Here is a 57,442-nt window from a genome sequence, read left to right on the forward strand (position 1 = left end):
CTCGGCCGGCCTCGCCGTCGCCGACAGCGGTGCGACGGGCACCGCTGCGGGTTCGCCGGGCGTCCTCTCGGGCAACGAGGCCCAGGTTCCGGTCCACGTGCCGGTGGGTGCCTGTGGCAACACGGTCAGCGTCATCGGGCTGCTCAACCCGACCGGTGGCAACGCCTGCGTCAACGGCTGATTGCCTTCGGGCCGGTCAGGCCGCTCTCCCCGCCACGGGACCGCCATGGCGGGGAGAGCGGTTTTTGGGTTGTGCGCGGACGCCGTCGGCAGCTGGTAGGAGAATCCGAACGGTCCCCTTCATTCGGGTGGGGAATACGAGAATTCCCGCGGTTCGGAGTTTCCGGTGTGCCCGGGGGTCGTTACAGAGGGCGTAAGCGCACGACAGATATCCACGAGCATCCGCAATATGCCTGATCCGCAGGCTGCTTGCGCGCACGACACGCGTCGTCTAAGGAGAGATTCACTGATGAAGCCCATGAAGGCCGCTGCGATCGTTGCCGGTTCCTTGGCGGTCGTGGGCGCCGCCGCGCCCGCCTTCGCCGCCGCGCCTTCCCCGACCCCGCACAGCGTCACCGGCGCGATGGAGACCGTTGCGGACCGGACCACGGGTGCCGCGCAGCCGCTGGCGAACCGTACGTTGGACACGGAGCAGGACGGCGCGCTGCTCAATTCCGCCCAGGGTGCGGCCAACAACCTGAACAAGGCCAAGGACACCGGCGCCGGGAAGCTCCTCGGCGGGCTGCCCGTGGGCGCCTCCTGACGACTCCCGGGCGAACCCGGTCGGCGGTCGGGTCGGGGGTGGCCGCGGGCCGGGCACGTACGGGCGAGCGAGCGCGACACCATCGGGGTGATCGACGGTGCGGCTCGCCCGTGGGCGTGATGCGGTCGTCCGGATGATCCGCTTGAGTCGCTAAAGTCCGAAGGTGACCTCAACCACCCCCATTGCCGTACGTGCGTACCATCCGACCCAGTTGGGCACACTCGTCGTCCTGGCCTGGAGCGGAGAGCATCCGGACGACCGGCGGGCCATGCCCTTCCTGCTGGCGTACTCCCTCGGGGACGGCGAGGGCGGCCCCGCGTCCGTGGAGTCGGCCGCCAGGCGACTGCTCGAAGAAGCGGGGCTGCCGATCGGGGCCGAGTTCGTGGACGCAGCCCAGGCGGCCGGGCTCCCCCTGACGCTCCTCGTCGAGGGCGACCAGGCGGTCCTGACGACGCCTCACCTCGCCGCACGGTGCACCGTACCGCCCGAGTGGCTGGCGGCGATGGGGGAGCGGGGTCACGTCTACTTCGTCTTCGCGACCAAGCCGTGGCCGCAGGCCGTTCCCGGACAGCCCGTCGCCGAGTCGGAGCTGCACGCCTTCGTGGGGGACGAGGCGATGTTGTCCACCGCGGCACACTGTCTGCTCCCGGTGCGCACGGTGCGGCAGTAGCCGGGTCCGGCGGCACGGTGCGCCGGCAGGCTCAGACGAGAAGGCCCGGCCGGCGGCTGTGCGCCGCCGGCCGGGCCGGGCGTGACCTCGTGGGTCACGGGTGCGGGGGCGGGCTCGCCGAGCAGATGGCCACCGAGTGGGCGGCCGTCCGTGGGGTCTCGGCGAGCCCCGGTCTTATCCCCATGTCCCGGGCGGCTACGGCCGCCCCGCGGTGACGTGTCGGTTCCATGGCGAGCTCCTCGTTCGAGGATGGACGGACATCCGTGACGCTAACCGGAATCTGACGATCCGTCGCGTTGGGAGTGGGCTCCGCTACTGCGTGCGCGCATCCGCCCAGGTCGGGCGGAGACCACCAGAAGACGATCCGTCAGGAGACGGCGGGAGAGGGGTACACGGAGATGGATACACGGACCAGGGCGCGGCTTCCGCATCCGGCGACACCACCGGACGACGCTCCGCCGACCGCGTCCGCCGGGAGTCCCGGCCTCGGCTGGCTGCTGGTGGTCGCGGGCCTGGCGGGCCTCGTCGCCTCCTGGGTCATCACCCTCGACAAGTTCAAGCTGCTGGAGGACCCGCGCTTCGTCCCGGGCTGCAGCCTCAACCCGGTGGTGTCCTGCGGGAACATCATGAAGAGCGAGCAGGCTGCCGCGTTCGGGTTCCCCAACCCCATGCTGGGTCTCGTCGCGTACGGAGTCGTGGTCGGCGCCGGTGCGGGGCTGCTCGCGGGTGCCCGGTACCGGCGCTGGTTCTGGCTCGGAATGCACGGGGGCACCTTCTTCGGGGTCGGCTTCTGCACCTGGCTGCAGTTCCAGTCGCTGTACCGCATCGGTGCGTTGTGCCTGTGGTGCTCGCTCGCCTGGGTGGCCACGATCGTCTTGTTCTGTGCCGTGACGCGGCACAACGTGGTGCAGCGGCTCCTCCCGGCACCGGCGGCACTGCGGAACGTGCTGCGGGAGTTCGGCTGGCTGCCCCCGGTGCTGTGGACCGGGACCATCGGGATGCTGGTCCTGACCCGGTGGTGGGACTTCTGGACCGCCTGACGCCCCGTCCGTTCCGTACCGTGGCACTGCTGTCGTGGCGCGGTGTGTGCGCCGGCGTCAGACCACCGGGATGTGGGTGAAGCGTCCCGCCACGCACAGGTCCGCTTCGACACGCGCGGCCGTGGCGCGCAGCTGCGGGAGGACGTCGCGCAGGCAGTCGGCAGTGGTGCGGCGACTGCTGTGCATGGCCACGTTGAGGGCGGCGACCGCACGCCCGCTCCGGTCGTGCACGGGCACCGCGAGGGAGCGCAGCCCGTCCTCCAGCTCCCCGTCCACCAGGGCGTACCCGTCCGCGGCGGCCCGGTCCAGCACGGCGGCGAGCGCGTCGGCGCGGGTGATCGTCCGCGGGGTGAGGGGAGCGGGTCGGACACGGGCCAGCCGTTCGGCGCGCTCCCCGGCGGGAAGCCCTGCCAGCAGGACGCGGCCCATGGAGGCGGCGTACGCGGGGAAGCGGGTGCCGATCGTGATGTGGACGCTCATGATGCGCTCCGTGGCGACCCTGGCCGTGTAGCGGATGTCGTCGCCGTCCAGGACCGCCAGGGACGCGGAGTCGTGCACCTGGCGCACCAGTGCGGCGAGGTGCGGTGCGGCGATCTCCGGCAGGGTCGTCACGGAGAGCGGCGGATAGCCGAGCGCCAGCACGCGGGGGGTGAGCCGGAACACGGGCCCGCGGGCGGTCGCACAGCCGAGCTGCTCCAGCGTGCGGAGGGCGCGGCGGGCCGTGGCCCGGCTGAGCCCCGTGGCCGTCGCGATCGCCGTGGCCGTGAGCTCCGACCGGCCCTCGCCGAAGGCGGTGACGACGGTCAGGCCGCGAGCCAGGGACGCGATGAAACCGGCGCCCAGCTCCCGCTTGGAGGGGGCGGTCCAGTCGGCGGGACCGGCGGCGGGAGCCTCGGCGGCGGGCGCGGGGCGCAGCAGTTCGCGTTCCATGGCGACGACGGTGCGCCGCATCCGGGGAAGGGCGGCCCGCCGCAGCGAGTCGGCGCTGTGCCGGCTGGTGTGGCTGATGACGGCGACGGCACACACCACCGTGCCGCACGCATCGCGTACGGGTGCGGCGAGGCCGATGAGCCCCGGTTCGATCAGCTGGTCGTCGACCGCCCAGCCGTCCTCGCCGGCTCGCGCGGCCCGCTCGCCGAGGTCCGTGGCGGAGCCTCCCCGGGACGGTGGTACCAGCGGGAAGTGCCGGCCCTCGGGATCGGCCTTTCGGCGCTGTCGCCACCGTGCCCACTCCTCTCCGGTCCAGGAGGCCGCGAACAGCGGTCCGGGCGCGGTGCGCTCGGCCGGCACCAGGTCGCCGATCCGGAAGGCCAGGGGCATGGGCCGGCGGCGGGTGGTCTGGTGGACGACGCGGACGCCGTCCAGGTCCGGTACGGAGAGGGACACCGATGCGTCGAGTTCCGCGGCCAGCTGCTCGGCGAACGGTCCGAGCCGCTCCGGGAAACCGAGTGCGCCGAGATAGGCGTTGCCCAGCTCCATGACGCGGGGGGCGAGCCGCACGGTGGTTCCGTCGAGCCGTACGTAGCCCATGTGGGCGAGGGTCGCGGTGACGCGGTCGACGGTCGAGCGGGCGAGTCCGGTGCTGCGGACGACGTCGGCGAGGCCCGTTCGTCCGCCCGCCTCACTGACCTGGTGCAGTACGGCGATCCCGCGTGCCAGCGGACCGACGACTTCGGCCGGAGCGCCGGCAGCCACCGGGACGTCGGCTTCGGTCGGGTCGTCGGCGGGGGTGGCGGCGGACATCGTTCCTCCGGTCGCTCCCGGGGGGCGTTGACATGCGTGCTGGGTGCACACAGACTCGAGTCGTCAATGAACGATAGTTCATCAGGCGATCGAATCGCGGGACGACCGGTCATCGGTCCGGCCCGGGGAGGACGGTCGGGGCATGGGACGCGTGACGGACCTCCGTTCCTGCCCGTCAGTCCGCGGGGTGGTCCGCCGAACGGCAGGGCCCGTACGCACCCGGTGCCGCGCCGTCGGCGTTCCGCCGACGGCGGCCGGGGCCGTCGAGGACGCGTCCATGGAGGAGCTGGCATGAGCGACCGTCTGCGCGAGGTGTACGTCGTCGACGCCGTCCGCACGCCGATCGGCAAGTACGGCGGAGCCCTGGCCGGTGTACGCCCCGACGACCTGGCCGCGGGGGTGCTGGGCGCGCTCGTCTCCCGCACGCCCGCGCTCGACCCGGCCCGCATCGACGACGTCTTCTTCGGCAACGCCAACGGCGCCGGAGAGGACAACCGCGACGTGGCCCGGATGGCCGTACTGCTCGCCGGGCTTCCGGTGACCGTGCCCGGCACCACGGTGAACCGCCTGTGTGGATCGGGCATGGAGGCCGTGGTCCAGGCCGCCCGCGCGATCGCCGTGGGTGACGCGTCGATCGCCGTCGCGGGCGGGGTGGAGTCGATGAGCCGCTCCCCCTGGGTACTGCAGAAGCCGGAGCGCGGCTTTCCCGCCGGGCACCAGCAGATGTACTCGACGACGCTCGGCTGGCGGATGGTCAACCCACGTATGCCCCAGGAGTGGACGGTCGGCCTCGGCGAGGGCGCGGAGCTGCTCGCCGAGCGGTACGGGATCGACCGCGGGGCGCAGGACGCCTTCGCCTTCGCCAGCCACCGCAACGCGGCTCGCGCCTGGTCCGACGGCCTGTATGAGGGCGAGGTCGTGCCCGTCGAGGGCGTGGACCTGGTCCGGGACGAGTGCATCCGCGACAGCACGTCGCCGGAGGCGCTGGCCAAGCTGAAGCCGGTGTTCCGTGCGGACGGCAGTGTCACGGCGGGCAATTCCTCCCCGCTCAACGACGGGGCCGCCGCACTGCTCCTCGTGGACGAGGACGGGCTGCGGGCGACCGGCCGTGAACCGCTCGCCCGCATCGGGGCCTCGGCCGTGACCGGCATCGAGCCCCAGTACTTCGGGGCGGGCCCCGTCGAGGCCGTTCGCCGCGCCCTGAAGAAGGCAGGTCGCGAGCTGGGCGAGCTGACGACCGTGGAACTCAACGAGGCCTTCGCGGCCCAGGCCCTGGCTTGTGTGAAGCAGTTGCCCGGTCTGGACCCGGCCGTCGTCAACCCGCGCGGCGGGGCCATCGCCATCGGCCATCCGCTCGGTGCGTCCGGGGCGCGGCTCACCGGAGCGGTCGCGCACCAGCTCGCTGCCGTGGGATCCGGCACGGGGTTGGCGACGCTGTGCATCGGCGTGGGGCAGGGGCTGGCGCTCGTCCTGGAGAGGTGAGGCCGTTCCCGGTCGGGCGATGTCCCGCAGCGAGCACGTCCCCGCGCCGCGCCGGGCTGTTCCCCGTGCGTCGGGCGCGGCTCAGGACCCCTGCGGGGTGAGGTGCACCGTGAACCAGTCGCGGGCGAGTTCCGCGACCTCGTCGAGTGCGCCCGGCTCCTCGAACAGGTGCGTCGCGCCCGGGACGACCACCAGACGGCTCTCGCAGCGCAGCGCGGTCAGGGCCTGCCGGTTGAGGTCCAGCACCGTCGTGTCGCGGCCGCCGACGACCAGCAGGGTCGGCGCCCGTACACCGGGCAGCCGCGGTCCGGCCAGATCGGGACGGCCGCCGCGGGAGACGACGGCCCCGACGTCCGTACCAGGCGTCGCCGCGGCCCACAGGGCCGCCGCGGCGCCGGTGGACGCCCCGAAGTAGCCGATCGGCACGGCCACCCGGGTGCGCATCCAGTGGGTGGCCCCCGCGAGCCGGGCGGCGAGCACCTCGATGTCGAACACGTTCGCCCGGTCCGCGGCCTCGGACTCGGTGAGCAGGTCGAAGAGCAGGGTGCCGAGTCCCGCGCGGTTCAGGGCCGCCGCTACCGACCGGTTGCGCGGGCTGTGCCTGCTGCTGCCCGAGCCGTGGGCGAACATGACGACTGCCCCGGCCCCTGCGGGTACGGAGAACTCCCCGGCGAGACGCACCCCGCCGGCCTCGACCTCGACCTCTTCGACCGCGTCGATGTCCGGCGGCTCCGCGACCGGCGCGGCGGCCTGCGCCAGCAGTGCGACGACGTCCTCGTCGGGCGTCTGGGAGAAGTCCCGGTACCACTCCCCCACGGCGGAGAAGGCGCGTGGTGTGGACAGGCACACCACCTCGTCGGCCTCCGTGCTCAGCCAGGTCACCGCGTCGGGTGGCGCCACCGGCGCGGCGAGCACCACCCGGGCCGCGCCCTGTTCTCGCACCACCTCGCAGGCCGCAGCGGCCGTGGAGCCGGTTGCGATCCCGTCGTCCACGAGGATCACGGTCCGGCCCGTGACGTCGACGCGCGGCCGGTTCGCACGGAACCGTTCTGCCTGGCGCACGAGTTCGGCCGCCTCGGCCCGTTCCACCGCCGCGACGTCCTTGTCCGAGACACGGCCCCGGCGGACGATCTCGTCGTTGATGATCCGTACCCCGCCCTCGCCGATGGCTCCGAACCCCAGCTCCCGGTGGTAGGGGACACCCAGTTTCCGCACCACGATCACGTCGAGTGGCGCGCGGAGTGCCCGCGCCACTTCGAAGGCCACCGGGACCCCGCCCCGCGGCAGCCCGAGCACGACCGGGTCCGCCTCCCCGAGATGCCGCAACGCCTCGGCGAGGCGTCTGCCCGCGTCCACGCGGTCGTCGAACAGCACGGTGTTCACCCCCAAGGGGGATCTCCTTCGAAACAACCCCATGGCCGGCCCGCTCGCAACTCGGGACCGGCTGGGACCGGCTGGGCGCCGTGGACGGCCGTGCCGTCGCGGCACCGCGGTCCGGGCGCGGTTCACCCCGGCGGCACGCAGAGCACCCGGACCCGCTGCACCAGGTTGTTGCCGAAGCCGCCGCGGTTCCACGGTTGGTCCGTCGGCTGCGTCCCGCCGGTGGCGTCGGTGGCACGGACGCTGAGGACGTGGCTGCCGGGTGTGGCCGCCCACGTCGTGCGCCAGCGCCGCCAGGCCCAGGCGTGGCCTGCGGCCGGCGGGTCGAGGACGGCGTCCACCCACGTGCGGCCGTCGTCCGGGCTGACCTCGACCCGTACGACCGGCGCCCGGCCGGACCACGCCCGGCCCTGAAGCTCCACCGTGCCGGGGGGTACGGCCCGGGCGCGGGACATGAAGTCGGGGAAGCCGGGCGGGACCATCAGGGCCCGCGGCGCGATGCGGGCCACCGGCTCGCCCGGGTCGTCGGGAGCCTGCTTGTAGCGGTACGCGACCGTCTGTTGGAAGCCGGTGAACGGGGCGTCGGTCACCGTGACGTCGCGCAGCCACTTCACGTGCGCCATGCCGTACCAGCCCGGCACCACCAGCCGGACCGGGTACCCGTGCTGGGGCGGCAGGGGAGCGCCGTTCATGGCGTACGCGACGAGCACTTCGGGGTCGTCGCCCGTGGCCACCGCCAGCGGGAGACTGCGCCGGTAGTCCTGTTCGACGCCGCGTTCCACGCCGTGGTCGGCGCCGGTGAAGACCACCTCGACGGCGTCCGCCGACACCCCCGCCTCGGCCAGCAGGAGCCGCAGCGGCACGCCCGTCCAGTCCGCCGTGCCGATTGCTTCGAGAAGCCACGGCTGGCTCACCGGGCGCGGGTCGAGCCGCGCCCGGCCGTTGCCCGCGCACTCCATCGTGACGCGGTGGGTCACCGGCTCGTACGACCGCAGGTCGGCCGCGCCCAGGTCCAGCGGGGTGCCGACCCGGCCTCGCACGGTGAGCCGCCACGCGGCGTCGTCGCGGACGGTGGGGATGTCGTAGTGGACGAGGACGTAATGCAGTCCGGGCGGGCTGACGTCGTAGGCGAGGGCCTCCAACGGCAGCCCGTGGTTGCGGGCTGCGAGCGCCAGCTCCTCCGGGCTGATCCCTTCGCCGGGTGCGGCGAGGCGCCCGGGAGCACTGATCTCCCCGAGGCGGGCGGCGTCCATGCCTCCATGGTGCGCCCGTCCGCCCCGGGGTGCTCAGCGGTGTTCGGGGTTGGGGAAGTCGGAGCGGCAGCCGGCGTCCCACGCCGAGCGCTGGTTTCCGTGGGCCGGGATGCCGCCCGCCTGCCTGAGCAGTGCGGCGAGGTGCATGAGGTTCCAGGTCATGAAGGTGGTGTTGCGGTTGGTGAAGTCGTTCTCGGGGCCGCCGGATCCGGGGTCCAGGTACGAGGGGCCGGGGCCGGCCTCCCCGATCCAGCCGGCGTCGGCCTGCGGCGGGATGGTGTAGCCGAGGTGCTGGAGGCTGTACAGGACGTTCATGGCGCAGTGCTTCACGCCGTCCTCGTTGCCGGTGATCAGGCAGCCGCCGACGCGCCCGTAGTACGCGTACTGTCCGCGGTCGTTGAGCAGCGAGGAGCAGGCGTAGAGCCGCTCGACGACCTGTTTCATCACGGAGCTGTTGTCGCCGAGCCAGATGGGTCCGGCAAGGACCAGGATGTCGGAGGCGATGACCCGTTCGTACAGGGCGGGCCATGCGTCGGTGCTCCAGCCGTGCTCGGTCATGTCGGGCCACACGCCGGTGGCGATGTCGTGGTCGACGGCCCGTACGAGTTCGGTGGTCACCCCGTTGGACTCCATCACCGCGCGGCTCTTGTCGATCAGGCCCTCGGTGTTGCTGACGTCGGGCGAGCGTTTGAGCGTGCAGTTGATGAACATCGCTCGGAGGCCGTCGTAGGAAGGCGTGGTCATGGACACCTCATTATGGGTTCGGGGCTCCGACGCTAGCGGAGCAAATAACTCCGTTTGTGTAGGCGCTTCCGGAGGCCCGCCGTGGTACCGCCTTACGGAGCACCCGGCGCCGGTCGGGGGCGTCGCGTTCTCGCCGGTGCGGGGAAGGTCCCTGCGAGTCGCGCTCCGGTGGGTGTGGCCGCCGGAGCGATGTCGCCGGCCGGGTCGGCCGTGGGGCCTACGAGCCGATGCGGATCAGCGCGAGCGTGATGTTGTCCGGGCCGCCGGCCTCGATGGCGGCCTTCCACAGCTCGAACGCCGCCCTCCCGTCGTCGTGGACCCGCAGCAGGCCGTCGACTTCGTCGTCCGGTACCGGATCGGTCAAGCCGTCGGTGCACACCAGGAAGCGGGCCCCTGCGGACAGCGGGGATGTCGTCACGTGGGGGGTGACGGCGGTGAAGGCGGGGCTGCCGCCGAGCGTCTGGGTGACCGCCGACGTCGTGCGTCGTCCGGGTGCCGGCGGCGGACTGTCATCCACGCTCAACTGCTGGAGGGCATCGTCGGCCGAGCCGAACACCTTGCTGTCCCCGACGTTGAACGCGAGCAGCGATTCGGGGAGGACCACGGCCCCGGCGACCGTGGTCCCCATGGTGATCAGCGCGGGGTCGCCGTCGGCCGCCGAGTAGACCGTGCGATTGCACAGGCCCACCGCCTCGCGGACGGCCTCCTCACCGTCGAGCGACGGGCCGAGCGAGGCGAGCCGGCGGACGACGAGGGCGCTGGCCACCTCGCCTGCCGGCTGTCCGCCCAGCCCGTCCGCGACGGCGACGACGAGCGGAGTGCCGAGCGGGAACAGTAGCGTCTGGGGGTTCTCGGTCACGGTTCCGCACAGCGTCCACGGACCGATGACGAGGCTGTCCTCGTTGTGGTCACGGATCAGCCCGATGTCGCTCAGTGCCGTCACGGCTACGTATCGCATGGAGCGTCCCGCCTCACCCATTGGCGACAGACAGCCCCCTGCACCATTGTGGCGCGCCCGGGCGTACGGGCCAGTCTCCCGGCGGGGCGGCCCCAGGAGACCCGGAGCCGGGACCGGGCGGGTGGGGGTGGGGACACGCTGCCCGGGCCGGCTCGTCGCCCGTGGCCTGCTGCGGTAGCGGCGGCCCCCGCCGGTCATCCGTCCCCCAGTCGGTCGGTCGGCCGGTCGCCGCCGCCGGTCGGCCGGGAACCCGCTGTGGGGCGCGGACGCGCGGGGCTGCTCGATTCGGAATCATCAATTCCGGAAGGTTCGGCGGGATGTGTACACCTCTCCGTCCCAACTGGTGTTACGCAGGGGAACACTTGACTCCGGATGCCGCGCACCCGCACTATTCCCTCCCGCGGGGCCGGAGGGACCACCGTGAGGGCTCCGGACAATGCGGTCCGCGTCGTCCCCCGGAACCTCCTCGTCAGGACGGCGCCGTCGGCAGCCCGCCCGCCGGTGTCCCCTCCCGAACCAGCAACGCCGAGCACGTGCACGAGGAGCAGTAGTTGACCCCGACGGCCTCCGACGACGACCCACTGCTCCTGCGCGCCTTCCGCACCCTCCAACCGTCCTGGCGAGCCGCCCTGTGCCCTGAGCTCGCCGAAACGCCCGCCCCGACGGACGGCCCCGAACCGCGACCCGACGCGGACCGGTCTTCCGAGGCGCTGGCCCGCCTGCACCTGTGCGAGACCTACGTGCGCACCTACACCGCCGAGGCCCCCAGCCGCGCCTGCCGCCACCTCGGCGCCGTCATGGACGACACCGTGCGGAGCGGGACCTCCCGGCGTTCCGACGAACTCGACCGGCACGTACGCAGCTGCCCGAGCTGCGCGCGGGTGATGGCCGAACTCACCACCCTCCACGGCGGGACGCTCGCGGAGGTCGCCGCACTGCTGCAGCAGGCGGCCGCCCAGGCGGGCGACGGACGCGCGAACCTCCCGGCCGCGCCGGTCGACGCGACGGCCTCCGGGCCGTCCTCCGGCGCTGGCCGGCGTCGGCTCCGCGGCCTCGTGGCGGCCTCACCGGTCGGCGCCGCCGCCCTCACGGGGGTGGTGGTCACCGCGCTCGCGGCGACCGTCCTCGTCGTCTCCGCGACCGGTCCGGTGAAGGACACCGGTACGCCCCCGCCCCGCAGTGTCGCCACGCCCCCGAGCCTCGCGCTTCCCGACGACCCGGCACCGACGTCCGCACCCGCCACGACCTCTGCGCCACCACGCGAGAGCACGGCCCCCCGCCGCACGGCCCGTCCGTCCGCCACGACGCAGCCGGCCACGGCCGTGGTGAGCACGCCGAGCCGGCCCCCGACCGGCTTCCGGCTCGTCAACAAGAGCACCGGGCTGTGCATCGGCCCGGTGGGCGCGGACGACGGGGCCATGCTGCGCCTGGAGGACTGCTCGGCCTCCGCATGGCAGCGGTGGGAAGCCGTCGACGCCGGCTACGGCAGTCACCGGTTGCGCAACACGGGCACGCACAAGTGCCTCGACGGCACCGGCAACGGCGGCAACGTCGTCCGGGTCGTCCAGAACGACTGTCGCGCCGATGCCTCCCCCGAACGCGACACGCAGCTGTGGACGTTCGTACCGGAGAGGGGCACCGCCGCCTTCCGGCTGAAGCTCGTTCCGCGCGTCCCGGCGAGCGACTACTCCGACCACCTGTTGGGCCCCGAGGACTGGTGGGAGCAGAATCCGCCCAGGAAGGGTTCCCACCTCGCCCAACTGCCCAACTACTACAACTCGGAGAGCTTCGTCTTCGTGAAGGACACCGGTGCGTAAGGGGATTGCGCCGGTACGTGAGGGAATTCCGTTGGTGCGTGTGGGAATTCGCGCGGTGCCGTGTCGGCGGGGGTGTGCCCGCCCTGGGTGCGGGGTGGGTCGCCGGCCCCGTCCCGCCGCGCGGTAGTCCTGACCGGCTCCGCCGCGGGGTGTCACAGCAGCAGGACGACGAGGCCACCTGCCAGCCCCGCGAGCAGGGCGAACGCCGCCGGACGCCAGCCCCCGTCGCGCCACGGGAACCGCGTGTCCAGGGACAGCCGCCCTGGCCCGATGGCGGCCACCGCGAGCGCGACCACGGCGATGGTCATGGGGTACTCGAAGGCTCCTCCCGCGCTGAGCAGACCGTCGCCGGAGGCCACGGCCATGGCGTTGACCATGACGCCGATCAGGGCCGCCGAGGCGAGTGGGGTGAGGAGTCCGAGCGCCAGGCCCAAGCCACCGAGCACTTCGGACGCCCCCGCGAGACCGGCGAAGAACGTGCCCGGCTCGTAGCCCAGGACGGCGAAGCCCTTCCCCGACGCGTCCAGTCCCGGCCCCCCGAACCAGCCGAAGAGCTTCTGGGCGCCGTGACCCGCCATGATCACGCCGAAGGCGACCCGCAGCAGGAGTAGACCGGCGTCGGCCGCTCCCACCCGTGACGCGGCCGGTCGCATGCCGACTCCGGTGGAACGGCCGGGGCGATCGGTGGGGAGTTTCATGCGGAATCACCTCCTGTGGTGACACCGGCACGACGGAGGTCCGGGTGCGGACCGCGGGCCCTTCCGGGTACCGGCGCTGGGTTCACGACCCCCAGTGACCGATCCTCCCCCCGCAGCGAGGGAGCGTCCAGGCGACCCACGCGGCCCCGTAGCGGCGGTGCGCCGTCCGCCCGCTGCTCCGGTGCCGCACTTGCGCCGCGGGACGTCACCGCCGTTCGCCGCGTGCCACCACCAGGTCGGTCAGCACGGCGCAGCCCGGGCCGAGCGAGGTCCAAGGGCCCCGCACTTCCAGCACCGCGATCGCACACGTGGGGAACTTCTCCCGGGCGCGGACCAAGGCGTCCCCGCCCGTTCCGGCGGCCAGCGTCAGCACCAGCTCCTGGACGGCGGGGTTGTGCCCGACGAGCAGCACGCACCCCGTGTCGGGGGCCACGCCGCGCACGGCGTCCAGCAGCTGAGGCGCGTCGGCGTGGTACAGGCCCGCGTCGTGGACCACGGTAGGCCGGCCGCCGAGCGGCTCCGCCGCGAGTGCCCAGGTCCTGCGTGCCCTGACGGCGGTGGAGCAGAGCACGAGGTCGGGTACGTTCCCGGAGCCTTGCAACCACTCGCCTGCCGCCGGTGCGTCGCGCACTCCCCGTTCCGCCAGCGGGCGGTCGTGGTCGTCCAGATCCGGCGGCCAAGCGGACTTCGCATGCCGCAGGACGACCAGTCGGCGCAGCCGTTCCACCTGACCACCTCCGCATCGGCCCGGCGATCTCGGCACCGGGTCCGCGACCCGATCCTAGGCCCGCGCCGTGCCGCAGGCTCGGTCCGCAACCGTAAGGCCGGCGGCGTGACTGCCGCTCACCGAGGGACGAACCTGACCCGGAACGTCTTCGGCCACCACTTGCCGGTGATCAGGAACTGGTCGGTGCCGGGCACGGCCGCGATGCCGTTCAGGACGTCCGCCCGGCCCCGCTCGTCGGGGGCCAGCAAGCCGGTGGCGTCGACTTCCCCGCTCACCGTGGCGGTGCGGGTGTCGATGCGCACGATGCGGTCGGTCGGCCAGACATTGGCGTACACGAGGTCGCCGACGCACTCCAACTCGTTCAGCCGACCCACGGGCCGTCCTCGGGCCGTGACCTCGATCCCGCCGGTCTTCGCGAGCGTCCGGGGGTCCCGGAAGGTCAGCCGGGACGAGCCGTCGCTGGTGACGAGCCGGGCGCGGTGCCGTTGGTGGCACACTCCCCACCCCTCCTCCGGGTACGCGATCCGGCGCACTTCGGCGAGCGTCCTCGCGTCCCGCTCGATCGCGACGCCGTCCTGCCAGGTGAGCTGCCACAGGGTCCGGCCCACCACGGTGAGCCCCTCGCCGAACAGGGGCGGCGGCAGCCGCGTGAGGACACTGGGGGACCCGCCGGGCCGCCCCGCGCGCACCGTGGACTCCCCCGCCACTCCGGTGCTCTCGTAGAGCGTCCCGTCCACCAGCTCCAGGCCCTGGGTGAACGACGTCGGGTCGTGCGGCAGCACACGAATGACATCGACCTGCAGCCGTTCGACCACGGATGGTCGCCCGCGGTGCGGGGTGGCTCCGGGACGTCCGTTCCCGCCCCCGGGCGCGCACGACGCGAGGAGCATCCCGCAGGCGAGGACCTTGACCACCACGCGGACCAGCAGTGCAGGGCGCATGGCCGCACCCTGGCACGGCGTCTGGGCGCCCGCCGCCTGCCCCGCCCGCAGGACCGGAAAGCCCGCTCCCGCGGCGTAGGGCCGGAGCCTCGGGGCCACGGCGCCGGGCGTGCGGTCGGCACCGCCGCACCGCGGCCGAGCCGCAGGTACCGAACCGGTGCGGACCGGAGCGGAGCGCACCCGCGCTCGCCGCCGTGGCCCGTGACACGGCGGCGCCCGGGTAGCGATCCGCCGGTGGCGGCGTACCCGGGCGCCGCGCTCGGCCGGTGCGTGCGGTGTGCTAGATCCGGCTCTTGGCCGGTGAGCCGGCGTCCTTGGGGGCGGACCGCCCTCTCGGGACCAGCCGCGCCGACAGCGCACCGAGCCGGTCGGCCGCGCTCCGCTTCGGCTGGTACTTGTGCGCGTAGCCGTGCACTTCGCCGTCCCCGCGGGTCGGTGCGGCGTTCAGTACGGCTCCCAGTACGGGGACGTTGACCCGTTCGAGGATCCGCAGGGTTTCGACGACCTGGCTCTTGCTCGTCTTGCCCGCCCGTGCCACCAGCAGGTACGCGTCGATGGCGGACGCCAGGGCCGGGGTGTCGGCGAACGGGAGGGCCGGGGCCGTGTCCACCACGACGTGGTCGAACTGCTCGGCGAGCGAGCGCAGGAGGTCGGCGAACTGGGTGCTCCCGAGGAGTTGGGTGGGGTTCGGCGGGATCATCCCGCTGCTGAGCACCGAGAAGCTTCCTGCGGATTGCAGGACCTGGCTCAGTTCGGCCTTGCCCACCAGGACGGTCGTCAGCCCCGCATCCCTGACCAGGCCGAGGGCCGGTGCGATCGAGGGCCGCCGCAGGTCGCAGTCGACCAGGCACACCCGCGCGCCCTCCTCGGCCAGGCTGGCGGCGAGGTTGACCGACACGCTGCTCTTGCCCTCCCTCGGCAGGGGGCTGGTGACGGCGATCACCTTCGGCCGCCTGTCGACCTCGGCGAACTGCAGATTGACGCGGAGTTTGCGGAATCCTTCCGCCCGCGGGCAGTGCATGTCGGCGCGCATCGAGACCGGCTGCCGCGAGGCCCGCGGGTCCTGCACGATGCTGGAGAGGACCGGCGGCCCGCCCGCGCCGGCCAGGCACGCGGACAGGTCCTTGGAATTGCGCATCGACGTGTCCACCTTCTCCAGCGTGAACCCGAGCGCGAGCCCGAGCAGCAGCCCTGCCGCAACACCCAGGGCGATGTTGAGCTGGGCGTTCGGGAACGCCGGTGCGGTCGGCACCGCGGCCGGCTGGGTGATGGTGAGTCGCACCGGGGACGGGTCGTCGCTCCCCTCGGGACGCTCCAGCTCCTTGATCACCTGGGCGAAGCGGGCGGCCACCGCGTTGCTGATGCGCGCTGCTCGTGCGGCCCCCGTGTCGGTGACCGTCATCCTGATGAGCACCGTGTTCAGGGGGGCCTCGGCCTTGATCCGTTCGGCCAGCGTGGACGGGGTCATGCGGAGCCGGAGGGACCTCACGACCGGCCCGGTCACGTCGGGGCTGGTCACGACCTCGGCGTAGGACTGGACCCTGGCCTGGGTGAACGCGTTGCCCTGGTTCAACTGGGACGTGTCGGTGTCGCCCTGGAGCGACGCGAACAGCGTGGTGGTCGCCTGGTACTCGGGAGTGGCGAGAGTGGTTGCCAGAATGCCCGCCCCGGTTCCCAGGAGAGTGACCAGGGCGATGACCCGCCAACGGCGGGAAAGGACTCGTAGGTAGTCACGCAAATCCAAGGGTCGTCCCCGATCGGAGCGAGTGGGTGGAACAATCACCCTAGGACTGCGCTGCGGAATTTCGGTCACACGGCATGTTCGCCAGCCTTTTCGTACCCCAACGGAGTGCATGCATTCCGTACGAGGGCGGCGACCTTCTCCCGCCAGGGATTTCAGGAGTCGAACACGCAGCCGTGAATTCCGTCGCAGTCATTGTGGAATAGCCCTTCCGACGCGCCCGGAAATGCGCAGTCAGGTACAGGTGCGTGCGGTCGCTGACGGTTCGTCGCATGCCTGTCCGGTGCCCGGTCGACGGGGGAAGCAGTTTTCCGGAAACGAGAACGGCGAGCCCGCGGATGCCGGTGCCCAGCCGGGGTTTCCGGCCGGCATGACCACTATCCGGCGGGGAATTCCCTGACTGCGTTCGCGAGGCCCGTCAAGCCTGCATCGCCACGGCGATCCGTTCCACCGACTCTTCGATCCGAGCCACGCACGCGCGTGTCTCCTCGGGGCTCCCGCCGAGCGGATCGGCCACGTCGTCGTCGTGGGCCGACGCCCCAGCCGTACCGCGCCGGGCCGCCGCGCCTGCCACGAGCGCGGCGAAACGCGCGGCGGGCTCTGTCGTCCCCGCCGCGTCCGCGGCGCTCGCCAGCCGGGCGAACTCCCGCAGGCTGAACGCCCGGCACAGTGCCCGGACGGGGGACAACCGCACCGCTGCCTCGCGGTGCTCCGTCGCGGCGCCGAGCAGCAGGTCCGCGCCCTCGACCAGTCCAGCGGTCAGCCGACGGGCGTTCACCCCGGCCGGATCGGCGCCCCGTTCGCGCACCAGGGCGGCGGCAGTGGCCGCCATCGGTGTGCCGGGGACGGCGTCGGTTCCCGCGCTGCTCACGTGGATCGCCGCGCCCAGGGCGGCCAGTCGCCGCCGCAGGAGGCAGGCGGCGACGGGGGAACGGTAGAGGTTGGCGGTGCACACCATGAGGACCCGGAAGGGGGCCGGGGCCGCTGCGGAGGGCGCGCTGTCAGGATCGGGCATGGCACCAGTATGGGACGGAAGGCCCATTTCCATCCTTGTCCGCGTGGGTGGCGGGCGAGCGTCGTCCCCTCGCCGGTGGGCGGTCGGGTCCCGGGGCCGGACGCGCCAACGGCCCGGTACGACGGTGCTCCCGTCGTACCGGGCCGTTCCGGAAAGGCGGCGGACTACCGCCGAGGCGGTGGCCGGTGTTCTCCTCCCCGGGGTCCCTGCCGGTCGTCAGCCGCGTCGGGCGCCCGAGCGGCGACGCTTGGCGATCAGCAGTGAGCCACCACCGAGCAGGAGCAGGCCGCCCGCCACGGTGATCAGGGCCACCGGGGCGTCGGAGGAACCGGTGTTGGCAAGCCCGACCTTGTCCTTGTCGCTCTTGTCTCCCTTGTCACCCCTGTCGCCCTTATCTCCCTTGTCGCCCTTGTCGGAGTCGTGGTCGTTGCCGCCACCGGACCAACTGTGGTCACCGTCGCCGCCTCGTCCGTGGTCGCCGTCATCGCCGCGTCCGTGGTCGCCGTCGTCGCCGCGTCCGTGGTCGTCACCGTGGTCGCCGTCGTCGCCGCGTCCGTGGTCGTCACCGTCGCCGCCGTTGCCGGGGCGTCCGTGGTCGCCGTCACCGTTGCCGGGGCGTCCGTGGTCGCCGTCACCGTTGCCGGGGCGTCCGTGGTCGCCGTCACCGTCACCGTCGCCGTCGCCGGGCTGGCCCCCGCCGTTCCGCGGGTCCACGGTCACCTGTGCGTACAAGTGCCGTCCCGACTCCTGGCCGATGAGCTGGAGGTTGTAGGTACCGGTGGGGGTGTCTCTGGGGATCTCGGCCTGTCCGTTCACCACGCCGCCGGAGTCGGCGATGAACGTGGCGAGGTTCACGGGGCCGGACGGCGGCGCCGACGAGGACGTCTCGCTGGACGTCGGTGAGGGCGAGTGCGTCGGCCGGTCGTGGTCGCGGTCGTAGGAGTCGGTGGGGTTCGCCATGGGGCGTTCCGCCGCACGTGCCTGCGGAGCCGGAGCCGCCTGGGCACCGCCGGCTCCGGTCGCCACGGAGACGAGTCGGGCGAGCGCGGCCTCGTTGATCTGGTAGCCGGACGCGGGTCCGATGGTGACGGTCTGGCCGGGAAACAGGGTGGTGTCGTCGACCAGGAGGCCGGCCGTCGGGGGATACTGCGCGTGTGCCGGCCCGGCCGTGATCAGCGGAGCAGCGGCAATCAGGCTTGCGGCGGCGGAAGCCAGGGCGATCCGCCATCTCGAGCGTCTGGGCATCGTGTTCGGGGCTCCTTCGGAAGGCGCTTGATGAGTGGTGATCCTGTTGTTGTCGGTGTGGGGACCGTCGAACACCCGGTGCCGGACAGGTGTGGCTGTTCCGCCGTCTGCACCACCTCCACCGCCATCGGCTGATCTCCCATGCCTCAATCGGCGCTGCGGCTCCGTGGACGCCCGTCGAGCGCCCGGTCCGTGACGACGTGGGGCACCGCCCGGCGGGCATCGGGGCAGCGGCCGAAATCAAGCACGGGATCAATAGACGTGGCCCCCGAGCACCAAACAGGCACACCACCGGGCTCCTCAGGACGGTGCAGTGGTTGCACCCGCTTGGCCCACCCGGCCGTCGCGGTCCGTGATCGGAGCGCCCCGCTGGGTGCGTTGCCGGGCCGCATCCCGCGACCCTGCGCACACTGGGAACATGCGCGGGACGATCGTCAGCCCGACGGCGGAGCGCGACGACCTGCTCGCCGCGGCCGTGGTCAAGGCAGTGGCGGGTACCGGTGCGTACGCGGGCAGCGTGTTCATCCGCTCCCACGACCGGCGTGCGGTCGTGTTGGCAGCGACGTGCGGGGTGCCGCCCTCCCAGCTCGGCGGCTGGCGCCTCATACCGGTGAACAGCCCCATTCCGGTCGCCGTCGCCTACCGCACGGGACGCACCGTCCACCTGGCCGGGGCCGAGGAGACCGTGCGCCGGTTCCCGCAGCTCGCGATGGCCCTGCCGCACTCCTTCGGGTCCTGTGCGGTGCCGATCGGGACACGGGGGGAGTCCTTCGGGGCGCTGGCCGTGGTCTGGGGTGCGTCGCGGGGCGGCGCCGGCCTGACCAAGGCCCAGCGTCGCCAGCTGCGCGCCGCCGCGGGCCGGCTCGGTGCCGCCCTCGCCGACCTCGTGGACCGCACGGGTGACGCGGTCGAGTGCGATCTGCAGACGGTGCCCGTCGAAACCCCGGCGCCGACGGACCCGGCCGTGCGGGTGGGGCTCTTCGACTGGAATCTGGACACCGACGCCTTCAGCGCGGACGACGAGCTCCGCACGATCTTCGGCCTCGATCCGGACACGTCCGACCTGCGGCCCGAGGTGCTGGCCGCCCGGCTGCACCCCGGTGACCTCGCCACGTTCCGTGGCACGGCGCGGTCGGCGGCGGCCGAGGGGCGGGTCGGCGGACGACGACTGCGGGTACGGGAGGCGTCGGGCGCCGACCGGTACCGGACGGTCGAGCTGTGGGGGCGCCTGCAGCACACCGGCGGTGAGGACACCGGCACCCACCTGGTGGGGTCGGTCGTCGACGCGACGGTGGGCACGGCGGCCGCGGCCGCTGTGGAACGGCTCAGGGAGGGGCTCTTCTCCCTCGCCCCCGACGGGCGGGTCAGCCACCTCAACCAGCGGCTCGGCGGGCTCCTGGGGGTGCGCGTCGAGGAGCTCCTCGGCCGTTGCCTCTGGGACGTGCTGCCGTGGCTGTCCGACCCGGACATCGAGTTCCGGTACAGGACGGCGATGATCGAACAGGCCCCGGTCTCGTTCACGGCTTGCCGGCCGTCCGGCCAGTGGCTGGCCTTCCACCTCCATCCGGAGGCCGACGGCGTGACCGGGTGGGTGGTCCCGGTGGGACGGGCCGCAGTGGACGCCGCAGCGCCGGACGTCGCGGCTGCGGAACCGCCCGTGCCCGGCGGCGGGAGTGTGCCGCCGCCCGTCCCGGACGCGCCGGCGGTCGCTCCCCCAGCGGCGCGCATGGGCGTCATGTACCACGTCCTCCAACTGGGCTGCGCGCTGACCGAGGCGGTGACCGCCCGCGAGGTCTGCGGCGTCGTCGCCGACCAGCTCCTCCCTGCCTTCGGCGGCCAGCAGTTGGCGATCCACGTGGTGCGCGAGGGGGCGATGCACCTCATCTTCCACACCGGCGACCACGAGGACTTCCTCGATTGGCTGGAGGGCGTTCCGCTGCACGCTCGACTTCCGGGAACGGAAGCCCTGACGTCGGGCGCCCCGCTCTTCATCGAGTCGCAGGCGGACCTCTGCGAGGGCTACCCCGACATCCCCACGGACGGGGTGAGTTCCTGGGCGTACCTGCCGCTGATCGCCTCGAGCCGTCCCATCGGCACGTGTGTGCTCGGGTTCGACGAGGCTCACCGGTTCACGGCCAAGGACCGCGGCGTCCTCACCGCTTTGGCCGGCCTGATCGCCCAGGCGCTGGAACGCGCACGGCTCTACGACTCGGAGTTCGCGCTCGCCCGCGGTCTGCAGCAGGCGTTGCTGCCGCACCGGCTGCCCGTGGTTCCCGGTGTCCGCACCGCCGCCCGCTACCTACCGGGCACCAGTGGGATGGACATCGGCGGTGATTGGTACGACGTCATCCCCACGGAAGACGGGGTCTGCCTCGTCATCGGGGACGTCGAGGGCCACAGCGTCGCCGCTGCCGCGACCATGGCCCAACTCCGCAGTGCCGTACGGGCTTTCACGGCGGTGGGCCATGTGCCGGGTGAAGTGGTGGCGGGGGCCAACCAGACCTTGATCGACCTCGACCCGGGCCTGCTGGCCAGTTGTTGTTACCTGCGCGTCGAACCCCGCGACCACCGGGCGTACGCCGTGTGCGCCGGACATCCTCCGCCGCTGCTGCGCGACCCGGGCGGTGCCACCTGCGTCCTCGGCCTGGACCCGGGACCGTTGCTCGGAGTGGACCGTGCGAGCCACTACCCGGGTCGTTGGATCGACCTCCCGGCGGGCTCCGTGCTGGCCCTCTACACGGACGGTCTGGTCGAGGAGCGGGGTACCGGCATCGAGGTGGGCATCGACCGGCTACGGGCTTCGCTGGCCCATGCCCGAGCGGACTCGTTGGACGAACTCGCCGACCGACTGCTGCACGGTGCCCGCGGCTGGGCCTACCGGGCCGACGACATAGCCCTGTTGCTCACCGAGTACGAACACTCCCACAGCGGGGACCAGGCGCCGGAATGATACGACGCCGCACCGGCGACGGCATGCGGTGTCCACGCCCGACTGCCCGGCAACCGCGTCGCGTTGTGCTCCACGGAGCGGCCCTTATGGTGGGAGATGTGGCGGATTTCGTCATGTTGCGCACCCTTGGTGTGCTGTCGTCGCCCGAGGGAACGACCCACTGCCGTCCCTGCGCCCCGCCCCACGGCCTCCGGAAACCCGGGCGGTCTGCAGCGGAAGCGCACGGGGAGGCAGTGAGAAGGAGGAGCACATGTCGCACACGACGCAAGCCCCCCGGCACGTGAGCGGTCTTCGCGATGCCCGTTACGGCGAAGTGGTGCTCATCACCCCGGACAAGGACGGGAGCCTCAGGGCGGCCGTCTACAACACTCTCGGTCTCAACGACTGCCCGCCGGAGTGGTGGGACGCCCTCAACCCCCAGGCGCTGGCGGAGGAGTTCGACGTGCCGGCGGTGATCCTGAACGGCCCGCGGTTCTGGGTGGTCGACGAGATCACGGCCTACGAGGTGGGCGGCACGGAGACGTTCGACGGGCTGGAAGCCCGTCTGGTCGCGCAGGTCCCGTTGCCTGCGGGGCGGGACGTGTCGGGGCCCGACAAGGAGTACTACGCCGACATCGTCGTCAGACGGGACACGGAGTACGTCTTCGCCGCGGGGAAGCCGGTCTACTCGCTGCTGGCCCCCGACGGCAAGACCTACGTCATGCAGACGTACGCCCACATCGTGGACGACAGCCTGACCATGGCTTCCCTCCCCGCGCTGGGGGAGCGACTGCGACTGCCCGAGGGGTGGCGTTTCCGGGTCCACGAGCCCGACGAGGACCTGCACGTCCGCACGGTCGACGGGGAGGCCCACGTCGTACAGGACGACCTGGAGAACACCTACATGCTCGTCGTCGACTGAGCGGCCTCCGGTCGCGACCGGACGGACGGGCTCGTCTCGTCTTCCGCTGTCGCCGTCCGTCCGTCCGTCACCGGTCCCGGCCGGTGGGCGGTCGGGCGCCCGTGGCCCGTTGCTCGTCGCCCGTGCCGATCCGGGCGACGAGCAGGGCGATGTCGTCGTCGGCCGAGGCGGGCACGAGGTGCGTCACCAAGGTGTCGCACACGTGGTCCAGTTCGTCGCCCGGCGCGCCGAGGAGGTGGGTGAGTTCGGTGAGCCGGTCGTCGATGTCGGTGCCTCGGGCCTCGACGAGTCCGTCGGTGTACAGGACGAGCAGACTGCGCGGGGCGAGCGTGACGTCGGTCGTGATGAAGTCGACGCCGCCGATTCCCAGGGGCACCCCGGGAGGGAGGTCCAGGATCCTCGCCGTGCCGTCGGGCGTGACCACGGCGGGCGGCGGGTGCCCGGCGCGGACGATGCGGCACAGCCCGGTCGTCGGGTCGCACACGGCGTAGAGGAACGTCGCGAGCATCGGCTCCGCGAGGTCGGCGAGGGCGTGTTCGAGCTGGTGCAGCAGGTCGACGGGGGACAGGTCCAGGCGGGCCAACGCCCGCACCGAGCTGGAGAGGCGTCCCATCACCGCGGCCGCGGGGGTGCCGTGGCCCATGACGTCCCCGATCAGCAGCCCCGCCTTGCCCCCGGGCAGACGGACGACGTCGTACCAGTCGCCGCCGACCTCGTTGACGTCGCTCGCCGGCAGGTACCGGTGGGCGACCTCGACGCCCGGCGGCGGCGTGATGTGTTGGGGCAGCATGCTGCGCTGGAGGATGACCGCGGTGTCGTGCTCGCGGTGGTAGAGGCGGGCGTTGTCGATGCAGACAGCGGTGCGGGCGCAGAGCTCACTGGCGAGCGTGGTGTCCTCGGTGCCGAACGGCTCCGGTAGGTCGGACCGGTAGAACGTGGCGATCCCCAACACGGTTCCGCGGGCGATCAGCGGCGCCATCATGAACGAGTGCACACCGATCCGCAGCAGTTCCTCCGGTCTGGTGGTGTGCGCGGCGGCCGGGGCGATGGCGCGGGCGTCGAGGTGGGCGATCAGGAACGGCTGGCGGCTCACGACCACCTGCGCGTAGGGCGCGGAGCCGGGGAACGCCAGGGTGTGCCCGAGCGGCGCGAGGGTGTCCCCGGCCGGGGAACTGGTGAGCGGGGCCTTCCCCAGCCGTCGCAGGATGGTTCCGCCGACCATGCCCAATCCCGGATCGCCGCCCGCGGCGAGCGATTCCGGGACGTCGACGGTGACGACGTCGGCGAAGTCGGGCACGCACAGGTCGGCCAGTTCCTGCGCGGTGCGGTCGAGGTCGAGGGTGGTGCCGATGCGCACCGCCGCCTCGCTGAGCAGGGCCAGCCGGTGCCGGTTCGCCTCCGCCTCGAGGTGGGCCTGCTGCTGTTCGCTGATGTCGATGATGAAGGCGGTGACCCCGATCGCGTGGCCCGCGGCGTCCTCCAGGCGGACGCAGGAGCACGACCACACACACTCGTGGCGGGCGTGCACCGGCGTGCGGGTGGTGTGGCGGAAGTCCAGGACGGGTTCACCGGTGGTCAGGACCCCGCGCAGCACACCTTCCAGCACGGACGCGTTCCCGTGCGGGAGGACCTCGGACGGCCGCCGCCCCAGGTGGGCCGCTTCGGGCGCGCCGTTCATGGCCTGCAGCGCCGGGTTGACCCACAGGAAGCGCAGCCGCGTGTCGAACATGGCGAGCCCGACCGGGGCGCGGGCGAACAGCCCGTCCCACACGGCGGAGGACCCCCTCACCCGCCGGGCCTCGTTGGCGTCGGTGGCGAAGACCAGCATCGTGTTGCCGCTGCGCCGGCTCGGTACCGGGCACGCCCAGATCTCCAGCTCCAGGGGGTGCCCGTCGCGGTGCCAGGCGGTGACCGTGCCCATCACCCCGCGTCCGCTGGCGGCCGCCTCCCACAGGGAGTGCCCGAGGCTCCGGTCCGCGCCGGGGTGCAGCAGGTCGACGATGCGGCGCCCGATCGCCTCCGGGGGGCGGTAGCCGAGCAAGCGCTGTGCCGCGGGTTCCCAGCGCACGATCTTCCCGTCGGCGCTGGTGGCCACCAGCGCCACGGGCAGGGCGCCGAGCCACCCGCCGGCGTCCGGGGTGGCTCCGGCGCCGTCCATGGCATCGATGGGCATGTGTGTGTTCATCGCCGACACCCGCGCGGCCTCGTGTGCTCCGTGCTCCGTGCTCCCAGTATGAGCGCCGAGGGGCGCTCCGGCACAGGGGCGCCGTCGCTCCCGTACACGGTGGGTGACCAGAGGTTGCGGGATTCGCGCACCGGCCGCGGGCGTCGGCGGCCTGCGCCCGGGCGGGCCCACCGGGCCCGCCCGGGCCCGTCAGGACTGGTCGGCCAGCAGGTCCAGGTGGGGGAGGTTGTGGCCCATGCGTTCCCGCTTGGTCCGCAGGTAGGCGAGGTTCTCTTCGCGCGGCGGGGTCAACAGCGGCACCTGCTCGTCGATGCCGATGCCGTGGCGCAGAAGGGCGTCGCGCTTGAGCGGGTTGTTGGACAGCAGGCGTACGGACCGTACGCCGAGGTCCTGGAGGATCTCCGCCGCCACCCGGTAGTCCCGGGCGTCGGCCGGGAGACCGAGGGCGAGGTTCGCCTCGACCGTGTCCAGCCCCTCCGCCTGGAGCTGCATCGCCTGCAGCTTGGCCAGCAGACCGATGCCGCGGCCCTCGTGACCCTGGAGGTAGACCAGGACCCCCCGCCCTTCGCGCGCGATCTCCTGGAGCGCCGCGGACAGTTGGTCGCCGCACTCGCAGTGCCGCGATCCGAAGGCGTCTCCGGTGAGGCACTCGGAATGCAGTCGGGTAAGGGCCCCTTCCCCCTCGACGTCGCCGTACACCAACGCTATTTGTTCTTCACCGCGATTGCGGTCCAGGTATCCGACAGCGAGGAAAACACCGTGTTCGGTGGACAGCCGGACATTTGCCACGCGTTCCACACCTGAAGAACCCGCACTCTCGCGGTGTGCGCCATCGCTATCTATCATGTCCCTGATCATATCGGGTAACCTCCGGAGTTGGGGACGGGAATTCGTTGAGTGGATGTCAACTGGTTATCCTGTGAGGGATCTTGGACCGGTGGGCGAATACTTTTGGGTAACCTGCTCCCGTGGAACGAAGAAAGAAAGGCCGGAGAAGATGAATGGTCCGCGCTCGCGACCCCTGGCGAACGGCCTGTTGCCACTGGATACGACGACGGAGGACGTGCGGGTCGACCGGGCCGGCGTGGCCATCCTGCCCATCGGGAGCTTCGAGCAGCACGGGCCGTACCTCCCGCTGATGACCGACACCGTCATAGCCTGCGCCATAGCCCGAGAGGTCGCCGCCGCGTACCGGGTGCACTGCCTGCCCCCGGTGACGATCTCCTGCTCCCACGAGCACGCCGCGTGGCCCGGCACCGTCAGCATCTCCGCCGCCACCCTCTACGCGGTGGTGCAGGACATCGCCGAATCCCTCCGCCGTTCCGGTATCCACAACCTGGTCCTCGTCAATGGACACGGTGGGAACTACGTACTGCGCAACGTGGTTCAGGAGTCCGCCGGCAGTGGTACGCGCATGGCGCTTTTCCCCGGGTCCGCCGATTGGAAGGCGGCACGGGACAGGGCCGGTGTGCAGACGACCTCGCACAGCGATATGCATGCGGGTGAAGTAGAGACGTCCATACTGCTGCATGCTCATCCAGAACTGATCCGTCCCGGTTATGAGACGTCCGATTGCCTCGCCGATGACCGGGAACATTTGTTGACGCTCGGTATGCGTGCCTACACGGAAACCGGTGTGATCGGTCGTCCGTCGAAGGCGTCGTCAGGGAAGGGTAAGGAACTGCTCGCCGGCCTCGTCGAATCCTTCGCGGCGTACTTCGCGTTGATGGGTCCGGCAGGGACGCAGGCGGAGGGTTCGGTCCCGCCGCCGAGCGGTGCCCCTGCCGCCGGCTCCGCCCGCGCGGACGACACGCGTGGGGAGGCACGATGACCAGCATCACCGCCGACCGGGGACACCTCGTGATCGACGCCGCGGAAGCCTGGAAGAGGCTGCGCACCATCCGCACCGACCAGGACGCGGACGCCGCCGGGCTGCTCAAGGACACGGAAGGCCACCGCCGTTGGCGAAACGCTTCGCCCGAAGCCGTCGACCTCGCCGACCGCTATCTGTCGCTGTGCCTGGCCGGCCCCCGCTTCACCTTCGCCCAACTGGGCCAGAGCCTGGACGGATTCATCGCGACCCGGACCGGCGACGCCGACTACGTCACCGGCGAAGAGGACCGGGAGCACCTGCACCGCCTGCGCGCCCTCGCCGACGCGGTGCTCGTCGGAGCCGGCACCGCCGTCGCCGACGACCCCCAACTCACCGTCCGTGCCTGCGCCGGCGCCAATCCGGTGCGCGTCGTTCTCGACCCGCACGGCCGGGTCCCCCTGCAACGACGGGTGTTCAGCGACGGCGCGGCGCGCACCCTCTGGGTGGTGGGCGCCGACAGCGAACGCGCGCACGCCGCGTCCGACCTGGCGGGCGTCGACGTGCTCGTCCTGCCCGACCGCGAGGACTTCGCCCCGCGCCGCCTGGTGCGCGAACTCGCGCGGCGCGGTCTGGGCCGCGTGCTCGTCGAGGGCGGCGGCGTCACCGTGTCGCGCTTCCTGCACGCAGGAGCCCTCCAGCGGCTCTACGTCACCGTGGCACCGGTGCTCATCGGCAACGGAGTGCCGGGCCTGGGCTTCGCCGGGCCCGAGTTGATGCGGGACGCCCTCCGACCGCCCACGCGCCGTGCCACCCTCGGCGAGGACACCCTCTTCGAACTGGACCTGAGGGCGGCGCATCCCGGCGACCCACTGGGCCACGAGCACGGCGACCCCGGGCAGGCTCGCGGCGAAGGCGAGTAGCCCGTACACGACGGCGACGGTCAGGCCCTGGGCGGCGCCCAGGCCTGCCGCGCCGAACGCCCACGCCGTGACCCCCTCGCGGGGCCCCCAGCCGCCGACGTTCAGCGGCAGCGCCATGGCGAGCAGCGCCAGCACCATCAGCGGCAGCAACTCGGCGGCGGGCGCCGCGGATCCGGCTGCGCGGGCGGCGAGCAGGAACATGGCGAGGTACCCGGCCAGCACCGCGCCCGACGAGACCAGCACGCCCGGCCATACCGCACGGGCGGTCAACCCGGCGCGTGCCTCGGTCAGCGCGGCCCGGATCCTGCCGTGCCGCCGTGCGGTGTCGCGACGGGCGCGCAGCAGCACCGCCGTCACGACCCCCAGGGCGCACACCGCCGCGAGTGCGGTGAGTCCGCCCGGCGACCCGGCGGCCCCGCGGACCGCCCGGCCCGCCTGCGCCAGGGCCGGCGAAGGCTGCACGAACAGCAGGACCGCACCGACGACGATCAGGACGACCTGGCCCGCGACCCGTTCCAGGACGACGGCCCGCACGCCCCGGCCGACGTCACCGGCACACCGCCCGTGCCGCACCGCACGGTGCACGTCGCCGAGCACCCCACCGGGCAGCGCCGCGTTCAGGAAGAGCGACCGGTAGTAGTCCGCGACCGCACGGCCCAGCGGCAGCCGGATCCCGAGACCGCGGGCCACCAGGCACCAGCGCCAGGCGCTGAACACGGTGGTGAGCAGCCCTATGCCGAGCGCGGCGAGGACGACGGGCGCGTCGATGCCCCGCATCCCGTCGACGAACGCGCCCGTGCCCTGCCACCACAGCATCGCCACGAGGATCGCCGCACCCCCGAGCACGCCGAGGCGTGTTCGGACCGCCCGGATCACGACGTGCCGCCCCGTGGCCCCGGGAGGGCCAGCACGTCGCTGTGGTGCACCACCACCTGCAGCTCGCCGACCGCGCAGGCGTCGAGCCGCCGCCGGAGGTACGCATCGGCGCGCGCCCCCAGGTCCGGCTGCTGCTCCCGGGCGGCACCCACCCAGCCCTGCAACCACTCCGCGGTCAGCTCAGAGGTCAGCCGGGCCATCAGCGCGGCGTCGGCGGCGGGCACCGGCGGGGCAGCCGCTCCGGCGACCGCGGGGATACCGACGGGCCCCAGCCGCCACGGGCTGGTGTGCACCCGCACGGCCATGCCGTGGCGCGCGAAGGCCACCGAAGCCGCCGCGACCGCGTCCGGTCCGAGGAGTCGACGCCCCTGGTCCTCACGGCGCTGGTGGGCGTTGAACGCGTCCGTGATCTCGTCGTCCATCGGATCCTCCGGAGCGAGATCGACCCTCCCCACCACCGAGAGCGAGAGCAGCGCCGGGCAGCGTGCCCCGGCACAGGCCGCGACCAGCCCGTCCAGTTCCTCGCGGGTCAGCAGGTCCAGCAGGGCGGAGGCGGTCACCACAGAGGTGCCCGAGAGCGCGTCGGCGGTCAGCCCTGCGACGTCACCGCGCTCCGTCGTGACCGTGACGGGACTGCCGTCGGCCGCCGTGCGCGGCAGCCGGGCCGCGGCCAGTTCGAGCAGGTCCGGATCGTGGTCGTGCAGGATCCAGTGCTGGGGGCCGTTCAGTCTGGGAGCCAGCCAGCGCCCCATCGACCCGGTGCCGCACCCGAGGTCGCGGATCACCAGAGTGTCCTGCCGGCTGCCGTCCGCGTCCGCCAGGTGCTGGCGCAGCGGGTCGAGGAGTTCGGCCGCGCGGGCGGCGGCATCGGCCCCCTCCCGCAGGGCCAGCCACTCCGGGGCGTAGCGGGGTCGGTCCGTCACAGTCACGCTGCCTCCCGGGTTTCCTGCCGGAGCTGTTCCAGTGCCTTGGCCAGGCTCCGTGATGTCGTGTCCCAGCCGGCCAGCGCGGTGCGCCGGCCGTGGGCTGCCGTCTTCGTCCGACGGCGTTCTGCGGGGTCGGCGATCCAGCGGCGCAGTGCCGCGGCGAGCGCCGGCTGGTCGTCCGGCGGTACGAGCAGTCCCGGCACCTTTCCGTCGGGGGCGTGCCCGACCGCCTCCGGGACACCGCCGACGGCCGTTGCCAGGACGGGGATGCCGCGGGCGAGCGCCTCGGTCACCGCCATTCCGTAGGTCTCGGCGCGCGATGCGAGCACGAGGAGGTCCGCCGCCGCGTAGCTCGCCTCCAGTTCGGCGCCGCTGCGCGGGCCAGCGAGCCGGATCCGGCCGTAGAGGCCGTGCGCACCGATGAGTTCGCGGAGCCGGGCGACGTAACCGGGGTCGTGGCCGAGGCCGCCGACGAACGCGCAGCTCCAGGGCAGGTCGGCGACCGTCGCCAGCGCCTCCACCAGCCGGTCCTGCCCCTTGCGCGGGGTCACCGACGCCACGCACAGCAGACGCGGGGCACCGTCCCCGCCCTCCGGGGTGCCGGACGCCAGGGGGCCCGGATCCGTGCCGGGGGCGGCGACGTGCACCCGGCGCGGGTCGAGGCCGTGGTGGTCCACGAGCCGGCGGGCCGCCCACTCGCTGGTGGCCACGACCGCGGACACGGCCCGCAGCGCCCTGCGCTCACGGGCGTCCAGGACCTTCGCGGCCTCGGGCGCGAGGCCCGTCTCGTCGCCGAGGGGCAGGTGCACCAGTACCGCCAGGCGCAGCCGTTCGGCCTCCGGCACGATGACGTCGGGAGCGGCGCAGGCGACAAGCCCGTCGACCAGCACGGGCGTGCCGTCCGCCGCATCCGCGAGGATGCCCGCGAGTTCCGCGCGGGCCGCGGCTCCGGGCTGTGGCCAGTCGCCCTCGACGGTGTGCTCGTGGACCTGCCAGCCGGCCTGCGGCAGGTCCCGGCACACCCGGCGGTCATAGGTGTTGCCGCCACTCGGCGCGGCCGGGTCGTCGACCCCGCCGGGCATCACGATCCGCACCGCGCGCCCTGGCGCCGTGGTGGTGGACGTGCGGTTCACAGGGACCGCTCGTAACTCGCCCATGCGATGTGCGACTCGTGCAGGGTGACGGTGATGCCGGTCAGCCCGCGCGCTCCCTCGCCCAGCGCCCCCGCGTGCACACGGTCGGCGAGGCGGTCGGCGAGGACCTTGGCCAGGTACTCGGTGGAGGTGTTGGTCCCGGCGAACTCCGGCAGGTCGTCGAGATTTCGGTAGTTGAGTTCGCCCACCACGCCGCCCAGTTCACGGGTGGCGAGACCGATGTCGACGACGAGGTTGTCGTCGTCCAGCTCGGGCCTGCGGAAGGTGGCGTCCACCAGGTACGTCGCTCCGTGCAGTCGCTGTGCGGGGCCGAAGACCTCGCCGCGGAAGCTGTGAGCGATCATCAGGTGCTCGCGGACGGTGACGCTGAACAACGGCTTTGACCTCCCGGTCCGACGTATCTGGCCGCTGACGGCCCCTGCCGTTCAGTACGGCTTGGGCACGCCGCGCGTTCAAAGGCCCAGGTCGCTCGAAGTTCAGCAGTCGCCGCTCGCGGTCCGGGCGGGGGCTTCCGCCCACGTCGCGCCGTACCGGACGCGGTGGCACAGCCCGGGGAGGTCCCCCGCGGCGATCCCCGCCATCACCGACGGCAACTCCTCGAAGGCGCACTCTCCCGTGACGAGTGCGTCGAAGACGGGGTCGGCGAGCAGGGCGAGGGAGAGCGCGAGCCGGTCGGCGTACGTCCGGCGGGAACGCCGCGCCTCGGACACGCGTCCCACCTGGCTGCCGCGCAGCACCAGACGGCCGGAGTGGAAGGCCTCGCCGAGTGGCAGGCTGACCCTGCGGTCGCCGTACCAGCTGAGTTCCAGGACCGTGCCCTCCGGGGCGAGCAGCTCGAGCGAACGGGTGAGACCGGCCTCGCTGGCACTCGCGTGCACGACGAGGTCGCAGTCCGGGAGGGCGTCCCCCGGGAGCGCGAAGTCCACGCCCAGCGCATCGGCGACGTCGGCGCGGGTGGGATCGGCGTCCACCAACTCGACGCGGACACCCGGGAAGCGGGCGAGGAGCGCGGCGACGGAACAGCCGATCATTCCGGCTCCCACGACCGCGATACGGTCGCCGACCAGCGGTGCCGCATCCCAGAGGGCGTTGACGGCGGTCTCCACCGTGCCGGCCAGGATCGCCCGTTCGGCGGGTACGCCGTCGGGCACGACGGTGACGGCGCTCGCGGGGACGACGTACCGGCTCTGGTGCGGGTAGAGGCAGAACACCGTCCTTCCCACGAGGGCGGCCGGCCCCTGCTCGACCGTACCGACGTTCAGGTAGCCGTACTTGACGGGTCCGGGGAAATCGCCGTCCTGGAACGGCGCCCGCATCGCGGCGTACTGGCTCCCGGGCACTTCGCCGCGGAAGACCAGGCTCTCCGTGCCCCGGCTCACGCCCGAACACAGCGTCCTCACCACGACGTCTTCGGCGGAGGGCTCCGGCAGCGGGACCTCGCGTATCTCGCCGCTTCCGGGCGAGCTGAGCCAGAAGGCGCGTGCCATGCGCTCCATCGGCGGACCTCCTGCTTGAACGCTCGGGTGATGGTTCACGTTCTGATAATCACGGGGCCGCACACGGTACGCGGCACCCGGCAGATCTGTCACACGGCCTGGAGGGTGGTGCGCGGTGGCCCTGAGCGGGACATTCGACATGAGGCTGGTGCGCCCGGAGGCGGCGGCGGGGGCGGGCGCACAAACACTCCTGCTCGTCCTGCTCGGTACGGCGACGGGGCTCGGTCCCGCGGGATGGCTGACGGGACTGGCGTTCACGATCGGTACCTGGGTCCTGCTCAATCGCGCCCTGCGCCGCTCCTGGCCGCCGAAACCGTTCGGTCCTGCAAACGCCGTAACCCTGGCACGGGCGACGCTCGTCGGAGGCGTGACCGCTCTCGTCGCGGACTCGTTCGTCAGCGCGCCGCCGGTCCCGGTCCTCGTCGCGCTGACCACGGTGGCCCTGGTGCTCGACGCGGTCGACGGGCAGGTGGCCCGGCGCACCGGCACCGAGTCCGCCCTCGGCGCACGCTTCGACATGGAGGTCGACGCCTTCCTCATCCTGGTGCTCAGCACCTACGTGGCCGTGTCACTGGGCGCGTGGGTGCTGCTGATAGGCGCCATGAGGTACGCGTTCGTCGCCGCTGCCCGAGCGCTGCCCTGGCTGAACGGGCCGTTGCCGCCGAGCATGGCGCGCAAGACGGTGGCCGCGCTGCAGGGGGTCCTCCTCCTGGTGGCGGCGGCCGGGCTGCTCCCGGTCGTCGCCGCGTACGCGGCCGTTCTCGGGGCGCTGGCCCTGCTCGTCTGGTCCTTCGCCCGCGACATCGGCTCGTTGTGGCGGGTGAGGATCCGTGAGGACGCGGAGACGGCGCGGGGCGACGCGGTGTACGAGCGGGTCTGACGCCGCCGTCGGCACCTTCGCCCGGTCGCTCGACCACGCCCCGTACGAGGCCCGCCCGCGCGTCGTGCGGCCCACGCCCGCACGACCGTCGACGGCTCGCTCGACGACCCTCCTCCGCTGGCAGCGTCAGCCGGATGGGTGCCCCGGTGCTGTCCGACCGTCCGGTGGTCCGTCCGGCGGGCCTCCCGGCCCGGCCCGGTGGGGACCGTCGTCCTGGCCCGGAGGGGCGGCCCGTCGGTGCTGCCGTGGCCGGCGCCGTTCTTCCGGAACGGCTTGCGGCCAGCCCAGCGGGCCCTGAACGGTCCGCCCGTCAGCACATCGGCAGCCCTCGGCCCGTCCCGATGAGCACGGCGCCCCCGGCGGCCGTCGCCGATCCGGCGTCGCGCGCTCCCGCGGATCCGCGCTGGATGTGGCGTTCCGAGCGCCCGCACGGAGGTGGCCGCACCGCACGCCGATTCCGGCACCGCGTTCGGGCGGGGACCGAGGCGGAGCCGGCGCACCGCTGACCCGACCCGACTCCGACCCGACCGCACCGGTGCGCGTACGTCGACCGCCCACAGCGGACCCCCTTCCGCAGGAGACCGCTCCCCACCCCGTCTGCCGCGGTCGAGCGACCGGCGAGGCAGTCGAGGCCGGATCGGGGTGCGACTCGGCCGCCCGAGAGGGACACGCCCCCTGCACCCCGCTCACTCCGCGGGTCTGCGATCAAGGGCGTCGCGCACCGGCACGGAAATGCCTCCCGCCGGCCGGCCTCCGCGGCCCGACCGCCGCCGTCCGTCCAGGACCGGGCGCCGCGTGGACCGGCCGGATCTCCTCCGCCGTTCGGACCGGCCTCCGGTGACGCCATGTCACCGGTCGAGGGGAGCCGGGAGGGTTGAGGAGGACGGCCGGACCGAGGCCGCGCCGGACGGGGTCGGTGTGGGGGACGGACGGGCCGGCGACGGCGCGGCAGCGGCGCCGGGGGTGGAGCCGTAGGCGCTCAGGAAGCGGTCGCGGAAGGCGTCCATCTGCCAGACCGGGGCCTTCGGACCCGGCTTCAGCCCGTCCTGCCACCCCCAGTCGGCGATCCGGTCCAGTACGGCCGGGTCGCGGGCGACGATGGCGACGGGGACGTCGCGGCCGAGACGGCCGCGGGTGACGGTCGACACGGGCTGGTGGTCGCCGAGGAAGACCAGGACGGTGTTCTCGTCACCGTACTTCTCCACGTAGGTGATGAGGCTGTTCAGCGAGTACTCGATGGCGCGCCGGTACTCGTCGCGCACCTGGTCGGGGTCCTTCCACACCTCTTGGGGGTCTTTGCCCTCGCCCTTGATGGCCTCGTACACCGAGCCGTCGCCGACCTCGTTCCAGCCGATCATCCGGGGTATCGGCGCCCAGGGGTTGTGGCTCGACGCCAGGATGATCTCCGCCATCATCGGCTTCCGGCCCTGCTTGCCGTGTTCGAGGCGTTCGAAGGCCGAGAGGCTGTACTGGTCGGGCACGGGCGTCCAGCTGAATTTCGGCCCCTGGTAGCCGAGGTCGCGGGAGTCGTAGACGTGGTCGAGGCCGTAGAACCTGCCTTCGGGCCAGGAACGCGTGACGCCCGGCATGATGCCGACCGTTCGCCAGGCCCCCGTTTTACGGAAGGCGCTGGTGAGGGTCATCCGGTCGCTCGACGTGAGGCTGCGGTACCGCTGCTGGTTCTTTATCCAGAGGCCCGAGTTGAAGGTGGAGTGGGCCAGCCAACTTCCGCCGCCGTAGGTCGGGGAGGTGAGGAAGGCGCTGCGGGAGGAGAAGCCGGCGGCACGCAGCCGTTCGGTGCCGTTCGCGAGCACCTCACCGACCTGGGAGGCCATCGCCGGGTCCTGGACCGCGCTGCGGCCGTAGCTCTCGATGAAGGTGAAGATGACGTCCTTGCCGCGGAGCCCCGTCAGCAGTTTGTCCGGCGGTGTGTTCCGGAAGGCGTCGACGGAGGACTCCTTGGCGAACTCCCCCTTGTCCCGCAGGCCCGCGCGCACGTGGTGGACCCGTTCCAGGGCCAGGTCGGCCGTGGTCCTGGACGCCAGCGGCAGACCGGTGTGGGTCGTCTGCACACCGAGTGCCGCGCAGGCGACCCACACCGTCCCGAGGATCAGCGTCCCCTGGGTGGCGACCGCACGGTTCCGTTCCACCAGGCGGCTCACCCGGACGACGGCCAGGGTGACGAGCACGAGCAGGGCGACGACGACCAGTACGGCGCCGACCTCGGCGCCGATCGCGCCGGCCCGGCCCACGGAGTCCTCGAGGAAGGACGTGGCGTCGTCGAAGAGCACCCAGTCGAGCACGAGGTCGAACGGTCGATTGAGCACCGAGTAGAACCCGATGTCGAGGACCTTCAGGACGGTCAGCACGCTCAGCCCCGCCCCCGCGACCAGGGTCGCCCACCGCCTCGTCCGCGGCGGCACGACGAGCAGCAGGGCCGTTCCGAAGAGGCCTTCCACGGGGATGCGTGTGAAGGCGCCGGGCGAGAGGTAGCCGGATTTGTTCGGCAGGACGAGCGCGGAGAAGACCAGGGCGACGGCCAGGACGTTGGTCAGCCGGGACAGCCGGGGTCGCTTGGGGACGTCGGCTGCCTCCGGCTGAGGACCGTCGTCGGTGTCGGTGTCGGTGGTGGCGTCGGCGGCTCGTTCGGCGGCTACAGGGGCTCGTTCGGTGTCCGGGGCGGCGTCGCTCTCGGGGGTGGGACCGGAGTCGTCAGGGCGGTCTTCGGCGGCGCGCTCCTCCGTACCGGCGGAGTCAACCTGGCCGTCGGCCCGACCGGCTCCGTCGCCCCTACCGCCGGCGCAGTCGGGCTCCGCCCCCGGGGCGTCGTCGGGTGCGGTGTCCGAAGCGGTGGTGCCGTCGTCGGGTGCGGTGTCCGGGTCGGTGGTGTCGTCGTCGGGTACGGCGCGCGTTGCCGTGACGTCGCTGTCCGGTGCCCGCCCGGGGGAGCCGGCGTCCTGGTCCGGGCGTTCCGCCTCGGCGGTTTTGTCCGTATCCAACGTCTGACGGGAGCGCGTCCAGAGTGACAACCCGAAGGTCCTTCCAGTGCGAAGGCCGGTGGCGGCACGACGGACCAGGCCCGGGAGGCCGGGACCGCAGTCATCTGTACGGTTCGCCGACGGATTCGGTTCAGAAGGGCGCGTGGAGGGGCCTCGCTGGGCGAGCCTCATCCCGGGCTACCGGTCGGGGCCGTAGCGTCGGCCGGGTGGAGCCACCGGCGTCGGGTCGGTCCCGGGGGCACAGGTGGCGGTGCGTCAGTTCCGTGCAGCAGGAGGTCGTCGTGCCGGTCACCGGATGGCGTGCGGCGCCCCAGCAGGCCCGCGCGCAGGGGCGCCCCGGCGCGTACCTCAGGCGCTGGCGGGCGGGGGCGCGGTCATGGGCCGTGCGCGCGGCCGGAGCGGTGCTGTTGTCGGCCGCCATGGCCACCTCGGCCGCCCCCGTCACCGCGCGCCCCGCCGCCACACCCCTGAGGACCTTCGCCTACGTCACCGACCTCGACGCGGACACGGTGTCGGTGGTCGACACCCGGCGCAACAGGGTCACGGACACGGTGCCCGTCGGGGACGGCCCCAACAGCGCGGCCGTCACGCCGGACGGTTCCCGCGTCTACGTCACGGAGTCCCGGGCGGACACGGTCTCGGTGATCTCCACGCGCGGCAACAAGGTCAGGAGGACCATTCCGGTCGGTGACGAGCCCAGCAGGGTGGCCGTGTCCCCCGACGGTTCCGCGGTCTACGTCAGCAACGTCCGCTCGAACGACCTGTCAGTGATCGACACCGCCACCGACACCGTCGTCGCCACCGTCCCGCTCGGCGCCTTCCCCCTGGGGGTGGCGTTTCTGCCGGACGGCTCCCGTGCCTACGTCGCCAACGCCGGCACGAACGACGTGTGGGTGATCGACACGGCCACACACGCGGTCACGGGCATGGTCCCGGTCGGTTCCGGGCCGACCGGTGTGGCGATCACCCCCGACGGCTCCCGCGCGTACGTCACCAACTTGACCTCGGACGACGTGTCGGTCGTCGACGTGGCGGCCGGCACGGTGATCGGGACGGTTCCCGCGGGCGACGAGCCCGCCGGTGTGGCGGTGGTGCCGGACGGTTCCCGGGTCTACGTCGCCAACGTCGGGTCGGACGACGTGTCCGTGATCAGTACCGTGACCGACGCGGTGATCAGGACGGTTCCCGCGGGCGACGGGTCCATCGGTGTGGCGGTGGTGCCGGATGGTTCCCGGGTCTACGTCACCAACGTCGGGTCGGACGACGTGTCCGTGATCAGTACCGTGACCGACGCGGTGATCAGGACGGTTCCCGTCGGGGACGGGCCGACCGGTGTGGCGATCACCCGGGGGATGCACCGGTGGCGACCGGCCTGACACTGCGGGCGAGGGGCGTGCCCCCCTCGGGGCCGCCCCCGCGCGCAGCCACGGGGCGCTCGCCCGTTTCCGTCTCCGCCGCGCACGGCTCCCGACGGGATTCCTGCCCACGGGGCCGTAAAAGGAAGGAGGGCGCACCGTCGTGGGTGCGCCCTTGGCGTCGGACTCCCGGTGCAGCGTTCCGGGCTCCAGCCCGTCGGCCGCGTGCGGCCGGGCGTCACAGTCCGAGGGAAATGGCCAGCCTGGTGAGCTCGGCCGTGCTGTTGATGTCGAGCTTGGCCCGGATGCGGCGGAGGTAGGCGTCGACCGTGTGCTTGGAGAGCCCCATGTGGCGGGCGGTCTGCAGGTACGTTCGTCCTGCGGCGATATGTCGCAGCGTCTCCCGCTCACGGGGAGCCAGTGCGATGTCAGGGGTCTCGGCGTGCGCGGTGGCGGTGAGAGTGAGGCTCATGGGATTTCCTCCGACGGATCGGCACGGTCGTCGCTGCTCACACCCTCGGAAGCAGTGGGGCATATGTCCGAAATGCCCTCATGTGAAAACAGTGCGGGCCCGACGTCATGACGGTGTCCGGCGACTGTCACAGACGTGTCACAGGCCACATCCGCGGGGTCGCGGAGCAGACACCACGAGGTTCCCCCGCGGCTACGCAGAGCCACTGCCGAGCCCGTGACCTGGGGCGGAAATCGACGGCGCAGCCCCGATCCGCAGGACCGTGTGCACGGCGCAGCCGCCCGTGCGGGTGTCCTCGCGCGACCGCCCCCCGGTAATCGACCCCCCGGTACGCGAGCGCGCGGTAGGGCCGTCGGGGGAACCGTGACCTCCGGCGCCGCCCGGGCGGGCAACAGCTCCGTGCGCGGCGCGCGGGGCCGCCGGGGCACCGCCGTGGGCGCGTACGCGTGCGGTCCAGCCCCTCCCCGTCCTGCTGCCCTCCCGTCCCCGGCCCGCGTCGACTTCCGGCCGAGCGCGGATCCGGCGGTGCGTGCGAGGGGCGCCGGCCCCTGCCGCCACGAAGTTCGGAAGGTGTGGTGTTAGCACCCCTGCACTCTCCGGCACCGCACTTCATGCTGGACTCCAACATGGTGATCCAGCAACGACGAACTGGGGGCACGGCGATGAGCCTCGTTACGGACACGCCGAGGAAGAAGCGGTCGATCCTCGTCCGGCCTACCACTCTGGTGATGCGCGGCGTCGCGTTAACCGGCCTGGCGCTCGCGGAGGGCCTGCTCCTGGTGTGGGTGGGACTGGTCTTCTGCCTGGTCGGCATCGGCATCGGCGTGTTCCTGCTGCCCGGTGCTCTCGACATGGTGCGCAAGGCCGCCGACCTGCAACGACGGCTGGCCCACGCATGGTCGGGCGTGCGGGTCGAGACGCCCTACCTCCCCGAGCCGGCCAAGATGGCCACCGCCCCCGGCTGGCGGCGCGCCTTCTGGATGCTGACGGACAGCGCGACGTGGCGGGACCTGACCTGGACGCTGGTCAACCCGCTGGTCGGCCCGGCGCTGGGCTTTGTGCCGGCCTTCCTCGTCGTCGACGGCATCTGGGGGCTGCTGCTGCCCTTCCTGTGGGAGCCGGTCACCACCGCCTGGGACGGAGTGTGGTTCGCCTTCGTCCCCGTCGTCGGTCAGGGCACCGCGAACCTCGCGGCGGCGCTCGGCGTGGTGGAGATCGTGGTGGGCCTGTGGTTGGTGCCCGGTCCGCTGCTTGCCGCGCACGGTCGCTGGGTCCGGTTCATGCTGGGCCGGGACTCCCGGGCCGCCCTGACCAAGCGGGTCGAGCACCTCTCGTCGTCCCGATCCGACGCCATGGGCCGGCAGGCCGACGAACTGCGCAGGATCGAGCGGGACCTGCACGACGGAGCGCAGGTGCGGCTGGTGGCCCTCGGTATGACGCTGTCGGCGGCCGAGTCGCTCATCGAGCAGAATCCGCAGGCCGTACGTGCCCTGCTCAACGAAGCCAAGGACAACTCGACCAAAGCCCTCGAGGAGTTGCGCAACCTCGTGAACGGGGTGCATCCGCCGCTGCTGGCCGAACGCGGTCTGGTGGACGCCGTGCGCACCCTGGCCCTGGAACTGACCATCCCCGTCAAGGTCACGGGCACCGTTCCGGGCCGACTGCCCGCGCAGGTGGAGTCGGGAGCGTACTTCGCGGCCGCGGAACTGCTGGGCAACGCGGTCAAGCACTCCATGGCCACGCAGGTCGGTGTCGACATCAGGTACGCCGACGGCTCGCTCCGCGTGGCGGTGCACGACAACGGGATCGGCGGCGCCGACGTCGGCGGCAGCGGACTGCGGGGTGTCGAACGCAGGCTGGCCGCCTTCGACGGGGCGCTGGCGGTGAGCAGCCCGCCAGGTGGGCCGACCATGGCGGCCTTCGAGATCAGGTGCGACCTGGTGTCGGAGGACGACGCTGACGACCGGCACGCGCTCTGACCGCCCCGACGGGCCGGTTGTGCGCCCCTGACGCACAACCGGCGACGCGGCCACTGGACGCACCTACTGACTGACTGACGCCCCGCACAACATCCATCGTTCCTGCGCCACGCCGGCGCCGACCGTGCCACTCCTCGAACGGCGCCGGCGTGTCAGGCATGCCCGAAACCGGGACCCGTGGGAACAGACGCTCGGAAGCTCGGAAATCGGAACGTTCGGGTTCAACAGAAGGAACCGTTTGCGATGTTAAGCAACAAGTGGAATGTGGCGGGGCGCGTGGGCAGGTGGAGTGCCCACCATCCGTGGCGCGCCGTCCTGATCTGGCTGGTGGTGGTTGCCGCGGCATTCCTCGCCGGCGGCAGGTTCGAGCCGAGGAAGGCCACCGATCTGGACCTCCAGGTGGGGCAGGCGGCCGAGGCGAGCAGGCTCGTCGAGGAGAACGGCCTGAGCAGCCCGGCGACGGAGAACATCCTGGTCGGCCCCCGTCACGGCAGCGTCACGCGGGCCGTTGCCGCCACCGCCGCCAAGCTGCGGTCGCAACTGCAGCGGACCTCCGGGGTCGCGTCGGTGTCCGCTCCGGTCCCCTCCGAGGGGGGCACCGTGCTGCTGCTGCGGGTCACGATGGCGGGCGACGCCGACACCGCACAGGACAGGGTCGGGCCGATCAGGGACGTCACGGCCCGGACACAGGCGCAGCACCCGGACGTGATCGTCCAGGAGACCGGTGCCGCCTCCGTCCAGGCCGAGTTCCAGGACTGGCTCGGCAAGGACCTGCGCAAGGCGACGGGAATCAGCGTCCCGATCACGCTCGGGATCCTGCTGCTCATCTTCGGCGCCCTGGTGATGGCCGGGGTCCCGGTCCTCCTCGGACTGTCGGCCGTGGCGGCCGCGATGGGCCTGTGGGCACTGGCGTCCCGCGTGTTCCCCGACCCCGGCCCGGTGGCGGACGTCATCGTCCTGATGGGGCTGGCCGTGGGCGTCGACTACTGCTTGTTCTACCTGCGCCGCTACCGCGAGGAGTGCGCCAACGGCTACGGCCGGGCCTCCGCGGTGAACATCGCGGCGGCGACGTCGGGCCACTCCGTCCTCGTGTCCGGAATCGCCGTGATCCTCTCCATGGCAGGCGTCTACCTCGCGGGTGACCTCATGTTGTCCGCACTGGTGACGGGCGGGATCCTCGTGGTGGCGGTGGCCATGGCCTCGGCGATCACCGTGCTCCCCGCCCTGCTCGTCCTCTTGGGACGCGCGGTGGACCGACCGAGGGTCCCGCTCGTCTGGAGGCTGGGCCGTCGGGGCGGGGGCCCGCGGATCTGGAACGCGCTCCTCGCTCCGGCGACCAACCACCCGCTCGCCTCCCTGCTCCTGGCGGTCGTGGCGCTCGTCGCCCTGGCCCTGCCGATCCAGAGCATGAGCCTGAAGGCCACGCAGGTCGCCGACTTCCCCCGTTCGTTGTCGACGATGCAGACCTACGACCGCCTGATGGCGGCCTTCCCGGGGAGCGCCGGTACCGATGTCGTGGCGGTCCGGGTGCCGGCGGAGCAGGCCGAGAGCCTGCCCGGCCGACTCGAACGGCTGGTGGCGCGGATCCAGCGGGAACCGCTGTTCGCACACGACACCAAACCCGCGATCCGCTACTCCGCGGACCGGCGCGGTGCCGTCGTCGAAGCGGGCATCTCAGCCCCCAGCGGGACCGACGAGGCACGCGACTCGGTGGAGAGGCTCCGCGGAACACTCGTCCCCGAAGCCATGGAGGGGCTCACCGGCGCTGAGTACGCGGTCGGCGGGGACGAGGCGGAGGACATGGACTACAGCACGAACCTCGGCAGCACCCTGCCGTGGGTGATGCTGGCCGTCTTCGCGCTGACCTTCGTGGTGATCCTGTTCGCCTTCCGGTCCGTGGTCGTGGCCCTGACGACGGTCGTGCTGAACCTGCTGTCCGTGTCCGCATCGCTCGGGATCCTCGTCCTGGTGTTCCAAGGGACGTGGGCGGAGGGGCTCTTGGACTTCACCTCCACCGGGCACGTGGTCTCCTGGGTGCCCGTGTTGCTGTTCGTCATCCTGTCCGGGCTGTCGCTCGACTACCACGTGTTCGTGGTGAGCCGGATCAGGGAGGGCGTGATCGCGGGGATGACCACCAGGAACGCGGTGGTGGACGGCATCACACGTACCGCCGGTGTGGTCACCGGCGCCGCGCTGATCATGGTCGCCGTGTTCGCGACCTTCGCGACCCTGAGCTTCATCGAGATGAAGCAGATCGGCGTCGGTCTCGCCGTGGCCATCGTCCTGGACGCGACCGTGATCCGGATCGTGGTCCTGCCGGCGGCCATGAAGCTCCTGGGCCGGGCGAACTGGTGGCCGGCCAGGACCGGTCCCGTGGTGGTCGGCACCGAGAGGAAGCCCAGGCGGCCGGTCACTGTCTGAGCCCGCAGGGACGGCGCTCAGCCGCATGTCAGCCCGCCGTCAGCAGCGTTGAGCATAGTGGTACGAGGATTCCACAGTGACGAGCGGACGGCAGGTGGTCCCATGAGCAACCCCTTCGACGATCCGGACGGCGTCTTCCACGTGCTCGTGAACGAGGAGGGCCAGCACAGCCTGTGGCCGTCGTTCGCCGACGTACCGGCGGGCTGGCGGATCGTGCTCGATTCGGCGACCCGAGAAGCGGCCGACGCTCACGTCCGGGAGAACTGGTCGGACCTGCGTCCGCTCAGTCTCCAGCGCAGGGGCTGACCCGTGGGCGGGCGAACCCCGGGTGCCATCGAGGTCGAGGGCCTGCGCAAGTCGCACAAGGACCGCGAGGTCCTGCGAGGGATCGATCTGCACGTACCGCCCGGGACGGTGCTCGGTCTTCTCGGTCCGAACGGTGCCGGCAAGACGACCACGGTGCGCATCCTGAGCACGCTGCTCCGGTTCGACGGAGGACGGGCGTCGGTGGCGGGTTTCGACGTGGGCGACCAGCCGGCCGAGGTCCGCCGACGCATCGGCCTGTCAGGCCAGTACGCCGCGGTCGACGAGGAGTTGACCGGGCGGGAGAACCTGGTACTGCTCGGCCGCTTGCTCCACCTGGGTGGTCGGGCCGCCCGGGCCAGGGCGGAGGAGCTGCTCGCCCGCTTCGGCCTGGAAGAGGCTGCGGGGCGCCCGCTGCGGACCTATTCGGGCGGTATGCGGCGCAGGCTCGACCTCGCCAGCACACTGGTGGGCAAGCCTGAGGTGATCTTCCTGGACGAGCCCACCACCGGACTGGACCCGTCGAGCAGGCTCACCCTGTGGGCCGTGGTGCGGGAGTTGGTGGCCGAAGGGGTCACCCTGCTGCTGACCACGCAGTACCTGGAAGAGGCGGACTCGCTCGCCGACCGGATCGCCGTGCTGGCCCGGGGCGAGGTGGTTGCCGAGGGGACGGCTGACGAGCTCAAGCGCAAGGTCGGTCAGGAACGACTCGAGATCACCCTCGCCGATCCCGCCCTGTTCCCGAAGGCCGTTTCGGCGTTGAGCCCCCTGATGGTGGGCGAGGTGTCGAGGGACGAGCGGAGGGGGGTCCTCGGAATCCAACTGGCGGACGGGCTGGCGGGGGTTGCCGAGGCCGCGGCGGCCCTCCACAGGACCGGTGTCGACGTCACCGACTTCGCCCAGCGCAGGCCCTCCCTGGACGACGTCTTCCTGAGCCTGACCGGGCACCAGCAGGACTGAGCCCGTGGCCGCCGCAGGAGTCGAAGACGTCGCGCTACAGCGTGGGTCCGTGGACTGCCAGGTCGTGTGGACCCGCGCGACGGACGGAGCTGAGCTGCGGGCCCTGCTGACCGCGGAGGAACGGGAGCGTTACCGGCGGCTCCACGACCCCGCCGACCGGGCGCGGTTCGTGACCGGTCGGGCGCTGGCCAGGGCGGTGATCGGCCACCGCCTCGACTCACGGCCGGACGAGGTGGTGTTCACCCGGAGCTGCCGTCGGTGCGGCGGTCCGCACGGCAAGCCCGAAGTGCCCGGGAGCCCGGTCAGCTTCTCGCTCTCCCATGCGGGTGGGCAGGTGCTGCTGGCCCTGACCGAGGGGGTGGACGTGGGGGTCGACGTCGAGCGGACCGGCGGCCGGTACGCGGAGCGGCTCGCCGCCATGGTGCTCTCGTCAGCGGAGCTGTCCAGCCTGGCCTCCGTGGTCCCCTGGCGGAGGGAACACGCGTTCCGCGTCTACTGGACGCGGAAGGAGGCACTGCTCAAGACGGTGGGCCTGGGGGTCCTGTCGTCCATGCGGGCGATCACCGTCTCGCCCGCCGACGGGCGGGCCGAACTGGTCGCGTGGGAGAAGAGGACGGACGTGCCCCGCTTCCGGCTGGCGGATCTGGGCGCACCCGACGGGTACGCCGCGGCCCTCGCCGCGCACGGTGGACGGGGCGTCCGACTGCTCGAGTTCCGGACGGAGCACCCCCTCGACGTGCCCCCCGGACGCGGTACGAGCCAGGGGCGGTTCAGGGAAGCGTCTCCGAGAAGGGACGGGCGTCGATCGCCGGATCCTGGGCGAGGATGGCCTGCTGGATCCGGCGCATGCTCTTCCCGGGTTCCAGGCCCAGCTCGCTCTTGAGCCAACTGCGGACCCGTTGGAAGGCGGCGAGTGCCTCGCCCTGGCGTCCGGTGCGGTAGAGGGCGAGCATCAGGAGTTCGGAGATCCGTTCGCGTTCGGGGTGTTCCGCTGCCAGTTGTTCGAGGCCCTGCACGGTGTTGCGGTCGTCGACCCCCACGGCGAGGCGTGCGCCGTACAGGTCTTCGAGGCTCGCCACCCGCTGGTTGTTCAGCAGACTCGCTTGGGTCCGGCAGCGGTGGCCGCCGGCCACGTCGAGCAGTGCGGGACCCCGCCACAGGCGTAATGCCTCTTCCAGGACGGCGATGGCTTCGAGGGGACGGTCCCGCACAAGACCCGCGCCCTTGGCGGCCAGCGCCTCGAACCTCCGTGCGTCCACCGCCTCCGACGGCAGGTCGAGGAGGTACCCGTTGTTCGAGGTCCGCACCAGGAGGTTGCCCGGGACACCGGTCGTCTGCTCCAGGAAGCTCCGGAGCCTCCGGATGTTGGCCTGGAGGGCGTTCTTGGGGTTCTTCGAGGGTATTTCACCGAAGAGTTCTTCGACCAGGAAGTCGATCGACACCACTTCCCGTGGGGTGAGTCCGAGGACGGCGAGCAGGGTGCGGACCCGATTCGCGCCGATGGTGCCGTGGCGGTTGTCGACCGAGAAGCGGAGCGGACCGAGGATCTGTAATGCGGGTGATGCTTCGAGGTCGACTCCTACTGGCTGAGCTGCGATGTTCATCATCTATCCGAAAAACCTTTGCTTCGACTAGACGTGACAGGGGAAGCACTCGAATCCTTCTGCTCCAGGCCGGAGTCGCTCGTCTTCGGCAGCGCGGTGCCCGACCGCGGACGTCCGAAGGACAAAGGAACGGGAGACCTGCCGGCGCGGCGTCACAAGGCTGCCGAGGGCCCTTGGAGATGAATCGGCTGGATCTCTGCTGCGGATCGGGGAATCGCCAGGGCATGATGGAGTTCCACCACCCGGAACGGCGGCGGCGGTCCGTTGCGCTTCCCTGGCCGCATGCATACGTGAAATCCCGCCTCCCTGTTGGCTGCGGTGCCCCCGTCGCTGGTGTGCCGCGCGGCGGCATACCGTGAACCGGCGTTCCCCGTCCTCGCCACCTGCGCCAGTCCAGTGAGAAAGGTAACACGCTTAACCAGCGTGTCAGTAGACGAATTCTGCAACACTGACCGATTAGTCAATGAATCAAAAATTCCGCTTTTCGGTGGTCAGTCGGGGAGCGCCGGTGCCCCGGTTCCTGTCAGACGTGTGACTTCACAGAAGTTCGAGCCGCCGGCCGATGCCCCGTTCGGTCGCTGCGCGGTGGACGGCGTCGATCAGTCCGACGTCGAGGATGGACATGCCGAAGGGGTTGCTCACGACGTAGCCGTTCGTCGGCCGGACGGCGGGGATCCGGCCGAGCAGCACCTCACCCAGCGTCCCGTTGAGGGTGCGGCCTGGTCCGTGCTGTGGGGCCCCGGGTGAGCCGGGTCGCCCCACCTTCTTCTCCTGGAGGAGCCGGCCGAGGATGCGGCGGGGGTTCTCCTCGATCAGGTCGAGGTCGTCGCCGAAGACCGCCTGTGCGCCGAGGAACACCTCCTCGGTCAGGTCGTCGAGGGAGACGTGGGCCAGGAAGGAGCCGGGGCTGATCCAGTCCGCGGGGATGTACGGGTCGTTGCTGGTGGTGAGGGTGACGGTCACGGGGTTGGCCCCGACCGCCTCCTGGGCGGAGCTCGCCGTCCGTACGGTCAACTGCGGGTGTTTCTGCGTCGCCCAGCTGACCATCTCCGCCGCACGCTCCGCCGAGAGGTCGAAGACGACGACGTTCGTGACGTCCGGGAACGTGCGTGCCAGCAGGTCGAGGTGCGCACGGGCGAGGGTGCCGGTGCCGACCAGGCTGATGCCGTCCCAGCTCTCCGGCCCCAGTGTGCGCAGGCTGACCATGGTGTACGCGGCCGTGCGCATCGCACTGAGGTAGCCGGCCTCGGCGATCATCAGGGGCCGGGCCGTCTCGGGGTCGAAGACGAAGCTGAGGCCGCCGGCCCGCTCCAGTCCGCGGGCGGGGTTGCTCACCGATGCGTTGATGAGCTTCATTCCGTAGACCGAGCCCTCGGGTCGGTGCAGTGCCCCGAGCATGGCGATGGCGCGGCTGTAGGCCCCCTCGCTGTTGTGCCACGGGAGGTAGCCCTCGGCCGGGATTTCCGTGCGGCCGTCGGCCTGGTCGCGGAGGACTCCGGTGGCGACCTCCACCGGATCGACGGTGTCCAGACAGGTCAAGACATCCGGCCGGCTGAGGAAGAGCAGAGATTCCTTTGGCATGGGAGTTCCTTGCCTCGTGCCTATGGTGTGCGGGACCAGTGGAGCGGCAGGGAACATGTGGAATGACATTGCGCCGCACGTGCGACAGAAACTGCCATCAATGGCAGGCGCATGAACATACCCCCGCTTCGCTCGGTGCTGAGCTGTGCGCAGCATAACTGAACGAATGCGGAGTATCAGGGGGTATGGCTCTGCCTTCCGAGGGCCGACACGCATCTGGCCACATGGGGCGGTCGAAGGTGGGCCCATAGGCGGGTGAAACGGTGATAGGCGGGCATCGGTCGGTCAGCAATCGGTCAGCCGTTCGTCAACCCGGTCGGATAACTTGATTCGTGTCCCATGGAGTGCACGGCAATGCGTACCGCCGTACGTACATTCGGTGCGAAAATCCGCCGAGCGACCCCCGGCGATACCACTTCCTCTTTCCGGATATTTCCATGCTGTTCATTTCTGTCGATTGCGTCTGAGAGGAGCTGATCGGCTGTGACGTCATTGCTCGAAGTGTCGACCCACTGGCCCCGACAGGTTTCCCTTGCCGATCTGCAGGATGCGCTCGGCCTGACTGACCGCGAAATGCGCCGCTACGGCAGGGGATTCGGACTATCGGAGATCTGCTGGGACGACACGATGCCGGAGAAGGACATCCTGCTGGCCGCCCTCGACAAGCTGTCCCTGCTGCGGGGACAGGAGGACCGGGTGCGCTACGTCATCCGACCGAGGACGCAGCGCTCCCCGTCGCCCTATCCGGACAGCGTGCTCCAGCAGGTGCGCCGGGAAGCCGGACTCGGTCACGCCCGTACCTTCGCGGTGACCGAACACGCCTGTGCGTCCGGTCTCTTCGCGATCGACCTGGCGGGGATGCTGCTGGCCGAGGACGAGGACCCGGATGCGCTGGCACTCGTCCTGGTGGGCGAGAAGGCCTATTCCCGGGTGGCGCACCACCTGCTGGGGATGGGGGTCACGGGGGAGGCCACCTCCGCGGTGCTGGTGTCGTCGGGCGGTCCGCGCGACCGGGTCCTGGGCTTCGCCGTCAGGACCGCGGCGGTCGGCGAGCCGAGCATGGTGATGAGCGAGGAGGGCGGCGCCGCTTTCCGCGAGCTCTACGGTGACGTGCTCGTGGAGACCGTGGGCGCCGCGCTCGCCGACGCGGGCACGGCGATGGGGGACGTCTCCCTGGTGCTGCCCCACAACGTGAACAGGGTCGCCTGGGTACGCATGGCCGACCGCCTCGGCGTGCCGGTCGACCGCATCTTCTTGGACAACATTCCCAGAACCGGTCACTGCTTCGGTGCGGACCCGTTTCTCAACTACGCCACGGTGCGCGAACTGGGGCGACTGAACCCGGGCGACCGGTACGTGATGATCTCGGTGGGGCTCGGGGCGAGCTTCGCGGCCCTCGTCGTGGAGCACTGAAGCAATGCGTGGACAGGGGAGTCACGTGAACCGACCAGGATTCAACGAACGGCTGAAGCGCGCACTGACCGGTGACCGGTCCGCGCCGCTGGTGTTCCTGGGGAACTTCGAAGTCGAGGAGCAGTGGGCCCGTGGCGAGTCCGGGCTGCCCCGTGTCACCTCCCGGGTGAACACTGCCGTGGTCAACCGCATGGACGAGTTCGCCCTGTTGCTGGGCGCGGCCGACGACCACGTCGTCCTGAAGACGGAGCCCGACCCCGCCTATCTGCGGTATCTGACCGACCTGGGTGTGGAGTTGCCCACGGTCCACGTGATCGGCGAGCAGGACCCGGGCAATACGGTCACCGAGGACGCACTCGCGGACGGCCGGCTGCTCGGAGTGCTCGCGGACCTGGGCGCAGCGGGCGCGCTGATGCTCCCGCACGGGGTGTCCGGGGCCGAGGAGGAGCTGTCCGAGAAGACCGGGCTCGCCCTGGCGGCACCGCCGGCCGCCCTGTGCAAGTCCGTGAACAGCAAGGTCTACAGCCGGCGGGTCGCCGACGCCCTGGGGCTGCGACAGCCCCGCGGGTGGGCGTGCTCCACGCTCGCCGAGTTCGCCGCCGCCGTCGACGCGGCGACGGAGATCCTCGCCGCGGGCGCAGTGGTGCTCGTCAAGGAGGCCTTCGGCGTTTCGGGGAAGGGGATCTCGACCATCGAGAGCCCGGACAGGCTCCGGCGGTTGCACCGGATGGTCGTGAGCAGGGCGGAGCGGGCCGGAACGGACCGCGTCGCCTTCGTCATCGAGGAACGCGTCGACAAACGAGCCGATCTGAACTACCAGTTCACGGTCTCGCGTGAACGCGAGGTGCACATCGACTTCGTCAAGGAGGCCCTGACGAGGAACGGCGTCCACATGGGACACCGCTTCCCCCCGGACCTCTCCCCGGCGCAGGTGGACGAGATCCACACCACGGCCCGGCTGCTGGGCGAGCAGCTCTCCGCCGACGGCTACGCCGGGGTGGTGGGCGTGGACGCCATGCTGGACCCGTCCGGCGGCGTGTACCCGGTGATCGAGATCAACGCGCGCAACAACATGTCCACGTACCAGGTGCGGCTGCAGGAGCAGCTCATGCGCGACGGCCAGTTCGCCCTCGCGCGGCACTACCCGCTGACGCTCCACGAGCCACTCGCGTACCAGACCGCCGCGCGCCTGCTCGACGACGTACTCCTCACGTCGCCCGGGGGCGCCGGCCTCGTGATCAACAACTTCGCCACGGTCAACGCGGGCCGGGGTGCCGAGGGACCGTTCCCGGGCAGGCTGTACGGCATGCTCATCGGAGATTCTCCCGAGGAGCTGACGGCCCTGGACACCGCGGTGACCGACGTCCTGGCCGCTGGCCTCGGAAGGGAATCCGGTGACCGCTGAATTCCAGGTGCAGGGCCAGGACGTGTCCGTCCTCGCCGCCCGCTTCGGTACCCCGCTCTACCTCTACGACGGCGACGCGCTGCGGCAGCGCATCACCGATGTGCGGGAGTTGCTCCATCCGCGCCTCGAGGTGTTCTACTCGCTCAAGGCCAACCCCAACGTGTCGATCTGCGCGTTGCTGCACGCGCACGGGGCGAAGGCGGAGGTCTCGTCGCTCACCGAACTGCGCACCGCGCGCCGGGCCGGGGTGCGCCCCGAGGACATCATCTTCCTCGGCCCGGGCAAGAGCCGCGCAGAGCTGGCCGAGTGCATCGAGAGCGGTGTCCACGCCGTGATCTGCGAGTCGCTGTCCGAGTTGAAGCTCATCGACGAGGTGGCGGGCGAGCTCGGGCGGACCGCTCCGGTGGCGCTGCGGGTCAACCCCAGTTTCGAGGTGAAGGGTTCCGGGCTGACCATGGGCGGCAAGCCCCGTCAGTTCGGCATGGACGAGGCCCAGCTGCTGGCCGAGCCGCCCCTCGGCAAGGACCTGGCCCACACCCGGTTGATGGGCGTGCAGGTCTACATGGGCACGCGCATACTCAGCGGGTCCGCGGTCGTCGAGAACACCCGGCAGATCCTGGCCCTGGCCCTGCGGATGGCCGAACACCACGGCTTCGAGCTGGAGTTGGTCGACATCGGTGGCGGTCTCGGGGTGGCCTACTTCCCCGGGGAGCAGGACCTGGACCTGGCGGAGCTGGCCGAGGGGCTCAACCCCGTGCTGGACGCGTTCGCCCGGGCGCACCCGGCGACCCGGCTGGTCATGGAGCTGGGCCGTTACCTCGTCGCCGAGTCCGGTACCTACGTGGCTCGCGTGCGCTACACCAAGACGTCCCTGGGGGAGAACTTCGCCGTCGTGGACGGTGGGACGAACCATCACATGGCCGCCGTCGGTATCGGGTCGTTCGTGAAGCGGAATTTTCCCATCCGTTTGCTTAATCGCTGGGACGAAGAGCCCACCGAGAGCTGGAACGTCACCGGTCCGCTCTGCACGCCGAACGACACGCTGGGCAAGAAGGCGAGCCTGCCCCCGGTGCGTGAGGGCGATCTCGTCGGAGTGCTGCGCTCGGGAGCGTACGGGCCGAGCGCGTCCCCCGTGCTGTTCCTGAGCCACGGACACCCCGCCGAGGTCCTGGTCCTCGACGGCCAGGCGCACGTGGTGCGCGAGCCGGACGAGTGCGAGGACCTGATGCGCAAGCAGCACCTCCACCCGTTCGCCGGTGCCGCCGGCTGAACTCGGGCACGGCTCGGCGGGGCGGCGTTCCGGCCGAGACCAAACGCGGTCTCCGCCAACCACCCCTCGTGCAGCCGAGACATTCCCTGGCGTCCCCGACACCACCCCTTCCGCGAAAGGCTCACCCATGACGGACATCATCGACGTCGCCCAGGCCCCCCGTAACGCCACTGACCGTGCCCGGGTCACCGCGGCGATCGTCGAGGCCCTCGGCGCCGTGCTGCAGCGGGACCTGCACGACGTCACTCCCGACACGAGGCTCTTCGACAACCTGGGGCTCGACTCGACCGGCGTGCTCGACCTGCTGCTGCGCCTGGAGGAGCTGCTCGGGTGCGAGTTCGACACCGAGAACCTGGAGATGAGCGACTTCGCCACGATCGACTCGCTGGCGGACTTCATCACCAACGCCCTGGACGCGTGACGATGCCCCTGACGGAACCGTCGACCGTGGACGGCAACGGCCCCGCGCCGCTGGGTGCCCCGGTGCTCCGGGTGGTCAGGGGCGTGCACCGGCGGTTCGACGGGGGCGCCACCCGCCCCGACGGGAACGACACCACGTACCTCCGGGACCAGGCCGCCCAGGCAGGCGTGGCCTTCCGCCCGGACCTGATCGAGGGCCGGACGGGAAATTCGTTCGGGGACATGGCCGTAGAGCTGCTGGCCGACTTCGGGGACGACCTGGGGCCGGTCGAGTTGCTCGCCCTGGCCTACGCGACCCCGGACGTCAGCCCCGTGTCGCTCACGGCGCCGCTGGTCGCCGACCGGATCCCCGGCAGGCCCATGGTCCTGGCGATCACCGACCAGGGACGGACCGCGCCCTTCACCATGCTCTCCGTGACGCGCGGCGCCATGCGCCGCCACGGCTTCCGGCGTGCCCTCGTCATGGCCTTCGACCAGGCGCTCCTGCCCTACGAAACCCCGTCCTCCGGCCCCCACCACCTCGCGGGGGACGGTGCGGCCGCGCTGCTGCTGGAGACGGCTCCCGACGTCACGGCGTCCGAGGGGTACGCGGTCCACCAGGTCAGCGGGGTGGAACCCGCCGAGGCACGGCGGGGATTCGCCGAGCTGGCCGCCGGTCTGCTTCCCGAACGGGGCGGCCACCTGCTGCTGGGACCCGGAGTCGGGGACGACTGGTGGAGTCCGGCGTACGCCACCAGCGTTCTGCGGTTCCCCCACGGCTATCCGTGCACGGCCCTGCTGGGCGGACTGGCCGACGCACTCGAGCGGACCCGTTCGGACCCGGTCGTACTGGCGGACCACGACACGGAGACGGGCGACCTGTCGGTGTGTCGCGTCGGCGGGGCGACGGCGTGACGGCGCGACGACGCACCACCGACGACCGTGCCCCGGCGGAGGAGGTCCGGCGCACCGCCCGCGAGGAGGGGCTCGCCCCGGCGGTCACGGCGCTGGCGGCGCACCTCACGGGGGACATCCTCGCGCCCGGCCCGTACGGCCACGCGGTGCTGCCCGAGGACGGTTTCACCGGTGGGCGAGACCAGGAAGTGCTGGGCCGCTGGGAACTGCCGGGCGGCGCCGTGCTCCTGGTGCACGGCGCCCGGCGGGGACCCGGCGCCGGGGCTGTCGACCAGCGACTGCTGCTGGCCCTGCGCCTCGGGCTCGTCGAAGGACTTCGGGACGCCTGTACGGCACGTCTGGCGTCGCGCCCGAGCGGGGACGGCACCGTGCTGATGCAGCAGATGGTCAAGGGGCAGGTCGCCGAGGGCTTGGCGCACCAGTTGGAGCTGGCCGCGGTACTCGCCTCGCTCGACGACGACGCGCCGGACGCTTCGCAGGTGCGCCATCTGCACCGTGAGGTGACCGCGGCCGGCCGGGCCGTGCTACGGCTGTTCGGCGCCCACGGCTTCCTCGCCGACGGGCCCGGCGCCGTCGCCCACGTCTCGGAGCTGCTGGCGGACGTCCACCTCCCCGCAGAGGAGACCGCATGAGCGAGTTGCAGGACCGCCTGGCCGCGCTGCGCGGCCAGGCGCGCGAATGGGCGGCCGACTTCCGTGCCGCCGCCCCGGACCTCGACCGGGACCCGGAGCGGATCAAGGACTTCCTGGACCTGCCCGGAGTCCGCTACCTGAGCACGCTCGGCGTGCCCCCCGGGTTCGGGGCCGCACCGCTCAGGGTGGGAGCGCACGGCTTCGCGGGCACGACCGCCCTGGAGCGGACGGTCGTATTGGAGGAACTCGCCCGCGGGGACGTCGGGATGACGCTCGCCGCACCGGGCCCGTCGATGTCCGGGGTGCTGATGGAGCACCTCGGTGACTGCGCACAGCGCGAGGAGTTCTACGGCGCGTTCGTCAACGCGCCGACCTGGACCTGCTTCGCCCTGACGGAGCCGGAGCGCGGTTCGGACGCGGGCGCTCTCGCCACCACGCTCGCCACCGAGGGCGGCAGACTCGTGCTGAGCGGGACCAAGCGGTACGTCGGCAACTCCGTTCGCGCACGGTACGCCACGGTCTTCGCCCGCACCCGGCCCGGCCCGCTGGGAGTGACCGCGGTCCTGGTGGACACCGCTTCCGACGGGTACGCGGCCGAGCCGCTCGACACGCTCGGGCTGCGGGGCGCCCAGCTGGGCTCGATCACCCTGGACCGGGTGGTGGTGGACCCTGGTCGGATCCTCGGCCGGCACCTCTCCCCGACCCGGCGGGGCATCCGGGCCTGCATCAAGGTCTTCAACGAACTGCGGCCCGGAGTGGCAGCACTGGCGCTCGGCATCGCCGGAGCAGCCCATGACCACCTGAGGGAGAACGGGCTCCCCAGCCGGGGACCGGACCGGGAGCGCATCGACACGCTCGGGTGGCGGATCCGGGCCACCAGGGAACTCGTGCTCCGGGCGGCGGCCGATGCCGACGCCGAGGGGGACGGCTACCTCGCCTCCGCGGCCAAGGCGCGGGCGTGCGCCCTGGCCGAGGAGGTGACGCTGGCCGCCTGTGAACTGCTGGCTCCCGCAGCCCGGTTGACGCATCCGCTGCTGGACAGGTTGGTGCGGGACGCCCGGGGGGTGGAGTTCATGGAGGGCACCCGCAACATTCAGCACCTCAACCTGTTCCAGGGGCTGTTGACGGGCAGGGCCGGCTGAGACCGACCCCGCCGCGGCCCGCAGGCGGCCCGGCTGGTCAGCCCCTGTTGAGGTACGTGAGCACGGCCATGACCCGGCGGTTGTCGTCCTTCGACGGGGGCAGGTCGAGCTTGGCCAGCATGCTGTTGATGTGCTTGGCCACAGCCTTCTCCGTGATGACCAGGGCGGCGGCGACGGCCGCGTTGGACCGGCCCTCCGCCATGTACCCCAGCACCTCCCGCTCCCGTTCGGTCAGCCGGGACAGCTTCTCGTCCTGGGAGTTGCGGCTGAGCATCCGGGAGACCACGTTCGGGTCCATGACCGTGCCGCCCGCGGCAACCTGGCGCAGCGCGGAGACGAACTGGGCGGTGTCGAAGACCCGGTCCTTGAGCAGGTAGCCGACCCCCCCGTCGCCGTCCGCCAACAGTTCGCGGGCGTAGAGCTGGTTCACGTACTGGGAGAGGATCACGGAGGGCTGGCCGGGACGGTTGCGCCGGGCGGTGAGCACGGCCTGCAGGCCCTCGTCGGTGTGGGTGGGAGGCATCCTGATGTCGACGAGCGCCACGTCGGGTTCGTGGTCCGCCAGCGCCTTGATCAACTCCGGACCGGTGGAGGCGGAGGCGACGACGTCGAACCCGTTCATCTCCAGCAGGCGGGCCAACCCCTCGCGGAGCAGGAACTGGTCTTCCGCGAGCACCAGGCGCATGCCGCCCTCTCCTGTTTTTGTCATCCGTCCGAGCGGGGTAGCCCGTGCCGATGGCCCACAAGGTAGCAATCACAGCGCTGGGCAGGCAACGCGGAAAATCGGTCAGCACCCCGTCATCCGAATGTCAGCACCCTTTGACAGGATCAGTAGTCATTGCAGTGATCGCGGCAAATACATTGATCGGCAACGGCCGGCCGGCCTGGACGAACGGGGGTCGACCATGTCTACGTGGACGGTGTCCCATCAAAGTCATATCCGCGCCTTATGAATTCAACACGGAAGACCTCTACGTCGACCTCGCCGGAATCATCGGGCATTGCCTCATGCTCAAGTGTGAAGGCTTCAACTTCGCGGGCTCCATCAAGCTCAAGGCTGCCCGCTCGATGGTCGACGCCGCAGAACGGGCCGGGAGCCTTAGGCCCGGTGACACGCTTGTGGAGAGTTCCTCCGGCAACCTGGGTGTGGCACTGAGCATCGTGGCGGCGAGTCGCGGCTACCGATTCGTCTGCATCACCGACTCCCGCTGCACGCTGGGCGCCCGGCAATTGATGCAGACACTGGGCAGCGAAGTGCACGTCATCACCAAGCCCCATCCGATCGAGGGGCTCCTGGGGGCGCGCATCGAACGCGTTCGTGAGCTCTGCTCCCAGAACAGTCGCTACCTGTGGATCAACCAGTACGCGAATCCTGCGAACTGGCAGGCGCATTATCAGTCGACCGGCCCGGAAATCCTGTCGGCCTTTCCCGACCTGGCGGTCCTCTTCGTCGGGGCGGGCACCACCGGCACCCTGATGGGCTGTGCCAGGTACCTGCGCGAGCACAAGCCGTCGGTCAAGGTCGTCGCGGTGGACTCGATCGGTTCGGTCACCTTTGGCGGGGCCGCCACGCCACGCATGATCCCGGGTCTCGGCTCCGGGGTGCGCCCGCCGCTGCTGGACGAGTCCCTCGTGGACGACGTCGTCATGGTGCCCGAGATCGACACCATCCGCGCCTGTAGGGCCGTGGCCAACTCCGGTTTCCTGTTCGGGGGTTCCACCGGAACGGTGGTGGCGGGGGCGAAGTCCTGGCTGGCGGACCACCCCCTCGCGCCGGCCGCCCCGGCCGTGGCCGTCGCACCCGACCTCGGGGACCGTTACCTGGACACGGTCTACCAGGGCCAGTGGGTGGCCGACCTCTACGGCACCGAAGCCCTGGAAGAAGGAGCCCTGGAGGACGAGGCACGAGCGGGGACGGGCTGACCCGCACCGCCGGCGCGGGCCCGGGGCCGAATACCACGGACGGGCGCCCGTACCGGCCCCGGCGTCCTCGCCTCCCGCCCTTCCCGTCCTCCTCGTGACCGCCGCTCCGCGCGCCCGATCAGAACATCCCACACAGCGTGTTCCTGGAGACCGCCATGACTTCGCCGCCCCCCTCGCTCCTTCCCCTCACCGGCGCCCAGACCGGTATCTGGTTCGACGAGAAGCTCGCGGGCGACCGGCTCGCCTACAACATGGCGGACTACCTGGACATCGCCGGCCCGCTCGACGAACGACTCCTCGTCCGGGCGCTGGAGGCGGTGTGCGAGGAGGCCGCGTGCACCAGGGCGCGCTTCGTCGAGGTGGACGGCGTACCGGTGCAGCGCATCGACCCGCTGGGCGAACTCCCGCTGCGCACGCTCGACCTGAGCGGACACCCGGAGCCCGTCGCCGAGGCGCTCCGACTGATGCACGACGACCTCAGCGAGCCGTTCGAACTGGTCGGCGGGCTGCTGTTCCGGGTGCTCCTGGTGCGCGTCGCCGCCGACCGTTCGCTCCTGTACCTGGCCATGCACCACCTGGTGTCCGACGGCTACAGCCGGCTCGCCGTCTACCGCAGGCTGAGCGAGGTCTACCAGGCGCTGCACACCGGCGCCGCGCCGGCCGGGAAGACGCTGCCGGGGCTGGAGGTGTTGCTCAGGGACGAAGCCGAGTACCTGGCGTCACCGGCCCTCGACAAGGACCGCAGGTTCTGGGAGGGCCACCTCTCCTCCGCCGGGCAACCGACGACCCTGTCGTCCCGGGCCCCGGTCCCCGCGACCGCCTTCCTGCGCCACAGCATCGTCCTCGACGAGATCGCCGCCAAGAGCCTGCGCGCCGCGGCCGTCGCGGCCGGCGTCACCTGGCCGACCTTCGCCATCGCCGCAGCCGGCGCCTACACCGGCAAGGCGACCGGTGCCGGCGACATCATGCTCACGCTTCCCGTGACCGCGCGCCTGAGCGCCACCGCGCGGTCGGTGCCCGGGATGGTCGCCAACTACCTGCCGCTCCCCGTCCGGTTCGGACCGCGAACGACCGTCTCCGAGCTCCTCAAGGACACGTCCCGCACGCTCGCGCGCACCCTGCGGCACCAGCGCTACCCCGCTGACCGGCTCCGCAGGTTCCTCGGCATGCGCGGTGACGACCGGCGACCGTTCGGGCCGTTCGTTAACGTGCTGCCGCAGAACCCGGTCATCGAACTCGGCCCGTGCCGTGCCCGGTTGAACAACCTGTCCACCGGGATCGTGGACGACCTGATGATCACCGTGCTGGACGGCGCAGAGTCGGGCGTGGAACTGCACGTGAACGGCAATCCCGAGCTCTACCGGGACGAGGAGGTCCTCGGGCACCTGCATCGGTTCGGGGAGTTCCTGGAGCGGCTCTCCACGGCCACTCCGGACGCGTCCGTCGCCTCCCTCGACCTCACGACCCGGTGCGAGCACGCGGAGATCCTCGCCTCGGGCACCGGCTCCCAGGGCCCGGTGTGGGGCGGCGTCGTGGAACGGGTCAGGGAGTTGGCGGCGGCGCAGCCCGGCGCGGTGGCCGTCGTCGACGACGGTGGTGAGGCGTCGTACTCCTCGCTGGTGGTGTGGGCCGACCGGCTGGCGGGGCAGCTGGCCGCAGCCGGTGTCGGCCCGGCATCGCTGGTCGCGGTGCTGGCCGGGCCCGGGGCCGGCTTCGTGGGCGCGGTGCTGGCGGTGCTGGGTGCCGGCGCCGCGTGGGTCCCGCTCGACGTCACGGCTCCCGTCGCACGCATCGCCGGTCTGGTGGGGGACGCGGGCGTCACGTGCGTGGTGGCCGCCCCGGAGCACGCCGACCTCGCGGCGCAGGTGGTGGATGCGTGCGGCGGGTCGGTGCCCGTGGTCGAGACGCGCGGCAGGCCGACGGGGGGCCCCGTTCCACTGGAGGGTCTGTCCGGTGCGGTGGGCGGTCCTGACGACCTGGCGTACGTGATCTTCACGTCCGGATCGACGGGCAAGCCGAAGGGCGCGATGGTCCACCGGCGCGGCATGGTCAACCATCTGCAAGCGAAGGTGGAGGACCTCGGGCTGACGTCCCGGGACCGCCTCGTGCACAACGCACCGGTGACCTTCGACATCTCCGTGTGGCAGATGCTGGCGGCCCTGGTGGTCGGCGGCAGCGTGCGGGTCGTCGGCAGGGAGACCGCCGCCGACCCCGACGCACTGTTCACCTTGACGGGCGACGAGGACGTGAGCGTGCTGGAGGTCGTGCCGTCGCTGCTGCGTGCGGCGCTCGACCACTGGGACGTCACCCGCGGCGGCCCTGACGTCGGCGGCCTGCGGTGGCTCGTCGTC

The 57,442-nt window shown here is 71.8% G+C and carries 49 protein-coding genes and 1 pseudogene (1 of these 50 cut by a window edge); 26 read left to right on the forward strand and 24 right to left on the reverse strand.

What is annotated here, in order from left to right; translation table 11 throughout:
• The 3 genes from ACFXOM_RS15980 to ACFXOM_RS15990 form a co-directional block, all read left to right on the forward strand.
• A partial coding sequence (locus tag ACFXOM_RS15980; protein WP_385038189.1) for a chaplin occupies positions 1-181 on the forward strand: 181 nt, incomplete at its 5' end.
• Positions 182-469: 288 nt separating this feature from the next.
• The gene (locus tag ACFXOM_RS15985) at positions 470-763 is read left to right on the forward strand and encodes a hypothetical protein (RefSeq protein WP_384944077.1); all 294 of its coding nucleotides are present in this window, start codon (positions 470-472) and stop codon (positions 761-763) included.
• Between the two features lie 163 nt (positions 764-926).
• Positions 927-1,433 (forward strand): DUF5949 family protein, encoded by a 507-nt coding sequence (locus tag ACFXOM_RS15990; RefSeq protein WP_384944079.1) that lies wholly within the window; start codon positions 927-929, stop codon positions 1,431-1,433.
• 94 nt (positions 1,434-1,527) lie between these two features.
• Here ACFXOM_RS15990 and ACFXOM_RS15995 read toward each other — a convergent pair whose 3' ends face one another.
• Positions 1,528-1,662: a hypothetical protein gene (locus tag ACFXOM_RS15995; protein WP_385038192.1), complete on the reverse strand. Its 135-nt coding sequence runs from the start codon at positions 1,660-1,662 to the stop codon at positions 1,528-1,530.
• A gap of 169 nt (positions 1,663-1,831) precedes the next feature.
• Here ACFXOM_RS15995 and ACFXOM_RS16000 point away from each other — a divergent pair, with 169 nt between their 5' ends.
• On the forward strand, positions 1,832-2,473 hold the full coding sequence (locus ACFXOM_RS16000) for a vitamin K epoxide reductase family protein (RefSeq protein ID WP_384929221.1): 642 nt from the start codon (positions 1,832-1,834) through the stop codon (positions 2,471-2,473).
• Between the two features lie 57 nt (positions 2,474-2,530).
• On the opposite strand, the gene ACFXOM_RS16005 is transcribed toward ACFXOM_RS16000, so the two are convergent.
• Entirely contained in the window at positions 2,531-4,216 is a 1,686-nt protein-coding gene (locus ACFXOM_RS16005; RefSeq protein WP_385038195.1) for an IclR family transcriptional regulator C-terminal domain-containing protein, read from the reverse strand.
• A 291-nt stretch (positions 4,217-4,507) separates the two neighbouring features.
• Between ACFXOM_RS16005 and ACFXOM_RS16010 the strand changes: the two genes are divergently transcribed.
• The gene (locus ACFXOM_RS16010) at positions 4,508-5,698 is read left to right on the forward strand and encodes a thiolase family protein (protein ID WP_384929216.1); all 1,191 of its coding nucleotides are present in this window, start codon (positions 4,508-4,510) and stop codon (positions 5,696-5,698) included.
• A gap of 81 nt (positions 5,699-5,779) precedes the next feature.
• Here the strand turns inward: ACFXOM_RS16010 and ACFXOM_RS16015 are convergent, their stop codons facing one another.
• The 4 genes from ACFXOM_RS16015 to ACFXOM_RS16030 all read right to left on the reverse strand — a co-directional run bounded on the left by ACFXOM_RS16015 (position 5,780) and on the right by ACFXOM_RS16030 (position 10,033).
• Entirely contained in the window at positions 5,780-7,072 is a 1,293-nt protein-coding gene (locus tag ACFXOM_RS16015; RefSeq protein ID WP_384929674.1) for a phosphoribosyltransferase family protein, read from the reverse strand.
• A gap of 131 nt (positions 7,073-7,203) precedes the next feature.
• A complete protein-coding gene (locus ACFXOM_RS16020; protein WP_384929213.1) occupies positions 7,204-8,331 on the reverse strand; it encodes a sulfite oxidase in 1,128 nt (375 codons plus the stop codon).
• Positions 8,332-8,364: 33 nt separating this feature from the next.
• Positions 8,365-9,075 (reverse strand): flavodoxin family protein, encoded by a 711-nt coding sequence (locus tag ACFXOM_RS16025; protein WP_384929210.1) that lies wholly within the window; start codon positions 9,073-9,075, stop codon positions 8,365-8,367.
• 217 nt (positions 9,076-9,292) lie between these two features.
• Positions 9,293-10,033, reverse strand: coding sequence for a PP2C family protein-serine/threonine phosphatase (locus ACFXOM_RS16030; protein ID WP_385038198.1), 741 nt, complete (start codon positions 10,031-10,033; stop codon positions 9,293-9,295).
• A 551-nt stretch (positions 10,034-10,584) separates the two neighbouring features.
• Between ACFXOM_RS16030 and ACFXOM_RS16035 the strand changes: the two genes are divergently transcribed.
• Complete coding sequence (locus tag ACFXOM_RS16035; protein ID WP_384929205.1) at positions 10,585-11,850, forward strand: RICIN domain-containing protein; 1,266 nt, start codon at positions 10,585-10,587, stop codon at positions 11,848-11,850.
• Positions 11,851-12,002: 152 nt separating this feature from the next.
• On the opposite strand, the gene ACFXOM_RS16040 is transcribed toward ACFXOM_RS16035, so the two are convergent.
• The 6 genes from ACFXOM_RS16040 to ACFXOM_RS16065 all read right to left on the reverse strand — a co-directional run bounded on the left by ACFXOM_RS16040 (position 12,003) and on the right by ACFXOM_RS16065 (position 18,217).
• Entirely contained in the window at positions 12,003-12,548 is a 546-nt protein-coding gene (locus tag ACFXOM_RS16040) for a DoxX family protein (protein WP_384929202.1), read from the reverse strand.
• Positions 12,549-12,753: 205 nt separating this feature from the next.
• A complete protein-coding gene (locus ACFXOM_RS16045) occupies positions 12,754-13,275 on the reverse strand; it encodes a SixA phosphatase family protein (protein ID WP_385038201.1) in 522 nt (173 codons plus the stop codon).
• Positions 13,276-13,391: 116 nt separating this feature from the next.
• Positions 13,392-14,216 (reverse strand): glutaminyl-peptide cyclotransferase, encoded by an 825-nt coding sequence (locus ACFXOM_RS16050; RefSeq protein ID WP_385038204.1) that lies wholly within the window; start codon positions 14,214-14,216, stop codon positions 13,392-13,394.
• A 280-nt stretch (positions 14,217-14,496) separates the two neighbouring features.
• Positions 14,497-15,960 (reverse strand): polysaccharide biosynthesis tyrosine autokinase, encoded by a 1,464-nt coding sequence (locus ACFXOM_RS16055; RefSeq protein WP_384929194.1) that lies wholly within the window; start codon positions 15,958-15,960, stop codon positions 14,497-14,499.
• 415 nt (positions 15,961-16,375) lie between these two features.
• Positions 16,376-16,972 carry a low molecular weight phosphatase family protein gene (locus ACFXOM_RS16060; RefSeq protein WP_385038207.1) on the reverse strand — a complete coding sequence of 199 codons (597 nt, stop codon included), beginning with the start codon at positions 16,970-16,972 and terminating at the stop codon, positions 16,376-16,378.
• A gap of 216 nt (positions 16,973-17,188) precedes the next feature.
• Positions 17,189-18,217, reverse strand: coding sequence for a hypothetical protein (locus ACFXOM_RS16065; protein ID WP_385038210.1), 1,029 nt, complete (start codon positions 18,215-18,217; stop codon positions 17,189-17,191).
• Positions 18,218-18,635: 418 nt separating this feature from the next.
• Here ACFXOM_RS16065 and ACFXOM_RS16070 point away from each other — a divergent pair, with 418 nt between their 5' ends.
• Together ACFXOM_RS16070 and ACFXOM_RS16075 are read left to right on the forward strand one after the other, a co-directional pair.
• Positions 18,636-21,167: a SpoIIE family protein phosphatase gene (locus tag ACFXOM_RS16070; protein ID WP_384929186.1), complete on the forward strand. Its 2,532-nt coding sequence runs from the start codon at positions 18,636-18,638 to the stop codon at positions 21,165-21,167.
• A gap of 250 nt (positions 21,168-21,417) precedes the next feature.
• The gene (locus ACFXOM_RS16075) at positions 21,418-22,068 is read left to right on the forward strand and encodes a hypothetical protein (protein WP_384944089.1); all 651 of its coding nucleotides are present in this window, start codon (positions 21,418-21,420) and stop codon (positions 22,066-22,068) included.
• Between the two features lie 67 nt (positions 22,069-22,135).
• On the opposite strand, the gene ACFXOM_RS16080 is transcribed toward ACFXOM_RS16075, so the two are convergent.
• Complete coding sequence (locus ACFXOM_RS16080) at positions 22,136-24,253, reverse strand: SpoIIE family protein phosphatase (RefSeq protein ID WP_384929181.1); 2,118 nt, start codon at positions 24,251-24,253, stop codon at positions 22,136-22,138.
• Between the two features lie 189 nt (positions 24,254-24,442).
• The gene (ribA, locus tag ACFXOM_RS16085; RefSeq protein WP_384929179.1) at positions 24,443-25,099 is read right to left on the reverse strand and encodes a GTP cyclohydrolase II; all 657 of its coding nucleotides are present in this window, start codon (positions 25,097-25,099) and stop codon (positions 24,443-24,445) included.
• Between the two features lie 151 nt (positions 25,100-25,250).
• Between ribA and ACFXOM_RS16090 the strand changes: the two genes are divergently transcribed.
• Both ACFXOM_RS16090 and ACFXOM_RS16095 read left to right on the forward strand, forming a co-directional pair.
• A complete protein-coding gene (locus ACFXOM_RS16090) occupies positions 25,251-26,084 on the forward strand; it encodes a creatininase family protein (RefSeq protein WP_384929176.1) in 834 nt (277 codons plus the stop codon).
• A complete protein-coding gene (locus ACFXOM_RS16095) occupies positions 26,081-26,986 on the forward strand; it encodes a RibD family protein (RefSeq protein ID WP_384944090.1) in 906 nt (301 codons plus the stop codon). The genes ACFXOM_RS16090 and ACFXOM_RS16095 overlap by 4 nt, the downstream gene beginning before the upstream one ends.
• Here ACFXOM_RS16095 and ACFXOM_RS16100 read toward each other — a convergent pair.
• The 5 genes and pseudogenes from ACFXOM_RS16100 to ACFXOM_RS16120 all read right to left on the reverse strand — a co-directional run.
• Positions 26,918-27,802 (reverse strand): annotated as a pseudogene (locus ACFXOM_RS16100) (YbhN family protein); the annotation flags it as partial. The gene ACFXOM_RS16095 and the pseudogene ACFXOM_RS16100 sit on opposite strands and share 69 nt — an antisense overlap.
• A gap of 56 nt (positions 27,803-27,858) precedes the next feature.
• Entirely contained in the window at positions 27,859-28,791 is a 933-nt protein-coding gene (locus tag ACFXOM_RS16105) for a methyltransferase domain-containing protein (RefSeq protein WP_384929172.1), read from the reverse strand.
• Positions 28,788-29,870, reverse strand: coding sequence for a glycosyltransferase family 4 protein (locus tag ACFXOM_RS16110; protein ID WP_384929671.1), 1,083 nt, complete (start codon positions 29,868-29,870; stop codon positions 28,788-28,790). The genes ACFXOM_RS16105 and ACFXOM_RS16110 overlap by 4 nt, the downstream gene beginning before the upstream one ends.
• A gap of 47 nt (positions 29,871-29,917) precedes the next feature.
• A complete protein-coding gene (locus ACFXOM_RS16115; protein WP_384929170.1) occupies positions 29,918-30,316 on the reverse strand; it encodes a 6-pyruvoyl tetrahydropterin synthase family protein in 399 nt (132 codons plus the stop codon).
• 102 nt (positions 30,317-30,418) lie between these two features.
• Complete coding sequence (locus ACFXOM_RS16120; protein WP_384929169.1) at positions 30,419-31,438, reverse strand: zinc-binding alcohol dehydrogenase; 1,020 nt, start codon at positions 31,436-31,438, stop codon at positions 30,419-30,421.
• A 115-nt stretch (positions 31,439-31,553) separates the two neighbouring features.
• Between ACFXOM_RS16120 and ACFXOM_RS16125 the strand changes: the two genes are divergently transcribed.
• Entirely contained in the window at positions 31,554-32,318 is a 765-nt protein-coding gene (locus ACFXOM_RS16125; protein ID WP_384944093.1) for a CDP-alcohol phosphatidyltransferase family protein, read from the forward strand.
• Positions 32,319-33,166: 848 nt separating this feature from the next.
• On the opposite strand, the gene ACFXOM_RS16130 is transcribed toward ACFXOM_RS16125, so the two are convergent.
• A complete protein-coding gene (locus tag ACFXOM_RS16130) occupies positions 33,167-35,317 on the reverse strand; it encodes a sulfatase (protein ID WP_385038213.1) in 2,151 nt (716 codons plus the stop codon).
• A 281-nt stretch (positions 35,318-35,598) separates the two neighbouring features.
• Between ACFXOM_RS16130 and ACFXOM_RS16135 the strand changes: the two genes are divergently transcribed.
• On the forward strand, positions 35,599-36,693 hold the full coding sequence (locus tag ACFXOM_RS16135; protein WP_385038216.1) for a beta-propeller fold lactonase family protein: 1,095 nt from the start codon (positions 35,599-35,601) through the stop codon (positions 36,691-36,693).
• A 217-nt stretch (positions 36,694-36,910) separates the two neighbouring features.
• Here the strand turns inward: ACFXOM_RS16135 and ACFXOM_RS16140 are convergent, their stop codons facing one another.
• On the reverse strand, positions 36,911-37,144 hold the full coding sequence (locus ACFXOM_RS16140; protein WP_384929161.1) for a response regulator transcription factor: 234 nt from the start codon (positions 37,142-37,144) through the stop codon (positions 36,911-36,913).
• A 575-nt stretch (positions 37,145-37,719) separates the two neighbouring features.
• On the opposite strand from ACFXOM_RS16140, the gene ACFXOM_RS16145 reads away from it, so the two are divergent.
• The 5 genes from ACFXOM_RS16145 (at position 37,720) to ACFXOM_RS16165 (ending at position 43,690) form a co-directional block, all read left to right on the forward strand.
• The gene (locus ACFXOM_RS16145; protein WP_384929159.1) at positions 37,720-39,123 is read left to right on the forward strand and encodes a sensor histidine kinase; all 1,404 of its coding nucleotides are present in this window, start codon (positions 37,720-37,722) and stop codon (positions 39,121-39,123) included.
• Between the two features lie 243 nt (positions 39,124-39,366).
• Positions 39,367-41,544 (forward strand): MMPL family transporter, encoded by a 2,178-nt coding sequence (locus ACFXOM_RS16150; protein WP_384929156.1) that lies wholly within the window; start codon positions 39,367-39,369, stop codon positions 41,542-41,544.
• 102 nt (positions 41,545-41,646) lie between these two features.
• A complete protein-coding gene (locus tag ACFXOM_RS16155) occupies positions 41,647-41,850 on the forward strand; it encodes an MbtH family protein (RefSeq protein WP_384929153.1) in 204 nt (67 codons plus the stop codon).
• A gap of 3 nt (positions 41,851-41,853) precedes the next feature.
• Complete coding sequence (locus ACFXOM_RS16160) at positions 41,854-42,807, forward strand: ATP-binding cassette domain-containing protein (protein WP_384929151.1); 954 nt, start codon at positions 41,854-41,856, stop codon at positions 42,805-42,807.
• A 4-nt stretch (positions 42,808-42,811) separates the two neighbouring features.
• Positions 42,812-43,690 (forward strand): 4'-phosphopantetheinyl transferase family protein, encoded by an 879-nt coding sequence (locus ACFXOM_RS16165; protein WP_384929148.1) that lies wholly within the window; start codon positions 42,812-42,814, stop codon positions 43,688-43,690.
• Here the strand turns inward: ACFXOM_RS16165 and ACFXOM_RS16170 are convergent.
• Together ACFXOM_RS16170 and ACFXOM_RS16175 are read right to left on the reverse strand one after the other, a co-directional pair.
• Complete coding sequence (locus tag ACFXOM_RS16170) at positions 43,578-44,414, reverse strand: BTAD domain-containing putative transcriptional regulator (RefSeq protein ID WP_384929145.1); 837 nt, start codon at positions 44,412-44,414, stop codon at positions 43,578-43,580. The two genes, ACFXOM_RS16165 and ACFXOM_RS16170, sit on opposite strands and share 113 nt — an antisense overlap.
• Positions 44,415-44,948: 534 nt before the next feature.
• A complete protein-coding gene (locus tag ACFXOM_RS16175; RefSeq protein WP_384929142.1) occupies positions 44,949-45,992 on the reverse strand; it encodes a hypothetical protein in 1,044 nt (347 codons plus the stop codon).
• A 483-nt stretch (positions 45,993-46,475) separates the two neighbouring features.
• Between ACFXOM_RS16175 and ACFXOM_RS16180 the strand changes: the two genes are divergently transcribed.
• The 7 genes from ACFXOM_RS16180 to ACFXOM_RS16210 all read left to right on the forward strand — a co-directional run bounded on the left by ACFXOM_RS16180 (position 46,476) and on the right by ACFXOM_RS16210 (position 53,168).
• The gene (locus tag ACFXOM_RS16180) at positions 46,476-47,405 is read left to right on the forward strand and encodes a 3-oxoacyl-[acyl-carrier-protein] synthase III C-terminal domain-containing protein (protein ID WP_384929139.1); all 930 of its coding nucleotides are present in this window, start codon (positions 46,476-46,478) and stop codon (positions 47,403-47,405) included.
• 25 nt (positions 47,406-47,430) lie between these two features.
• On the forward strand, positions 47,431-48,810 hold the full coding sequence (locus tag ACFXOM_RS16185) for a hypothetical protein (protein ID WP_384929137.1): 1,380 nt from the start codon (positions 47,431-47,433) through the stop codon (positions 48,808-48,810).
• The gene (lysA, locus tag ACFXOM_RS16190) at positions 48,800-50,080 is read left to right on the forward strand and encodes a diaminopimelate decarboxylase (RefSeq protein ID WP_385038219.1); all 1,281 of its coding nucleotides are present in this window, start codon (positions 48,800-48,802) and stop codon (positions 50,078-50,080) included. Before ACFXOM_RS16185 ends, lysA begins: the two co-directional genes overlap by 11 nt.
• 127 nt (positions 50,081-50,207) lie before the next feature.
• A complete protein-coding gene (locus ACFXOM_RS16195) occupies positions 50,208-50,501 on the forward strand; it encodes an acyl carrier protein (protein ID WP_384929131.1) in 294 nt (97 codons plus the stop codon).
• On the forward strand, positions 50,498-51,394 hold the full coding sequence (locus ACFXOM_RS16200) for a hypothetical protein (RefSeq protein ID WP_385038222.1): 897 nt from the start codon (positions 50,498-50,500) through the stop codon (positions 51,392-51,394). The genes ACFXOM_RS16195 and ACFXOM_RS16200 overlap by 4 nt, the downstream gene beginning before the upstream one ends.
• Positions 51,391-52,026 carry a hypothetical protein gene (locus ACFXOM_RS16205; RefSeq protein WP_384929126.1) on the forward strand — a complete coding sequence of 212 codons (636 nt, stop codon included), beginning with the start codon at positions 51,391-51,393 and terminating at the stop codon, positions 52,024-52,026. The genes ACFXOM_RS16200 and ACFXOM_RS16205 overlap by 4 nt, the downstream gene beginning before the upstream one ends.
• The gene (locus ACFXOM_RS16210; protein WP_385038225.1) at positions 52,023-53,168 is read left to right on the forward strand and encodes an acyl-CoA dehydrogenase family protein; all 1,146 of its coding nucleotides are present in this window, start codon (positions 52,023-52,025) and stop codon (positions 53,166-53,168) included. Before ACFXOM_RS16205 ends, ACFXOM_RS16210 begins: the two co-directional genes overlap by 4 nt.
• A 37-nt stretch (positions 53,169-53,205) precedes the next feature.
• Here ACFXOM_RS16210 and ACFXOM_RS16215 read toward each other — a convergent pair whose 3' ends face one another.
• On the reverse strand, positions 53,206-53,853 hold the full coding sequence (locus tag ACFXOM_RS16215) for a response regulator (RefSeq protein ID WP_384929668.1): 648 nt from the start codon (positions 53,851-53,853) through the stop codon (positions 53,206-53,208).
• Positions 53,854-54,176: 323 nt separating this feature from the next.
• On the opposite strand from ACFXOM_RS16215, the gene sbnA reads away from it, so the two are divergent.
• Both sbnA and ACFXOM_RS16225 read left to right on the forward strand, forming a co-directional pair.
• Complete coding sequence (gene sbnA, locus ACFXOM_RS16220; protein WP_384929122.1) at positions 54,177-55,091, forward strand: 2,3-diaminopropionate biosynthesis protein SbnA; 915 nt, start codon at positions 54,177-54,179, stop codon at positions 55,089-55,091.
• 155 nt (positions 55,092-55,246) lie between these two features.
• A protein-coding gene (locus ACFXOM_RS16225; RefSeq protein WP_385038228.1) for an amino acid adenylation domain-containing protein crosses the window boundary here: on the forward strand, positions 55,247-57,442 show its beginning. It continues 4,308 nt past the right edge of the window; the window shows 2,196 of its 6,504 coding nt (coding positions 1-2,196); it begins with the start codon at positions 55,247-55,249; its stop codon lies off the right edge, out of view.

Origin of the sequence: Streptomyces sp. NPDC059169, from assembly GCF_042755225.1 — a bacterium.
Lineage (GTDB): Bacteria > Actinomycetota > Actinomycetes > Streptomycetales > Streptomycetaceae > Streptomyces.

Coding starts and splice junctions, on each gene's coding strand:
- ACFXOM_RS15985 (WP_384944077.1), top strand. CDS start 470: ATGAAGCCCATGAAGGCCGCTGCGATCGTTGCCGGTTCCTTGGCGGTC.
- ACFXOM_RS15995 (WP_385038192.1), bottom strand. CDS start 1,662: ATGGAACCGACACGTCACCGCGGGGCGGCCGTAGCCGCCCGGGACATG.
- ACFXOM_RS16000 (WP_384929221.1), top strand. CDS start 1,832: ATGGATACACGGACCAGGGCGCGGCTTCCGCATCCGGCGACACCACCG.
- ACFXOM_RS16005 (WP_385038195.1), bottom strand. CDS start 4,216: ATGTCCGCCGCCACCCCCGCCGACGACCCGACCGAAGCCGACGTCCCG.
- ACFXOM_RS16010 (WP_384929216.1), top strand. CDS start 4,508: ATGAGCGACCGTCTGCGCGAGGTGTACGTCGTCGACGCCGTCCGCACG.
- ACFXOM_RS16020 (WP_384929213.1), bottom strand. CDS start 8,331: ATGGACGCCGCCCGCCTCGGGGAGATCAGTGCTCCCGGGCGCCTCGCC.
- ACFXOM_RS16025 (WP_384929210.1), bottom strand. CDS start 9,075: ATGACCACGCCTTCCTACGACGGCCTCCGAGCGATGTTCATCAACTGC.
- ACFXOM_RS16030 (WP_385038198.1), bottom strand. CDS start 10,033: ATGCGATACGTAGCCGTGACGGCACTGAGCGACATCGGGCTGATCCGT.
- ACFXOM_RS16040 (WP_384929202.1), bottom strand. CDS start 12,548: ATGAAACTCCCCACCGATCGCCCCGGCCGTTCCACCGGAGTCGGCATG.
- ACFXOM_RS16050 (WP_385038204.1), bottom strand. CDS start 14,216: ATGCGCCCTGCACTGCTGGTCCGCGTGGTGGTCAAGGTCCTCGCCTGC.
- ACFXOM_RS16060 (WP_385038207.1), bottom strand. CDS start 16,972: ATGCCCGATCCTGACAGCGCGCCCTCCGCAGCGGCCCCGGCCCCCTTC.
- ACFXOM_RS16065 (WP_385038210.1), bottom strand. CDS start 18,217: ATGCCCAGACGCTCGAGATGGCGGATCGCCCTGGCTTCCGCCGCCGCA.
- ACFXOM_RS16070 (WP_384929186.1), top strand. CDS start 18,636: ATGCGCGGGACGATCGTCAGCCCGACGGCGGAGCGCGACGACCTGCTC.
- ACFXOM_RS16075 (WP_384944089.1), top strand. CDS start 21,418: ATGTCGCACACGACGCAAGCCCCCCGGCACGTGAGCGGTCTTCGCGAT.
- ACFXOM_RS16080 (WP_384929181.1), bottom strand. CDS start 24,253: ATGAACACACACATGCCCATCGATGCCATGGACGGCGCCGGAGCCACC.
- ribA (WP_384929179.1), bottom strand. CDS start 25,099: ATGATAGATAGCGATGGCGCACACCGCGAGAGTGCGGGTTCTTCAGGT.
- ACFXOM_RS16090 (WP_384929176.1), top strand. CDS start 25,251: ATGAATGGTCCGCGCTCGCGACCCCTGGCGAACGGCCTGTTGCCACTG.
- ACFXOM_RS16095 (WP_384944090.1), top strand. CDS start 26,081: ATGACCAGCATCACCGCCGACCGGGGACACCTCGTGATCGACGCCGCG.
- ACFXOM_RS16110 (WP_384929671.1), bottom strand. CDS start 29,870: ATGCCCGGCGGGGTCGACGACCCGGCCGCGCCGAGTGGCGGCAACACC.
- ACFXOM_RS16120 (WP_384929169.1), bottom strand. CDS start 31,438: ATGGAGCGCATGGCACGCGCCTTCTGGCTCAGCTCGCCCGGAAGCGGC.
- ACFXOM_RS16140 (WP_384929161.1), bottom strand. CDS start 37,144: ATGAGCCTCACTCTCACCGCCACCGCGCACGCCGAGACCCCTGACATC.
- ACFXOM_RS16150 (WP_384929156.1), top strand. CDS start 39,367: ATGTTAAGCAACAAGTGGAATGTGGCGGGGCGCGTGGGCAGGTGGAGT.
- ACFXOM_RS16155 (WP_384929153.1), top strand. CDS start 41,647: ATGAGCAACCCCTTCGACGATCCGGACGGCGTCTTCCACGTGCTCGTG.
- ACFXOM_RS16170 (WP_384929145.1), bottom strand. CDS start 44,414: ATGATGAACATCGCAGCTCAGCCAGTAGGAGTCGACCTCGAAGCATCA.
- ACFXOM_RS16175 (WP_384929142.1), bottom strand. CDS start 45,992: ATGCCAAAGGAATCTCTGCTCTTCCTCAGCCGGCCGGATGTCTTGACC.
- ACFXOM_RS16195 (WP_384929131.1), top strand. CDS start 50,208: ATGACGGACATCATCGACGTCGCCCAGGCCCCCCGTAACGCCACTGAC.
- ACFXOM_RS16210 (WP_385038225.1), top strand. CDS start 52,023: ATGAGCGAGTTGCAGGACCGCCTGGCCGCGCTGCGCGGCCAGGCGCGC.
- ACFXOM_RS16215 (WP_384929668.1), bottom strand. CDS start 53,853: ATGCGCCTGGTGCTCGCGGAAGACCAGTTCCTGCTCCGCGAGGGGTTG.
- sbnA (WP_384929122.1), top strand. CDS start 54,177: ATGCTCAAGTGTGAAGGCTTCAACTTCGCGGGCTCCATCAAGCTCAAG.